Raw genomic sequence first — 54,140 nt, 5'->3', positions numbered from 1 at the left:
GACGTTGTCGGCCTGCTCGGGGAGGTGCTCGAAGACCTCGCCGCCGTGGTCGAGCGCCAGCGTGACCGCGAGGTGGACGAGCGGCCCTGAGGGGCCGCACCGGTCACAGCAGCTGGCGGCGGATGCGGCGGTTCCAGTTGCGCGAGAACACGCGCTGGCCGTTCTCGTAGGCGTCCAGCTCGGCGTGCACGTGGAAGTGCCCGCCGTCCGCGGTGAGCAGGGTGCGGGCGCGGGTCTCGATATCCCAGCCCTCGCGGCGCAGGCGCTGGCGGGTGACCACTTCGCCGCTGGGCGAGCTGAAGTCGTCGCCCGCGTAGCGGTAGTACTCCCGGGTCTCGTCGGTCAGCTCGATGTCGGCGTCCTCGATGCGCACGGTGCCTTCGTCCTTGATCACCTCCAGGGTCGCGTAGTCCCCTTCAAGGTCGCGGTGCACCAGCCAGCGGTACTCCGCCTCGTGCAGCCGTGTTACCGGCGACGGGGCCGGGTAGTCCGGTGCAGGCAGGCGTACCGCCGGCGCGTTCGTCTGGGCGCTGCGCACCGGCAGCCACAGGCGCGTGTCCCCAAGGTCCACGGTGAGCCGGACGGGTTCCGGGGACGGCCAGGCCAGCGGCCAGTAGGAGGTGGAGATCGCCAGCCGCACGCGGTGGCCGGTGGCGAAGGCGTGGCCCACGTTGTTGAGCGGGACGCGGACCCGGTAACGCCGCCCCGGTGTCAGCGGCTCCGGCTCGGCGTGGCTGTCGCGGTGGGTAAGGTTCAGCAGGCCGTAGGTGGTGCGTGTCGCCTTGTCGTCCGGTGCGACGTCGGAGAGACGCACGGCGACCATCGCCACCGGCCGGTCCACGGAGAAGGCGAGTTCCAGCTCCGGCGCACCGAGCAGCTCCAGGGGGGCCTCCAGCGGCGCCGTGTCGAACACCAGGGCCCCGCCGTCCTCCTCGCGCTGGTCGTAAGGCAGGTCCGGGCCGGCGGCATAGGAGCACCACTTGCCGGCGAACAGGCCCACGCTGAGAGGGGATTGCACGGTCTCGCTGCCCGGTGACGGCACTGCGGTCCGAGCGAGGTCGCGCCCGGGATTCAGGTAGTACGGTGTGGCCGTGATGTCCGGTGACGGCCATTGCCGCTCGCTCACCCAGCGACCGGGACGATGCTCGTACTGGGCCGCGGGTGCGGTGCTGTCCTGGACCCAGGCCCGCAGCATGGGCTCGGCGTCGATGCCGGTATCCCGGCCCTTCAGCCAGCGGTCCCAGAAGCGCAGGACCTCCTGCTGGAAGCCGATCGCCGGACCCGGTACGCCCTCGTGGGGATACTTGTGGCTCCACGGCCCCACCAGCCCGAGGCGCGGTCCGGGCAGGTTCTCCAGTAGACGGAATACCGTGTTGGTGTAGCCGTCCGCCCAGCCGCTGACCGCCATGACCGGGCAACGCACGTCGGTGTAGTCCTCGCAGACCGAGCCGTGGCGCCAGTAGTCGTCCCGGTGGGGATGGCGCAGCCAGGTGTCGAGCCACAGGCCGCTGCCCTCCAGCCGTTCCATCCACATGCGGCGCCAGTCGTCGCCCACCAGTGCCGGGTCCGGTGGCAGGGCGTTGAACGCGAACATCACCGAGGCCCAGGAGAGGTTGTCGCCAAGGAGGCAGCCGCCCATGTAGTGGACGTCGTCGGCGTAGCGGTCGTCGGTGGAACACACGGTCACCACCGCCTTGAGTGCCGGCGGCTGACGGGCGGCGATCTGCAGGCCGTTGAAGCCGCCCCAGGAGATGCCGATCATGCCGACGCTGCCGTCGCACCAGGGCTGGCTGGCAAGCCATTCGATCACCGCGATGCCGTCGTCCTGCTCGATGGGCAGGTATTCGTCGGTGAGCACCCCTTCGGAGTCGCCGCTGCCGCGCAGGTCCACCCGGACCGCCGCGTAACCGTTCGCGGCGAACCAGGGGTGCAGGGTCTCATCGCGGTCGCGGGTGATGTCGCGCTTGCGGTACGGGATGTACTCCAGGACCGCCGGTACCGGCACGTCGCCGGCGTCCGCCGGCAGCCAGATGCGGGCGGCGAGCCGGGTGCCGTCCGGCATGGGGATGTTCGTGTGCTCGATGCTGCGGACCCCGGCGGCGGTGGACGGACTGGTATCAGACACGGCGGCGGGTCTCCCTTGCGGTGCGTTCTGTGCGCGGAACGGTAGCGCAGGCCTGCCCGCGTCGTCACCGCCCGCCGCGCTGTGGGACCCGGATTCACGATGCGGGCGCTCCGGTGCGTCCCGGTTTACAGGATGACCCGGGAGGCCGTAATCGCCCGGCAGGGACCTCCGGCTGGCGGCCCTGCCCGGTTATGAACGCGGGCACCGTCTGGTCGACAGGCTTGACGCCGCGGGTGGGGCCATCCCGATCATGGGAAGGGCAAGGCAGCGTGTATCGTGCGTGGTCGGGACAGGTAGGGGTCCCAAATTGTCGCTCGCGGCGGGATCGGCGTGGTGGGTCCGCTGGACGTGGCGGTTCGTGACTTAGTCACAGTCACGGTTGCAGCCGGCGTAGTCTCATAGGGGGTGCGGTGCAGCAAGGGCACCGCCTGCGGGGTCGGAGGATGACCTCCACAATGAGTGAACGTGCGTTCACTCGCATTGTCATAGAACAATGATCGTTGTCGAGGGGAGGAGCGGTACGGCGGACCTCCAGGGGCGGGCGCGGCGTCCTGACAAGGCCCGTCGCCAGGGAATGTCTCTCTAGAAACCGGGGTATCGTCATGGAACTCGACCCATTGCTCCTGTCGCGAATACAGTTCGCGTTCGTAGTCTCCTTTCACGCCATATTTCCCGTCTTCACGATCGGGCTCGCGTCCTATATCGCGGTCCTCGAAGGGCTGTTCTACCGCACCGAGGACCCGGTCTGGGCGCGGCTGTCGGGCTTCTGGAGCCGCGTGTTCGCCGTCGTGTTCGGCATGGGCGTGGTCTCGGGCATCGTGATGTCGTTCCAGTTCGGCACGAACTGGAGCAACTTTGCCCAGGCCACGGCGAACTTCATGGGGCCGGTGCTCTCCTATGAAGTGGTCACCGCGTTCTTCCTGGAAGCCGCCTTCCTCGGCGTGCTGCTGTTCGGGCGCAACAAGGTCCCGCCGGGCACCCATCTGTTCGCGGCGGTCATGGTCGCGCTCGGCACCTTCATCTCCTCGTTCTGGATCCTGTCGGCGAACAGCTGGATGCAGACGCCGGCGGGCGTGGAGCTGCGTGACGGCGTCTTCCACGTCACCGCCTGGGGCGAGGCGATCTTCAACCCGTCGTTCTGGTATCGCTTCTTCCACATGGCGCTGGCCTCGTTCCTAACGGGCGGGTTCGTGGTCACCGGTGTGAGCGCGTACTACCTGCTGCGCGGGCACGACGTGCCGGCCAACCGCCGTGCCCTGTCGATGACGCTGTGGCTGCTGCTGTTCATCGCCCCCGGCCAGCTCCTGGTGGGGGATATGCACGGGCTGATGACGCTGGAGCACCAGCCCACCAAGGTGGCGGCCATGGAGGGCAACTGGGAGCGTGAGGCCGGGGCGCCGATGCTGCTGTTCGCGCTGCCGGACCAGGACGCCCAGGACAACGCCATCGAGGTGGGCATCCCCAATCTGGCGAGCCTGATTCTGACCCATGAATGGAACGGCGAGGTCCCCGGCGTCACCGAGGCACCGCGGGACGAGCAACCGCCGGTGGCGATCGTGTTCTGGTCTTTCCGCGTGATGGTTGGCCTCGGGCTGCTGATGATCGGCTTCGCCTTCTGGGGCGCATGGCTGCGCTGGAAGGGGCGGCTGTATGACGCCAGGGGCTATCTTCAGGGGCTGCGGCTGATGGCGCTCACCCCGTTTCTGGCGGTCCTGGCCGGGTGGTTTACCACCGAGGTCGGTCGTGCGCCCTGGCTGGTCTACGGCGTGATGACCCAGTCCGAGGGGGTGACGCCGTCGCTCACCGGCGGCATGGCGCTGTTCAGCCTGATCGGCTACGTCCTCGTCTATGCCGTGGTCTTCGTCTCGGGCGGCTACTACCTGACCCGGGTGGTGCACCAGGGCATCTCGGAGGAGTCGGAGAACGAGTCCGACCGGCCGATGCGCCCGCTGTCGGCGGCGCACACGCCATTCGACGAGGACACGGCCCGGGCCGGGAGGTAAGCAGTCATGGGAACGATCGATATCACGATGATCTGGGCCGTCATCATCGCCTTCGGCGTGGTGATGTACGTGCTCATGGACGGCTTCGACCTGGGCGTGGGGGTGCTCTTCCCCTTCGCCCCGGACGAACGCTCGCGGGATGCAATGATGAACTCGGTGGCCCCGGTGTGGGACGGCAACGAGACCTGGCTGGTGCTCGGCGGCGCCGGGCTGCTGGGGGCGTTCCCACGGGTCTACTCGGTGCTGTTGCCGGCGCTCTACATCGGCGTGTTCCTGTTGCTCGCCGGGCTGATATTCCGTGGCGTGGCCTTCGAGTTCCGCTTCAAGGCGCAGCGCTCGCGTTACCTGTGGAACTGGGCGTTCGCCGGCGGCTCGACAGTGGCCGCGTTCGCGCAGGGGGCCGTGGTCGGTGCCTACATCCAGGGATTCAATACCGTCGACGGCGTCTACGCCGGCGGCGCACTCGACTGGCTGACGCCGTTCACCGCGCTCACCGGTATCGGGCTGCTGCTGGGCTACGCGCTGCTCGGCACCAACTGGCTGATCCTCAAGACCGAAGGCGAGCTCCAGGAGTGGGCATACCGGCTCAGCCCCCGGCTGCTCGCCGCGGTGCTGGTGGTGTTCGCGATCATCGGCGTGTGGACGCCACTGGTGGATGACATGGTGCGGGAGCGCTGGTTCGGCAATCTCAGCACGATCTGGATCCTGCCTGCGCTCACCCTGGCCGCTGCCGGTGTCCTTTACCGGGCCGTCCGCCGGCGCCAGGAGGGCGTGCCCTTCGTGGCGACCATGGCGGTGTTCGTGTTCACGTACCTGAGCCTGCTGGTGAGCAAGTGGCCGTACGTGGTGCCGCCGGCGTTCACCTTCCGCGAGGCGGCGTCCGCGCCGGAGTCGCAGCTGTTCCTGCTCATCGGCGTGCTCTTCGTCATCCCCATCGTGCTGACCTACACCGCCTGGACCTACTGGGTCTTCCGCGGCAAGGTCAGCGCCGACGCCGGCTACCACTGACCGCCGGTGGCGGGGGAGGCGGCGCCGCGGCGGTGGCTCGACGCCCGCGCACGATCCGTGCGCGGGCCCCTCGGTGCGGCGGTGGCCGCGGGGCTGGTGCAGACCGCCGCGGTCGTCGTCCAGGCCGGGACCTTCGCGTGGCTCGTCGCGGCGATGCTCGATAGCGGCGTCGACGTCCCCCCCGTCGCGTTCGTGGTGCTCGTCGCCGCGGTACTGGTGCGCGCCGGCGCCGAGTACGCCCGTCAGCACGCCGGAATCGAGGCGGGCCTGCGGGTTCGCGGCGACGTACGCCGCGAGCTGCTCACCCGCCTGGACGCCCTCGGCCCGGTGGGGGTCGCGGCGGAGCCCTCCGCCGGGCTCGCCAGCCGGGTGGTGGAGCAGGCGGAGGCGCTGGAGGGCTACTATGCGCGTTTCCTCCCGCAGATGGTGCTGGCGGTGGTCTCGCCGCTGGCGATACTGGTCGTGGTCGCGTGGCTCGACTGGCTCGCCGCGCTTTTCCTGGTGGCCTCGGCGCCGTTGATCCCGCTGTTCATGGCGCTCGTGGGCATGGGTGCAGAGCGGCTGAACCGGGCTCAGTTCCGGGAACTGAGCCGGCTGTCCGGCCATTTTCTCGACCGCATCCGCGGCCTGTCGACCCTGGCGCTTTTCGATCACGGCGAGCGCAGCATCGAGGCCGTGGCCGCTGCCGCCGACGGCTATCGCCGGCGGAGCCTGCGGACCCTGCGCGTCGCCTTCCTCTCTTCCGCGGTGCTGGAGTTCTTCTCGTCGGTGGCGATCGCCGTGGTCGCCATCTATATCGGCTTCGGCCTGCTCGGCTACGTGGCCTTCGGGCCGGCGCCGGCGCTGACGCTGTTCAGCGGGCTGTTCATCCTGCTGCTCGCCCCGGAATTCTTCCAGCCGTTGCGCACCCTCTCGCAGCATTACCACGACCGCGCCGCCGCTATCGGTGCCGCGGCGGAGCTGCTCGACGTGCTCGAGCGGCCGGCGGCGGTGAGCGACACCGCCGACCCGGCGTTGCCGCCGGGGGCGCTGGAGCTGGAGGCCGTGACCGTGGGTACGGCGGATCACGCCCGGGTGTTCGGGCCGCTGTCGCTCAGCGTGCCGGCGGGCAGCTGCGTGGTGATCACCGGGGCCACCGGGGCGGGCAAGACCACGCTGCTGAGGTTGATCGCGGGTTTCCAGGCGCCCGACGAGGGCCGGGTACGCGCGGGGGGCGTCGGCGCCGTCGCCTGGCTCGGTCAGCGGCCGCTGGTGGTGCCGGAGACCCTGGCGGGTAACATCCGTCTCGGCTCGGCGCAGCCGGTCGAGGACGACGCGGTGCACGAGGCCGCCCGGCGGGCAGGCGTGCTGGCGTTCGCCGAGGCGATGCCGGACGGGTTGGATAGCCGGGTGGGCGAGCGGGGTTACGGCATTTCCGGCGGCCAGGCGCAGCGCCTGGCCCTCGCGCGGGTGTTCGTGTCGTCCGCGCCGCTGGTGCTGCTGGACGAGCCCACCAGCGCGCTGGATGCCGCGACCCGTCAGCAGGTCGTCGCGGGGCTTGCGGCGCTGCGCGAGGCCGGCCGCACGCTGGTCATCGCCAGTCACGACCCGGTGCTCACGGCGCTGGCGGACCGGGTGGTCCACCTGGCGGGAGCGCGGCGCGATGTGGCGTGACCTGAGGCCGTATCTCCGCGTCCTCCGCGGCTACCGGTTGAGGCTCGTCGCCGGAGCCGCGCTGCTGTTGCTCACCACCGTGGCGGCCACCGGCCTGCTTGCGTTATCCGGCTGGTTCATTACCGCCACGGCGGTGACCGCGGCGCTCTGGGCAGCGGGGGCGACGGCCGCGCTGAACATCTACGTCCCCGGCGGGGGGATCCGTGCGTTCGCGCTGACCCGGACCGCGGCCCGCTACGCGGAACGGCTGTACAACCACGACACGGTCCTGCGTCTGCTCGCCGAGCTGCGCACTGCCGTGTTCACCCGGCTGACACGGCTCGACCCGGCGACCCTCGCGCGCTTCCGTGCGGCGACGCTGCTCAACCGCCTGACCGCGGACATCGATGAGCTGGATACCCTCTATCTCCGGGTGCTCGCGCCGCCGCTGGTGGCGCTCGTGGCGGTCGTGCTGCTGGCCGCACTGCTCGCTGTGTTCGCGCCGTCGATCGCGCTCGTCGTCGCCGTGGCGTTGCTGATCCTCTGGGCCGCGGTGAACGCGGCCGCCGCGCGGGGCGGGCTGGCGCTGACCGAGCGCGTGGCAGCGGAGACCGAGGCGTTGCGGGTGACGGTGGTCGCCCACGTCGAGGGCCTGGCGGAGCTGCTCGCGTTCGGCAGTGGCCGGCATCATCGCGAGGCCATGCTTGCCCGGGAGGCGCGCCTCACCGCGGACCAGCGGCGCCTCGCGCGCCGCGCGGCGGCGGGGGAGGCCGTGATGCTCGCCGGCATCCAGCTTGCGGGTGTCACCGCGCTGGGGCTCGGCGCCATCGCTTACGGCGCGGGGACGGTCTCCGCCGCGGTGGTGGTGCTCATGGCCCTGGCGGTACTCGGGCTGGGCGAGCTGTTCGTCGCACTGCCCTCCGCCTTTGTTCAGCTCGGCCGGGTCCGGGCCTCGGCCCGCCGGCTCACCGCACAGGTCGCCTGCGAGTCCGCGCTGCCGACACCGGATAGGTCCACGGCGCCGCCGACGGATACGGGCCTCGAGCTCGCCGGCGTGAGCCTGCGTTACGCGTCCTGGATGCCGCCGGTGCTGGACGGTGCCGCGATGACGGTCGCGCCGGGAGAGCGGGTCGCCGTCACCGGCGCGTCCGGCAGTGGCAAGAGTTCGGTGGCGGACCTGTGCGCGCGGCTGATCGATCCCACCGCCGGGGAGGTGCGCCTGGGCGGGGTGGCGCTGCTGTCCCTCGATCGCCCGGCCCTGCGCCGGCGTCTCGCCTATCTCACCCAGCGCACCGAGCTGTTCGACGACACCGTCGCCGCCAACCTGCGCATCGCCGCCCCCGGGGCCGGCGAAGGGGCGCTCTGGCACGCGCTGGAGGTGGCTGACCTGTCCGCATTCGTCGAGGCGTTACCGGACGGTCTCGCGACCTGGGTGGGTGAGCACGGCCAGCGTCTCTCCGGTGGCCAGGCCCGGCGGCTCGCGCTGGCGCGGGTGGTGCTCCGGGACGCGCCGGTGGTGGTGCTGGACGAGCCCTTCACCGGCCTGGACCGGGAGACGGCGGCCACCGTAGCGACGCGGCTGGACCGCTGGCTCGTCGGCCGTACCGCCGTGCTGCTCGCCCACGACGTCGAGGCGCTGCCGCCGGTGGACCGGGTGTTCGCCGTGGAGGACGGGCACCTGCGCGGGATGGCGTAACGCCCGGCGTTTTCCGTTCGTCCGCGGAATTCGGATAGCATGGCGCCCGTCAACGTGACGGGAATGCGCGCATGCACACACCTGAGGGTTTCGCCGAGCTCCTGCTCATCCTGCTCATCGCCGTGGGTGCCGCGGCGGTGTTCCTGCGTCTGCGGCTGCCCGCGGTGCTCGGCTACCTCGCCGTCGGTCTGGTGGCGGGCCCCACCGCGCTGGGGGTGGTCCACGATCTCGAGACGATCCGCTCCCTCGCCGAGCTCGGCGTGGTCCTGCTGCTGTTCTCCATCGGCCTGGAGTTCTCGCTGCCGGACCTGGCGCGCATGCGCGGTGCGCTGCTCGGCCTCGGGGGTGGTGAGGTGCTGATCGCCGGCGCCGCCGCCTTCGGTGTCTCGCTGCTGCTGGACGTGCTCGTACCCGGGGCACCGCCCATCGGTATCGCCGGTGGGCTGGTGATCGCGGGGGTGGTGGCGATGTCCTCCACCGCGATGGTCACCAAGCAGCTCACCGACCAGGTCGAGCTGGGCCAGCCCCACGGGCGCGCGGCCCTCGGCATCCTGCTGTTTCAGGACCTGGCGGTGGTGCCGTTCCTGGTGGTGATCTCCGGGCTCGCCGTGCCCTCCGACGACTCCCTTGGCTGGGCGCTGGCGGTGGCGCTGGGCAAGGGCGTGCTCGCGGTGGCGGTGATCCTGCTGGTGGGCCGGTTCGTGCTCAACCGGGCGCTGAACCACGTGGCCGCGCTGTACTCCGGGGAGCTGTTCACCCTGGCGGCGCTGACCGTGGCGCTGGGGGCCGCGTGGTGGACGGCGTTCCTGGGCCTGTCGCCGGCGCTCGGCGCCTTCGTGGCGGGGATGATGCTCGGCGAGAGCGCCTTCCGCCACACCATGGAGGCGGAGATACGCCCGTTCCGGGACGTGTTGCTGGCGCTGTTCTTCGTGAGCATCGGCATGCTGCTCGACTTCAGCGTGCTGCCCCGGGGCTGGCCGTGGATCCTGCTGCTGTTCGCCGCCCTGGTGGTGTTCAAGTTCGCGCTGGTGTTCGGCCTTGGGCGGGCGGCACGGATGCCCACGGTGACCGCAGTGCGCACCGGCCTGACGCTGGCGCACGGCGGCGAGTTCGGCTTTGCGCTGCTCACCCTGGGGCTGACCCACGAGTTGCTGCCGCCGGCCTACGGCCAGGTGGTGCTGGCCGCGTTGCTGCTGTCCATGGCGGTGGCGCCGCTGGCGCTGCGGTTCAACGGCCCGCTCGCCGACCGCCTGCTGAGGCGTCGCGCCGCCGCCCGGGAGATCGAGGATGACGCCCACACCCTGCCGAGTGGCGAAGGGCGGGTCCTGCTGGTGGGCTTCGGCCGGGTGGGGCAGCACATCGCCCGCGTGCTCGACGAGGCGGGCTACCCCTGGAGCGCCCTGGACGCCGACCCGGTACGTGTGGAGAACGCCCGCGGCGCCGGTGCCCCGGTGGCCCATGGCGACGGCACGCGGGTCGACGTGCTGCGCGCGGCCGGTGCCGATCGGGTGCGCGCGGTGGTGTTCACCCTGGAGGCGCCCCAGGCACTGGTGCACACGGTGGAGGCGCTGCGCGCCGCGCATCCGCATCTGCCCATCCTGGTGCGCGCCCGCGATGACAGCTACCTCCGCGAGCTCCAGGAGGCCGGGGCGACGGAGGTGGTGCCGGAGACGCTGGAGGCCGGGCTGACGGTGAGCTCGCATGTGCTGCTCCTGCTCGGCGAGCCGCCGGCGTCCGTGACCCGGCGTATCCGCGACCTCCGCCAGGGGCGCTACGAGCTGCTGCGCGCGCTCTTCCCCGGCCGCGACGACAGCGACCCGGACGCCCTGCAGCTGCGTGCCTTCAATATCGCGGCGGACGCCCGTGCCACCGGCCAGCGCATCGACGCGCTGGGGCTGGAGGCGATGGGGGTGAGCGTCTCGGCGGTGACCCGCGACGACACACGGGAGGATGCCCCGGGCGGTGACTGGGTGCTCGGCGAGGGCGACATCGTGACACTCGCCGGTACGGCCGCGGCCCTGGACCGCGCCGAGGCGGCGCTGGTCCGGGCCTGAGCGCGGTTACATGTCCGGGCGGCGGTAGCCCCCGGGCAGCCCCTTGCGGGTGAACACGAACTGCCAGAGCTGGATGTCGCGGGCGCGGAAGGCCCCGGCACAGGAGAGCAGGTAATAGCGCCACATCCGGTAGAAGCGTTCGCCGTAGGTCTCGCGGAAACGCGGCCACGCCGCCTCGAAGTTCTGGTGCCAGGCCATCAGGGTGCGGTCGTAGTCGGCGCCGAAATTGTGCAGGTCCTCGGTGACGAACCGTCCCTCCGCGGCGTTGCCGATCTGCACCAGCGACGGCAGGTCCCCGTTGGGGAAGATGTACTTGTCGATCCACGGATCCGGCGTCGTGTGGGTCTCGTTCTTGCCGATGGTGTGCAGCACGAATATCCCGTCCACGGACAGGCACCGTTCGGCCACTTCCATGAAGGTCTCGTGGTTCTTGCGTCCGACGTGCTCGAACATGCCCACGCTGACGATGCGCTCGAACGTCTCGTCAAGCTCGCGGTAGTCCTGCTGGCGGAACTCCACCGGCAGGCCCTGGCAGGCCTCGCGGCCCCGGCTGACCTGTTCCTCGGAGATGGTCAGGCCGACGCACTCGACACCGTAGTGCTCGGCGGCATACTTCATGAAGCTGCCCCAGCCGCAGCCGATGTCGAGTACCCGCATGCCGGGTTCGAGCTGGAGCTTGCGGCAGAGCAGCTCGAGCTTGGCCTCCTGGGCGCTGTCGAGGTCCTCGGCATCGCGCCAGTAGCCGCAGGTGTAGGTCATGCGGCGATCGAGCATGGCCTCGTAGAAGTCGTTGCCGAGGTCGTAGTGGGATTCGCCCACCTCCCAGGCCTTGCGGCTGGTCTGCAGGTTGAGCAGCCGTGCCCGCAGCGCGTGGAAGGCGAGCCGCATGGGGCGGACCTGGTCCTCGATGCCGCTGGCGAGGATGCGGTGAAAGAACTCGTCGAGCCACTCCACGTCCCACCAGCCGTCCATGTAGGCCTCGCCGAGCCCCAGATTGCCGTAGGCGAGGGCGCGCTCGAACACGCGGGGGTCGTGGACCTGGATGTCCCACGGACGGTCGCCGTTGATGCGGACGTCCGCGTGCTCGAGTAACGACTCCACCATGCGCCGCGCACTGTCATTGTGACGTGCGCGGCGCGATTCCGACTGGTTGTTCTTTCGGGCCAGGGTGTCGCGCATGGCCGTACCTACCCCCTTTTTAGTTAGTCTGACATTCAATTCACCTTAACCGCCGTACCCCGCCGTGTGAATTCCACCGGTCCAATGACAATGATAGACCGGTTCAATGACGTCAGAAGGGCCGTGTCACGTCCGCGTCTGGGTGCGGGCGGCGAAGACGGTTAGAATCCGTGGCGTAACCCGCATGGGGGAGGCGGTGTGTACCAGTTTCTTCTCACAGTGACGGTGATCGTGGTGGTCGCGGTGGTGCTGCGCCTGCGTGCCGGCGGAACCGCCGGCACGCAGCGGCGCGAGGACCCCGCGCCCCGCCGCGATTCCTCGCCCCGCCGGGCGGGCCGTTCGTGGCGGCGGCCGTCGCCGCGGACGCTGGCCGGCTATGCGCTGGTGGCGGTGCTGCTCGCCGGCGTCTCGGGGATGGCCTGGATGGAGTGGCAGCAGGCCCACGAGGTGGTGCACGTGCGGGTGGTGGATACCCGCACCGGCGGGATCACGGAGTACCGGGTCTACCGCAAGGACATCGGCGGCCGTTCGTTCCACACCGTGGACGGGCGGTTCGTGTCACTGAGCGACGCCGATCGCATGGAACTCCGCGAGGACCCGCCAGGCTGAACCGGGCGGGCCGGGCACAACGCAGACGGGAGCGTGCCGCGCCATGAATCTGGAAAAGGTCGTCTTCGGCTTCTTCATCCTGCTCGCGCTGACGCTGAACTTCGGGTTCTTCATCGGCGAGTTCGACAACCCGGCTCACCACAACGTCTTCGAGCTGTATGCGGCGCTCGTGGTCTCGCTCATCGCCACCGTGCTCAAGTTCGGCGAGCGCACGCAGATCGGTGCCATCCTGCTGGCGGCGAGCCTGGTCGCGGACCTGCAGCTCATCACCGCGGCGGTGGTCTGGGGCATGTCCATGCACGTCACCGGTGTGGGCCTGACGCCGGCGGTGATGGGCAGCATAGTCTCGCTCTCCGGCGGGGCACTGATGGCGAACCTGGCCTCGGTGACCATCCTCGTGATCGAGACCGTCAACATGCAGCGTTGACGCGGCGGCGGCCATGTCGGAGCTGATCGATGTCCCGCGTCACCGCATCGTCCCGCTGGTACTGCGGCGCATGCGCGCGCCGCTGCTCACGCTGATCGTCGCCTACGCCGTCTCCGTGCTCGGGCTGGTGCTCATCGAGGGCACCACGGCCGCCGGCGAGCCCTATCGCGTGGACTTCCTCCATGCCTTCTACTTCGTGAGCTACACCGCCACGACCATCGGGTTCGGCGAGCTGCCCACCGGCTTCAATCAGGCCCAGCGCCTTTGGGTGGTGGTCAGTCTGCACCTGCTGGTGATCAGCTGGTTCTACGCGATTGGCACCATTGTGGGCATCATCCGCGATCCGGTGTTCCAGCGCGTGGTCACCTGGAACCGCTTCCGCCGCAGCGTCTCCCGGCTGGTGGAGCCGTTCACACTGGTCTGCGGCTACGGCGACACGGGCTCGCAGCTCGTGCGTGAAATCACCGGCGGGGGCGGGCGCGCGGTGGTGATCGACTGGGACGAGCGCCAGCTCGACGGGGTCAGCGTGGAGGGCCTGCGCTCGTTCGTGCCGCATCTCTGCGGCGATGCCAACTTCACGGACAACCTGCTGGCCGCGGGGCTCGGTGATCCGCGCTGCCGGGCGGTGCTGGCGGTGACCGACGACGATCACACCAACCTGCACATCGCCATCACCACCAAGCTGCTCAACCCCCGGCTGCCGGTGATCGCGCGTGCCGAGCACGACGAGACCCGTGCCAACATGGCCTCGTTCGGCACCGATTACATCATCGATCCGTACCTCACCTTCGCCGGCGGCTTCGTCATGGCCATGGAGGCACCGCAGGCGCACCGCCTCTACAGCTGGATGAGCGTCCACGCGGATACCGCCGACGAGGAGCGGCTGCCGCCCGCCGGGCGCTGGATCGTCTGCGGCTACACCGCCCTGGGCCGCGCCCTCTACCGGCGCCTGCGCGAGCACGGCATGGACCTGGTGCTGGTGACGCCGGATACCGTGCCCGCCTCCGTGATGAAGGAGACCACGGTTATCGCCGGCAAGGGCACCGAGGCTGTGACCCTGCGCGAGGCGGGTATCGAGGCGGCGGACGTGGCCGGGGTGATCGCGGCAACGGACGACGACACCGACAATCTCTCCATCGTCATGACCGCCCGCGAGCTTCGTGGCGAGCTCTACCTGGTCGCGCGGCAGAACGACCGCGCGAGCCATGCCGTGTTCGAGGCGGCAGCGGTGGACCGGATCATGGAGTCGAGCAGCATCATGGCGGTGCGCATGCTCCGGCTGCTCGCCACCCCGATGCTGCCCCGCTTCCTCCAGGCGGTCCGCGAGCGAGACGACGAGTGGATCGGGACGCTGCTCGAGCGCTGGCACGCCCGCGTTGGTGAGGCCTCGCCGGAGGTCTGGACGCTGACCGTCGGGCCAGCCGAGGCCCCGGCGTTGTTCACGGCGCTGGGTGAGGGTGCCGCGTTCACGGTGGCGGAGCTGCTGCGCGATCCACGCGAGCGCGATCTCGCCCTTGCCGCGGAAGTGCTGATGATCGAGCGCGGCGACACGTCGTGGCTGCTGCCGGGACCGGATCGCACCCTGGCCCGCGGGGACCGCGTGCTGCTCTGCGCGCGTCACGGGGAGCGGGCGCGGATGCAGCGTACCGTGACCAATCGGGACGTCTTCCGCTACGTGGCGAGCGGCGAGCAGCGCCCGGACGGCTGGCTGTGGCGCCGGCTTGCCGCGCGCCGCGAACGCTAGGCGACCGGATAGGGGCGCAGTGTTTTTACCCTGCTCCAGGGTAGCGAATGGAATTTCGGGTAGGTCGTGCGACACTCCGGGCCCGTTCCGGCAGCGTTGCACACGGCCTGCGGCCGTGCACGACCTACCCGCCCGGGATCCCGTCCGCGACGATGTTGGCTGTCAGGCGCAGCCGACATTGTATGCCTCGGGGGTGAGGGGTTACACGGCTAGGTTTGGTAGGGGCGTAGCGCCCGGAGCAGGTCGTAGAGCGAGAGCACCAGCAGCACGCCGCCGATGCCCATGGGGATCCACGGCCCGTAGGTGCGTTCGTTCACGAGAAAGGCGCGGTCCGGCTCACCGTCGGGGACGTGCGCCGTGACCGTCGCGTCCACCGGGTAGTCCTCGATGAACGACGTCGCCCAGTCCCGCTCGCCGCTGACCGTGGCCGCGGGCCAGATCCCCTCGGTGGTGTGGCCCTCGCCGCGGTAGTCGAAGCGGTAGCGGACCGTCGGCGTGAAGGAGACCGTCGTTTGGCCACCGGTGTCGTCCTCCTGACGCTCGACGCCGGTGGCGATCACCGTGGCGTCGACCGCCTGTGCGTCCGCCATCGTGTCCTTCACGCTTTGCTGCCAGCGATAGCCCATCACCACGAACGCCACCGCGACCGCCAGCGCCATTAGAGACTTGGCGAGTCGTCCCAGCATCAAGCCGCCCCCTCCTGCATCCTCCCTGCAGGAGGGTACCGGCGCGGTCGTCGTGCCGTCACCCCGACGATGCGTGTGCGGCCTGCGTTGACCGCCGGAGGTGGCGTCGGCGTGACCGCCTTAGTAGGATCGCGGCGTCATAGAGCGCCGGTGCGGCCGGCACGGAGTGAGGAGGGACGCGTGAACGGGACGGATCTCTTGGCGCTGAGGCGGCGTCTTGCCGCGGGTACGTTGCTGGCGGCGGTGCTGGTGGCACCGGTGATGGGATTCACTGCCGGTACGCTGCCCGGCGACTTCCTGGCCGGGGTCTGGGTGGGAACGCTGGCGGCATTCATCATGCTCGCCGGGCCACTGGCCCTGCCGGACAGCCCGGCGTTGAGCCGCGCGGTGGTTACGGTGCCGACCCTGGCGGTGGGTGGGGTGGCGCTGTGGCTGCTGCGCGGGGCCCGCCCGGAGCACGCCGAGGGCGCACTCGCGCCGCTGCTGGTGTTCGGGCTCGGGGCCGTGCTCGCCCATGCGAGCTGGTCCATACAGATCAACCGCGCCGCCCGCCGTCACGGCGGGTGAGGATCGCGATGGCGGCGACGCCTCCCCGACTCCTGTATGCTGGCGGACCATGAGCGAGCACGAACCGACCCACACCGCCCCCGGCCGCCGCCTCTGGCTGATCGATGCCAGCTACATCCACGCCGTCAACATGCAGGCCTTCGGCCCCAATCAGCGGGTCGACTACCTCAAGCTGCGGGATCTCGTCGAACGCGAGCTCGGCCCGGTCTGGCGCGGCTACTATCTCAACAGCGTGCAGAACGAGGCCCACGAGGCCCGTGACCGGTTCCACGGCTGGCTGCAGACCGCCGCCCCGGCCGGGCCGAACCTGATCGTCAAGCTCTACGGGCTGAAGAACGAACGGGTGCGTAACGCCTACTGCCAGGACTGCGGCACCAAGGTGGACCTTGCCTGTCCCCACGGCGGTGACGCCCACAACCTCGTCAACCAGCGCCAGATGGGCGTGGACGTCGGCCTCGCCACCCTCGCGCTGATCCACAGGGACCGCTACGACACACTGCTGCTGTCGTCCGGCGACGGCGATCTCATCGACGCCGTCGAGCATCTCTCGGAGAGCGGCAAGCGTGTCGAGCTGGCGGTCTTCTCGGCCGGTGTGTCCACGGACCTGCAGGCCCGTTCCGACCGGGTGCTGTGGATCGACGAGCACCGCGACGACGTCACCGGCTGACCGGGCGCGACGCGGGCGTACTCAGCGGTTGAGGTAGCGCTCGTCGTCGAAGCTGCTCACCCACTCCGGGCGGTAAGCGACGAGCATGGTCATGACTGCGCCGTTGATGAACCCCTCCGGGAACATCAGCAGCGGCAGCACCGGCAGGTAGTCCGGGGCGAGGGCGGCCGCCGAGGCGGCCGCCGCGGAGGCGAGGCCGATCAGACACAGGTAGGCCGTGCCCGCCGAGATCATCGCACCCAGGAAGGCGTTCACCCATACGTAGATGAAGAAGTGGGCCGGCAGGACCCGCTCGACCACCCTGGAGAGCGCGTGGGTGATGGCCACCGGCAGGGCGGCGCCGAGCAGCGCGCTGATACCCAGCGTCGGCCATGCACCGCCGGTGGCGACGATGGACAGCGCCGCCGCCAGCGTGCCGGCCACGATCGCGAGCCGCCAGCCGAACATCAGGGTGAGGCTGGTCATGCCCAGCAGGTGGAGCTGCAGCTCCGGGGCGATGCCGGCGCGCATCTGCCAGAGCAGCGCGACCAGCAGGGCACTGGCATAGAACACGTGCTGCAGCTCGGAGCGCTCCAGCAGACGCCACGGCGCACGCCGCACGGCGGCCACCAGCAAGGCGGCCAGCAGGGCGTTGGCGAGCCACAGCCAGGAGGCGGGAAAGAGGTCCGCGGGAATGGTCACTTCGTCACCCGCTCGTCTGCGACGGCCTCCATTGTACTAACCTTCCCAGAGGGATTGTCAGGTGTCAGGTCGACTGACCGACGCACGACAGGACCTCTGTGAGGAGCCGATCGGTCGGCCTTCGGAGGGGGGCGGCGGACCGCCCCTCCGAAAGGGTTTCAGTGGCTGCCGCGGATGCGGCAGGTGTTGAGACCGAGCAGCCGGTAGGCCGGGCAGAAGCTGAATGCCGCGGTGGCGAGGGGGATGAGGCCGATCCAGCCCCAGGGCGTCTGCGGCCCCACGAACACCAGCGCGATCAGAATGATCCCGACAATGGCCCGTACCGCACGGTCGATAGTGCCGACGTTTGCCTTCATATCCTTATAACCTCCCTTTTTCCCATCGTCATAATGCCGGAAAATAGCGGCATCGGTCAGTGACTTTGTCACCATTGGTCGCCACGACAGGGAGGGCGTGCCGTGTCATCGACCTGGGGTATGGACTGGCTGCCGGAACTCGACAAGCGCGCCCGGCAGCGCCTGATTACCGACGGCATGGAGGTCGCCTTCGCGGCCGGTCAGCGGGTGTTCGGGCTCGGGGAGCGTTGTAGCGGTCTGCCCATACTGCACAGCGGCAGCATCCGCGTTCAGATGCTGTCCGCGGCCGGCAGCGAGATCGTGCTCTACCGCATCCTGCCGGCGCAGATGTGTACGCTGTCCATCGGCTGTCTCCTCGACGAGGGGCTCTATCACGCCACCGCCGTCGCCGAGCGTCCGAGCGAGGCACTGCTGGTGCCCCCGGCGGTGTTCGACGACCTGATGTCGGGCTCGCCGGCCTTCCGTGACATGGTGCTGCGCAGCTATGGCGCGCGATTGCAGTCGCTGATGCTGCTGGTCGAGGAGCTTGCCTTCCGTAGGGTGGATGCGCGTCTCGCCGAGCTGCTTGTGGACCGTGCGGAGGCGGACACGGTACGGGCCACCCACCAGCAGCTCGCCACCGAGCTCGGCACCGCGAGGGAGGTGATCACCCGACTGCTCGGGGATTTCGAGCACGCCGGCTGGATCGAGCGCCACCGCGGCTGGCTGCGTATCGCTGACCCGCAGGCGCTGGCACGGCTCTATGCCGGGCCGGAGACCGCCTGAGCAGGACGCGCGACGACGATCCGGAACAGCCCGCCGAGGCCGGCGGGCTCGTCATGGACGCGCTCGAGTCCGGCGGCGTTCAGCAGCGGGCCGACGCGGCGGTTGAGGCCCGTGGCGAGGACGGTCGCCAGTGGGTCGAGGGCACGGCGCACGAGCCCCGGCCGGGCGTCGTCGGCGAGAAACTTGTCGAAGATCACCACCCGCCCGCCGGGGCGGAGCACCCGCGCCGCTTCCCGGATACAGCCCACCGGGTCCGGGATCACCGCCAGTATCAGGTGCAGAAACACCACGTCGAAGCTCGCGGGCGGGAACGTCAGCGCCGCGGCATCCATGACCCGGGCGTCCACCTCGCGCCCGGCGCGGCGGGCGCGCCGTCGCAGGCGGGCGATCATCGCCGGGGTGATGTCCACCGCGGTCACCGGAGTGTCTGTGGGGATTGCCGTCAGGTCTAGGCCGCTGCCCGCGCCGGAGAGGAGAACCCGTTCGCCGGGGACCAGGCCGGCGAGCGCTACGGCGCGACGGCGCTGGCGCGCGAAGCCGCCGGCAACGGTATCGTATATCGGGGTGTAGACGGTATACCGCCAGCGGTTCCAGCGGTTGGTGTTGATGGGCATCGGGCGTCTCCCTGCCGGTGTGATCCCGGCACGCGCGGGTTGACGGTGCGCGGGCTGCCGCCACAGTGTGCCGTACGGACCGGGTCATTGGCACGGTCGTCCCCGCGGGGCCGGCGCCGTCGCCGCCGCCGGCGGACGCCGGGTCCCGGTGACCGGGCCGATCGCACAGACAGGCACGGAGGATGGGTCATGGCCACAGGAGACGGTAAGGTCCAGATCGAGTGCGTCGTCGGCGACATCACCCGCCAGCCGGATATGGACGCTGTCGTCAACGCCGCCAATGCCCGCCTCATGCCGGGCGGTGGTGTCGCCGGGGCCATCCACCGCGCTGCTGGCTCCGGCCTCGCGCAGGAGTGTGCGCCGCTGGCGCCTATCGCCCCGGGCGAGGCGGTGATGACCGGCGGTCACGGACTCCCGAACCCGCACGTCATCCACTGTCTGGGTCCGGTGTACGGCCGCGACACGCCCTCGGACGAGCTGCTGACGCGCTGTTACCGCCGGGCGCTGGAGCTGGCCGACGACGCCGGACTGGCGTCGGTCGCCTTCCCGGCGCTGTCCACCGGTGCCTTCGGTTATCCCATGGCGGAGGCCGCGCCGGTGGCGATGCACGCGGTCCGTGAGGCCGCCCGTGGACTCGTCTCGGTACGGCGCGTGCGTTTCGTGCTCCCGGACGAACGGGCCCGGGAGATGCATCAGCGCGTGCTGGATGCGGTCTGAGCACCGCCGCTCAGGGCAGTGCCAGATCCAGGAAGGGCTGGGTCGAGAGGTAGAGGATGAGCGCCGCGGCAGCACAGTAGAAGAGGACTGCCAGCGGCCGGCGCCGCGCGCGCTGCCAGAGGGTGTCGGCCTCGCCGCGTGCGAGCCGCTCGCGGTAGTCGTTGCGCTCCCGGCGCTGGCGCTCGGCCTGGTAGTCGGCGAGCAGCGCCCGGGCCCGTTCCAGATCGTCGTCGTCCTCCAGCCAGATCGCCCCCATGGAGATGCCCCAGCGGTTGGGCTCGGTCTCGAAGTAGGGGATGCCGTTGGCCTCGAGCATGCCGCGCAGCTCCAGGATCTCGTCGTCGGGGACGTCGCGTAGGTTGATCAGTAGACGGGACATGTTCGGCGGCTATCCTGCAGGTGTCCGACCGCGGGCAGGATACGCGATGGGCACGGGCACGTCTGCGCCCTGGTACCCAGCCATGCGGATCGGGTCGACGGTTTTCGTTTGCTGCACTGCATCGTCCCGGTTAGATTGAGCGGGGATCGGGTGACATAGGCAGGAGGTTGCCATGTGGACGGAATGGCTCAAACGCTGGATGGAGATGGTGTTCTGGTGGCTGCCGCGGATCGACGAGGCCCCGGAGTCGAAGGGCCGCGAACGCTCGGCGCAGGCGACGCCCACGAGTTCCCGGGGCGGGAGCGAGACCACGGCGAAACGGCAGGGTGCCGAGGCACCGGCAACCCCGCAGGCGCCCCGCGCTTCCGCCACGCCGGCAGGCGGGCAGGGGGACGGCGAGGCCGCCAGCGCCGAGGGTTCGCCGAAGCCCGCGTCCGCACCGGCAAGTGCTCCCACCTCGGCGGGTGCCCCCGACACCGGTGGCGCGGATGCCAACGCGGCGACCGGGCAATCCCCGGCGAACCCTGGCGGTAGCGCGGACGACCTGACCGCCATCAAGGGCATCGGTGCGGCGGTGCAGAAGCGCCTTGCCGAGCTTGGCATTCACTCGTTCCGCGATCTGGCGGACACCGACGCCGCACGGCTGACCGAGCAGCTCAAGGCACGGCAGATGGTCGTTTCCCAGGAGCGGGTGAACGGTTGGGTCGCGGCGGCGCGCGAGCGGTTGTAGGCCGTCCCTCTGCGGCCGGGGCGCCCGTGTGACGGTGTGTCAATGAACCTGCCGTCCGGGGGCCGGGCGGCGGCGGGTGGCCGGTGCGCCCGGTGTTCAGGTGCACAGGCCGAGCAGGCGGTCCAGCGCCGCACGGTGAAGATGGTGCAGCGCCTCGCCGTGCAGCTCGGCGAGGGGCAGCCACAGCACTTCATGGCCGTGCTCTTCGGGCGGGTGGAGCGTTGGCTCACCGCTCAGCGGGATCAGCCGGAAGGTCTGGTCGTAGTGCCAGTATTCGTCGTGGTTGGCCGCGTAGTAGCGCGTCTGCATGGCGATCTCGGCGGTGGCGGCCAGTTCCACCCCCGCAACGCGCACGCCCGCCTCTTCCCGCAGCTCCCGCTGCAGGGCCCTGGTGGGGTCCTCGCCGGGGTCGATACCGCCGCCGGGCAGCTCCAGCCAGTTGCCGCCCGGCGGGCGCACGAGCAGTACCCGGGCGTTGCAGGTCAGCACCCCGTGGATCCCCGCCCGTGTCCGTGGCGATTGTCCGGGCGGACACCGCCGGATGCCGCCGCGGTGGTCGACGAACAGGCGTTCCGGGGCGCCCGGGTGCGCGCCGCCGCTCATCGGGGGGCACCCCCGGCTGCGCCGGTGCTCCGCGCGATGATGGCACGGCAGAAGGCACCGAGGTCCGGGGGGTGGCGGGAGGTGACCAGATTGCCGTCGGTGACCACCGGCTCATCGACATAACGGGCGCCGGCGTTGACGAGATCGTCCCGGATGGACCAGAAACCCGTCAGCTGCCGGTCCGCCACGACCCGTGCGGAAATCAGCACCCAGGGCGCGTGACAGATGGCGGCGACCACGTGGCCCTCCGTATCCGCCCGGCGCACGATCTCCAGCATCTCGCGGTGGCGGCGCATGCGGTCCGGTGCATAGCCCCCGGGCACGACGACGATGTCGAAATCCTGGCTCGCCGCTTCCGCCGACGCGATGTGGGCCTCCACGGTGCAGCCGTGCTTGCCGGTATAGGTCGCCTTGCGCGGCCCCACGACGATGACCTCAGCGCCTTCCTCGGCGAAGCGGTGCAGCGGATAGAGCAGCTCGATGTCCTCGAACTCGTCCTCGGCGAGCAGGCAAACGCGCTTGCCGGCCAGTAATTCGCTCATCGCTGGCTCCTTGATGGGGTGAATGGGACTACCGTCTCTCTGCCCGGATGGGATCGACGCCACCGCAAATCAAGGTCGTTATTCGAACTCCGCCGCCGCGGGCGGGTACACTGCCGCACTACGGGCCATGCGACGCATTGGAGGGGGAACGGATTATGACGGATTCCACCCAGGACGAAGGCGCGTGGGAGGAAGGCCCGACCACGCTGGATGCGGCCGCCGACTATGCTCACCATATCCGCGAGCGGCTGAATGCCCTGCCGGTGGCGGACGACGGCAGGGCGGACCTCGACGAGGCCCTGCGGCTGCTCGACGTCCTCGAGGGCTACCTGCAGCTGCTCCAGCGCCAGACCGGCTAGCGCGGGGGTTAACGGTCGTCTGGCCCGCGCATGTCCATGGGCGGGTCGATCGGCGGCGGCCCGACCTTGGACTGTGCGTAGATCTGCCGGACGATGTACCACACGCCGATGACGAAGGCGACGAGCGCGGCGATCCCCGGCCAGCCGTAGTCGGTCTCCATCGGCAGCGCGGGGCGCAGCGGGAAGACGTAGAACAGCCACAGGGCGGCGCCGATGCCGAACCAGCGGCCGGCGAAATCGCCGCAGTGGTCGCGGCACCAGCGCCGTCGTGCGGCGAGCGTAGCGGGGTCGTCGGGTACCGGCATGCGTGCGAGGTGCCAGCCGGCGAACAGCCAGCTTGCCAGGCGTTGACGGTGGGTCATGGCGGCCTCCCTGTCATCCCGGCGGCGCAGTCTGCCGCCCGTGCATGGTCGCGGCGCAGCGGCCCGGAGCGCCCACTATACTCCAGCAGGGACAGTCTGGCCGAGTCCCGCAGGACTGCAATCTCTGCCGGCACAGACGACGTGCCACGGGAGGCCGTATGACGACGATCCGCAGTGTCATCACCACCCTTGCGCTCGCCGCCGCGTGCCTGCCGGCCGTCGCGGTGGCCGACATCGTCGGCGAGGACGTTTCCTACCGTTCCGGCGATACGCGCTTCGAGGGCTACTATGCCCGCAATACGGCGTTGCCGGGGCCCCAGCCCGTCGTGCTGATCATTCACGACTGGGACGGGCTCGACGACTACGAGCGCACCCGGGCGCGGATGCTTGCCCGGGCAGGCTACGCGGCGTTCGCCGCGGATCTCTACGGTGCCGGTGTACGCCCGCAAACGGTGGAGGACGCGCGCGCCCGGAGCGGCGAGCTCTACGGTGACCGCGCCCTGATGCGCACGCGCGTGAATGCGGCCGTGAATGCCCTGCGCGGTCTGGAGGGCGTGGATCCGGAACGGGCCGTCGCCATCGGTTACTGCTTTGGCGGCTCGGCGGTGCTGGAACTCGCACGCAGCGGGGCAGACATGCAGGGATTCGTGACTTTCCACGGTGGTCTAGGCACGCCGGAGGGCCAGGATTACGCCGATGTTCGCGCCCCGGTGCTGATCCTGCACGGCTCCGCCGACCGGGCCTCGCCGATGAGCGACGTCGCTGCGCTGGCCGGCGCCCTGGACGCCGCGGGGGTCCCGCACCGGATGGAGATCTATGGCGGCGCCCCGCACGCCTTTACGGTCTGGTCCGGCGAGCGTTACCGGCCGGAGGCGGACATGGCGTCATGGGATGCCCTCCAGGGCTTCCTCGCCGAGCGGCTGGGGAGGCCGTGAACGCCGTGACCCTGACCCCGGTAGGCCATATCCGCGGCGACTTCGCGGAGAAATTCGGCACGCCTCGCCAGCCCGGCCTGGTGCCCTCGGCGAGGGCGTTCATCGAGCTCGAGCCGCCCTACGACGATCCCCAGGCCCTGCGCGGTCTGGAGGCCTGCAGCCACGTCTGGGTGATCTTCGGCTTCCATCTCAACCCGCTGCGGGAATGGTCGCCGACGGTGCGCCCGCCTCGGCTCGGCGGTAACCGCCGGCTCGGGGTCTTTGCCACCCGCTCGCCGTTTCGGCCCAACGGGCTGGGGCTGTCGGTGGTCACTCTGGATCGCGTGGTGGATATGCCCGGACGGCGCGGGCTTGCCATCGCGGGGCATGACCTCGTCGACGGCACGCCGGTCTACGATATCAAACCCTATATCCCTTACAGCGACGCCATCCCGGAGGCGTGTCCGCCGGTGCGCTTCGACGAGGCACCGGCGCCGATGCCGGTGCACTTCGCCGCCGAGGCGGAAGCGGCGCTTGCGGCGGCCCCGGCCGGCCTGCGGCGGCTTATCGCCGAGACCCTGGCGCTCGATCCCCGGCCGGCCTATCGGCGTGGCGAGCAGAACCGCGTCCATGGCGTGACCCTGGCCGGTCACAACGTGCTCTGGACGGTTCAGGGCGGGACCCTGGTGGTGCTGTCGCTGGAGATCTCAGCGCCGCCGTCCGACACCGGTGACGCGCAGCACGGAGGCGGTGAGTAGCACGGCGCCTGCCATGCCCCACGGGCCGAGGGCCTCGCCGAGCAGGGCCCAGGCAAGCACGGCCACGACAAGTGGCTCCAGGGTGACGATGATGGTCGAGGCGGTGGCCGGCGTGACGCGCATCCCCTGAAAGAAGGCGATGTAGCCGACGAACGTCGGGACCAGGGTGATGTAGACCACCGCAGCGAGACCGGTGACGGTCAGTGGTGCCGCGGCGGAGGCGCTCCATGCCGCCGCCGGAGCGAGGGCGATGCCGCCGACGGCGAAACCGAAGCATGCGCTCTGCAGGGGGTGGCAGTAGTGGCCGGCCCGGCGTGAGAGCAGTGTGAAAAGTGCGTAGACCAGTCCCGCCGCGAGCGACGCGGCCACGCCCCACCAGAGCATCGGACCGGCGGTGATGGTCTCGCCAAAGGCGACCACGAGGACGGTGCCGGTGATCGCCCCGACCATACCCTCCGCAGTGCGCCGGGTCAGCGGCTCGCCCAGCACGACGCCGGCGAGCACGGCGGTAATGACCGGCGCGGAGCACAGCGTCACCAGGGTCGCGAGGCCGGCGCCGACCCAGCTCACGGCGGTGAGATACAGGCCCTGGTAGGCGGCCTGTGCCAGACCCAGGCCGGTGATGAACGGCCACGCCGTGCGTGCCGGCACGATGCCGTGCCGGCCGCGCAGCACGGCGATGGCGACCAGGAACAGCGGCGTGACCAGCAGGAGACGCACGCTCCCGAGTACCAGCGGTGGCAGTGCCCCCGCGGTGAATGCCAGTCTCGCAACGATGCTGGTGGTGCTCCACAGCCCCGCGGCGGTGGCGACCAGCGCCGCGCCGCGGAGTGAGGCGCCATCCCGGCCGTCCCCGGTGCGTGCGCCCGGCATCCTCAGGCGCTCGCGGGTTCCGGCCCGCGCAGCCGGGCCATACCCGCGCGATAGAGGGTAACGGCGGTGGCGCCGGCGGCGAGATTGCCCGCCAGGGCTCCGGCGAATGCACCGGTCAGCCCGACGAGCTGGGCACCGACCCAGAGTGCCGGCAGGTAGCACGCGAAGAGTCGTAGCGCCGAGGTGATCATGGCGCGCAGCGGCAGTCCCAGTGCGTTGTTCACAGAGACCATGATCATGGTCACCCCGAGTGCCCCAAAGCTCCACGGCACCAGCCGGAGATAGGCGGCGAGGCGGTCAGCCACGGCCGGATCCGCGCTCAGCACCCCCGCCAGCGGCGTGCTCGCCAGGAACCAGATCAGCGCGAGCAGCAGCTGCCAGGCGAGCACGAAGCCCACGGCGAGGCGCACCAGCCGGCGGATCGTGACGATATCGCCCGCACCACGCAGCCGCCCGACCAGCGGCGGCAGGGACATGGTCAGCGCGAGCACGACCACGATGGAAAAGAACTCCATGCGAGTACCCAGGCCCCAGGCACCGACCGCGTCCACGCCGAAACCGGCGATTACCCGCGTGGCGAGCATTGCCGAGAGCGGTGGCATGAGCTGGCTGAGCATCGCCGGCCCGCTGATGGCGGCAATGCCGCCCAGTGCCCGCAGCACCCCCAGAACGCGCACGTCCAGGCGCAGGCACTGGCGACGGGCCAGGGCGGGGTAGACCGCCAGCGCGCCGACGCCGAAGGCGGTGAGCGTCGCCCAGGCGGCACCGGGCAGACCCCAGTCGAAGACGAAGATGAACAGCGGGTCCAGCACCAGGTTGATCAGGCTGGTGAGGACCATCCACAGTCCGGGCAGGCGGGTGTTGCCGTGGGCGCGCAGCACGCTGTAACCGAAGTACAGGAACGCCCCCATCCACGCACTGGCGAGCCACGGCGCCCAGTACCGGGCGATCAGCGGCAGCAGCGAGGGTTCGGCGCCGAGCAGGCTCACCGCCCACGAGCGCAGGAACCACAGGATCACCACCAGCGCCAGCACGATCGCGCTGCCGGTCATCACCACCAGTCCACACAGACGCTGGGCGCGCTCGGGCTCGCCGCCGCCGAGCGCGCGCGAAACCAGCGCGGTGGTGGCGATGCCGATGCCCACCTGGGTGCCGATCACCAGCTGCATGAAGGGTATGGTGAAGCCCAGGGCGGCCAGCGGGCGGCCGCCGAGCTGGCCGATGAAGGCGCTGTCCACGAGCTGGAAGCCCAGCAGGGAGAGCACGCCGAACAGCATCGGCCAGGTCATCTGGAACAGTCCCCGGCCCAGGCCGGTGCGGTGGAGTTCTTCGGGGGTCATGTCGCTCCCGGGTTGCGGTGTCGCGGCAGGATACCACCGCAGCGGGTCGGTCGGATCGCCCGGGTGTCCATGATCGGTATCAAAAATGGATACATAATTGTTGACAGGGTTGTACCCATGATCAAGGATTCCCCGAAGGCCTGTGGGGCCGCCGGGCCGGAGGGCGCCGTGCGGCAATCACAGTGACCGCCATTGCCGGAGGGGGAGAGGAGCTGTCATGAGCGAGCAGACAGAAGAAGTGCGCCCGGAGCAAAGGGGGGATGTCGATTACATGCCGCCGCTGCGGCGTGCCATTCCGCTGAGCATTCAGCACGTGCTGGCGATGTTCGTCGGCAACGTCACCGTACCGGTGGTGATCGCCGGGGCGGTGGATCTGCCGGCGGCGCAGACCACGGCGCTGATCCAGGCCGCGATGTTCATCGCCGGTGTCGCGACACTGGTTCAGTCACTCGGTGTCGGACGCATCGGCGCACGGTTGCCGGTGGTGATGGGCACCAGCTTCGGCTTCGTGCCGGTGATGATCCCTATCGCCAGTACCCAGGGACTGCCGTCTGTGTTCGGTGCGGCGTTGGCCGGGGGTGTCGCCATGGCCGTCGTCGGCCTGTGCATGCGCTGGGTGCGCTTCCTGTTCCCGCCGGTGGTGATGGGGACGTTCGTGATCATGATCGGCGTGCTGCTGCTGCCGGTCGGATTCGCATACACGGCGGGCGGTTTCGGGGCGCCGGACTTCGGCGCACCCTACCATATCGCGCTGGCGGCGCTGGTGTTCGTGATCACCGTGGGTCTGCATCAGTTTGCCCGTGGCTTCATCGCCGAGATCGGGCCGCTGGTGGGGCTGGTGGCGGGCTTCGTGATCGCCGCGCTGTTCGGACTAGTGGATTTCTCCGACGTCGCGGCTGCCTCATGGGTGTCCGTGCCGCTGCCCTGGGAGATCGGCATGGAGTTCCACCTGAGCGCGATTGTGCCCATGGTGCTGCTCTCGCTGGTCACCGTCTCCGAGTCCGTCGGCGACCTCGTGGGGATCACCGTCGGCGGGGCGGACCGGGAGCCCAGCGAGCGAGAGCTCAGCGGCGGGGTTACCGCGGACGGGCTGTCCACCGTGCTCGCCGCGTTCTGGAGTGCCTTCCCGCAGATCAGCTTTTCACAGAACGTGGGCATGGTGGCCCTCACTGGCGTGATCAGCCGTTATGTCGTGGCCATCGGCGGCGTGTTCCTGCTGGTCGCAGGGCTGTTCCCCAAATTCGGCGCGATCATCGGTGCCATCCCCAACGCGGTGCTCGGCGGTGCGGTGCTGATCATGTTCGGCATGATCGCCAGCGCGGGTATCAAGATGCTCAGCCACGTGCCGTTCAGCCGGCGCAACATGGTCATTATCGGCATGTCGCTGGCGATGGCCTTCGGCCTGCCCGAACACCCGGAAATCTATGCCGGCCTGCCGGAGAGCGCGCGCTCGATGATGGACTCGGGCCTGATCCCGGGGGCCGTGACCGCCATCCTCCTGAACCTGATCCTGCCCGGCGGATGGCGACCGGGGGACGGCGCCGGTTGAGGAGCAGGATGCCGTCGGTGACCACCCGTTGTGCACAGCGGGGGCCGCCGCCGGTGTCCTTTTCGGAACGCGAAAGGGCAGGGGCCGGCCGCACCGGGAGGGGCTGCGGAGTAGCGCTTCGTCGACAACGCAGTCCGGCGCATTCCCTGTCGAACCGCGGTGGCCCTAGGCGGCGAGCGTGGCGTACAGGGTGATCATCGCCACGATCGCTGCGCCGATGCTCATTACCAGCACCATTCCGGCGAGCATATCCTTTACCCTGCCCACGACCGGGTGCAGATCCGGGTGGAGGTGATCGGTCAGCGCCTCGATGGCCGAATTCACCAACTCTGCAACGAGTACCAACGCGACACACAGCACGATAAGTGCCCACCAGAATGCGGCCGGCCGAACGATGGAGAACACCACGAAGGTGACGGCGCCGAGAACGACCTGCGTGCGAAAGTTCTGTTCCCTATTCCATGCGAAACCGATGCCGGAGATGGCATGGCGTAGTTTTTTCGGGAATGACTGGTTTTTCATTGCCTCGACCTGTGAGCGCCACAAAGGGCTGCCGTATTGGTGCGGCCGCCCGGATCGAGCAGCCATAGCTGCCCCTGCGTAAAGAAGCGATCGCCCATCACATCGGAGCCTGTCATCAGGGCCATCAACGAGCGCTGGCATAACGTGAGCGGCTGCGCGGTGTGTTTGAGCGATTCGACGAATCGTTCGGTTGCGGCATCCACATCAGGCGAGACCGTGTGCAGAACGCCCCAGCGGACCCCGGTATATGTCCGCGCCACCCCCACGAAGATCGGTTCCGCACCGACACGGAAGGCGGTTTGCCATAGCCTGACGGTTACGACCGCCTTGCCCTGCGAGTTCTGGATCGGTCGTTCGAAAGCCAGATCGTTGACACGGTCGTTCCAGAGGGCCGGCGCGAGGGGAGCCGTGGTGTAGTCGAGCCCCTGTCGGGCGAGGCGCAGCAGGTTCGTTGGATCCGGACTGTCGGCGGAGAGCCAGCCTGCTCGGCCCAGAAGCGCGGACAGTTTGTCCGCGCCAGGCGTGACGATGGCAAAGGATAGCGGTTGTCCCGGTGTGCCGAGCACGGATGAGGTGTTGGTAAGTTTCCGCGCACGTAACATTTCGTCCAGAGGACGATTGACCTGGATGACTGTTTCCGCTGCGGGAACCGGGGCTGGCGGCGTGCGGGTGGCTGCATAGGTCACGAACCCAGCGGACGCGATGGCGATCACGCCGAAGGCCGAGGCCTTTCGGAATCGTTCGGTGGGTGCCCGCCAGTCGATCCTGCCGCCCGCAGTGAGCCATTCGGTCAGGGTGACGCCAGCGATCAGCCACAGTGCACCGACCAGGTAACCGGCCCAGACGTCACTCAAATAGTGCACGCCGAGCACGATGCGGCTGAGACCGATCAGGAGGATAACTCCGGCAGTCGCGAAGAACAGATTGACACGGGCCTTCCAGCGGGCCGCCGAGCGGATCAGCAGGTAGCCCAGGAAACCGTAGCAGGCGACGGCGATGGTGGCGTGCCCACTAGGGAAGGAATAGGAGGTCTCGAGCAGTACGGCCCCGGCCGGCCGTGGCCGCTCAAAGGCCAATTTGCCCAGGGTGGTGAAAGCCGTTGCTCCCAGGCTCGACATCAGCAACCCCGCAACCGCGTATTTCCGATTGACGAGCCAGAGCACCAGGCCGGTCGAGGCCAGCAGCGCGAAGACCACGGGCGGCTGACCGAGATCCGTTATCCACACGAACGGAGGAATAGCCGACGGTGTGCGAAAGGCGGCGACCAGTTGGGCTGTCGCATGATCGATTGCGACGATTGGATCGGAGGTGACGACGTCCTCGACGATGCCCGCGAACAGGGCCAGCACATAGGTAAACGCCAGGGCTGGAACCGTCAGCGGCAGGCCCGAAAAATGCCGGCGATCGAAACGATTCATCACGAGGCGGACGCTTCGTGGGTGGCGGCGTACCCAGCGCCGCACGTAGGCATTGCGAGCCAGGGCCGTCATTACCGAACGCGTGAGCGAAACCGCCACCCACCAGAGGTCGCGGCCCTTGCGCTTGATGAAGCGCTGCAGAAGCCAAAGCAGCGCCCACAAGAGCAGGACGGCCAGTAACGCCATACCGGCCCGCGACATCCAGGTCTGCGCAACCCTGAACGACTGCCCGAACAGATAGCCGCCGCCGACCCACTGCAGTCCCCATCCGACGGCGCCCAGCAGGTTCCAGAACAGGAACGTGCGATAGCGCATTCTCACGGTGCCTGCCACGAACGGCGCGATTTCCTTCACGCTAGGTATAAAGCGGCCGAGGAAAACGCTCCTGGCACCATGCCGGTCAAAAAAGCGGTGGGCCCGTTCAAAATGGCCGGGTGTCAGGAACCAGACGCCGTCACGTGCCCATTGGCTGCCGTAGCGCTCGCCCAGCCAGTAGTTGACGTTATCCCCCAGCACTGCGCCGGCGATGGCGAACAGCAGCAGGTCCCCGAAATCCAGGTAGCTGCCAGCCGCCATGCCTCCCAGCAACAGCAGGAGGGTAGAGCCGGGCAAAAACCATCCGGCCACGAGCGCCGTCTCCAGCAGCGCTGCGAAGAAGGCCACCCAGTAACCGAGCATGTGGAAGTGCTCGATGGATGGCAGGATGGCGTGGAACAATCGCTCCATCAAAGGATCCGTGCCCCCAATCACCAAGTGCTCGTGAGCAGGCGGTCAAGCCGCGAGCCTTCGCGGTAAAGGATGCGCACCATTATGGCAGCGATGATGCCGGTGGCCGCGCCACCCAGCACATCGCTCACGTATTGAGTCCCGGTGTACGCCTGCGGGAATGCGGTCAGCACCGTCGCCGCGAGCACAGCAAGACTGCGACGGTGAAAGCCGTGCCGCAGGAACGTGGCAGTGATGGCAAAGGCGGGCCTGCCGGTGTTCGTGTCCCTGAGCCGGGGGCTGATCCCGGGGCCGTGAGCGCTGTCCTCGTGAACATGATGCTGCCGGACGGGTGGGGCCCTGGGGCGTCGCTGACTGAGGGGCGGGATGCCGTTGGTGGCTACCTGTTGTGCACAGCGGGGAGCCGTCGTCGGCGCACGACTGCCCGGCGACCAGGGGTCCGGGGAAAACAACGTGAGAAACTAGCAACCCATTGTTTTTTAGGAAATTTAATAAGCTGGTGAAAAACCCGTCAATCTGACGCGAGGCCGCCCGCGTCAGGGGTTTGGGGACGGTCTCTACGGGTTTTGCACAGCGTTATCCACAGCTTTTGTGAACAACCGGTGACAGCCGCGTGACAGCGGCTGGAGGCGGGTATGGGGCCGCCGGCGGGAGGGCCGCCGGCGGCCGGTGCGATGGGTTTTTCCCGGACCTAACGATGTGGTCCCTCAGCCCGGGCGAAGCGGTGCTCCAGTGCCTTCTCCAGCTTCCTGGCGGCGTCGTGAGTCGCGGAGTAGGCGTCCGTCGCCTGCGACTCGACGACTACCGGATTCAGCCCGGAGGGATGAGCCTCCAGCGTGCATGTCGTATCGACGCCGCCCTTGCCGGCATTCACGTCCTTGAGGTAGGTCTCCACGCGGGTGACACGCTCACCGAAGCGGCGTTCCACGCCGGCGAGCTTGGCCCGGATATGATCCTCCAGCGCCGTGGATGTCTGCATGCCTTCGGCGGCGTTGACCTGAAGCTCCATTGTCGCCTCCTTTCCGGTTGTACCGCCGCCGGACGTGACGGCGCCGGCGCGGTTTTGCAAGGCCCCCGGTCAGCCCTTCAGCCAGGCCGCCATGCGGTCCGCGGCGGTTACCACCCTCGGGCAATAGCGCTGCAGGAAGTGCTCGTCGATCTCGGTGTGCTCCGCCGCGGCCGCCAGTGCCGGCCCCCCGTCGAAGTCCACGTAGGCGAGACGCATGGACAGCTCCCGGGCGGGCCGGCCGAAATTCGAGCCGGGCAGCACGGCGACGCCGGTATCCTCCAGCAGCGACTCGCACAGGGTGGCGCTGTCGGTGATACCCCGTGCCTCGAGCTGCGGGCGCAGTGCCTCGAAGCTCGGGAACAGGTAGAACCCGCCCTGGGCCGGCCGGCAGGCCGCGCCCGCCCCGGTGAGCGTGGCGTGGAAGCGCCGGGCCAGCGCACTCAGTATCCGGCGACTGTCGGCCAGGTAGCGCTCGAGCGCCGGGCCGCCGTCGAACGCGGTGGTGGCGGCGTACTGGATCGGTGCGCTGGTGGAGGTGAAGGTCTCGCTCGCCACCGCCGCCATGCCGTCGAGCAGCCAGCGCAGCTCCGAGGGAAAGGCGAAGGTGCCGAGCCGCCAGCCGCCGGCGCCGCACCACTTGGACAGGCCGTTGCTGATCACCGTGCCTTCCGGGTAGTAGCGGGCGATGGAGACGTGCCCGCCGTCGAAGTGGGTGCCGCTGTAGATCTCGTCGGCGAGCACCAGCACGCGATAACGGCGTGCGACCTCGGCGATCCCCTGGAGCTGCTCCGGCGAATAGGCCACACCGGTGGGGTTGCCCGGGTAGTTGAGGATGAGCAGGCGGGGCCGCTCCGGGTCGGCGGCACACAGCGATTCCAGTGCCTCCGCGCTCACGCCCATGCCGGCGCCGGGGTCGGTGGGCAGCCAGCGGATCTGGCGGCCGAGGATGTGCGCCTGCGGCGCGTAGGACACCCAGCTCGGCGTGGGGATGACCAGATCGCCGTAGTAGACGAGCTGGACGATGAACATCAGCTCTTTGGTACCCGGCCCCACGAGGATATTCTCCGGGGCGTAATCCAGTCCCTCCGTGCGCCGGAGATAGCCGGCGATGGCCTGGCGCAGCGCCGCCAGACCCTTGACCGGCAGATAGTCTTTCTCGTGGGCGTGCTCGCGCAGGGCGTCCACCACGAACTGCGGCACCGGGAACGGCGACTGTCCGAGGCCGAGGCGGTAAACCTCGCGGCCCTGGCGCTGCAGTTCGGCGGAACGTTCGTTGATCGCGAGGGTCGCCGAGGGGGAGAGGCCGCGGACATTGAGGTTCAGATGGACGTGGGGGGAGCGGGTCTCCCCGGGGCGGTGCGCGTCGGCGTCGGACACGGCTGGACTCCTGGAATGGTGGCCATTCACTACGTGTGTGCTAATTATTTTTGCGTAGTGTTTTTTAATGTGCAAATAGAGGATGCATTTTATGGCGGATAACGCGATGAGCGGTCGACTGCCCCTGGCCGCCGGCGCCGTGGCGGGGCTGCTCGGCGTGGCGCTCGGTGCCTTCGGCTCGCATGCGCTGCGCGACGTACTCAGTGCCGAGCGCATGGCCGTGTGGGAAACCGCGGTGCACTATCAGTTCGTTCACGCCCTCGCACTGGTGGCGGTCGCGGCGCTGCCCGGGGCCGTCGGTCGCTGCCGCCGGGGGGCGGTGGGATGCTTCGTGACCGGGTTGGTGCTCTTCCCCGGCAGCCTCTACCTGCTCTGCCTCACCGGGGTCGGGGCCTTCGGGGTGGTGACGCCGTTCGGCGGTATGGTCTGGCTGGTGGGTTGGGCGCTGCTGATCGCCGACGCCGTGTCCCGGCGGGGGTAAAGCATGGTTTCCCGACGCCGATAACCCGGGCGGAAGGTGACTGCTCGGTCATGAATCAAGGAAATGGGGGCGATGATGCAGGGACACTTCGGGCATGCGATCCAGCGGGTATTGCGGGGTGTCGGGTTGCGAACGCTGGGGCGCCAGTTCCTGGCCTCGTATGCCCTGATCGCGGTATTCGCCCTGGCCACCGTCGCCTCGCTCTATTTCAGCCTCGGATCGAGCGCCACCGCAGTGGATATCGCCGGGCGACAGCGCATGCTCAGCCAGCGGGTCGCGAAGGAGGCCGTGATGGCCGTGCAGGGCGTGGGCAGCCGTGAGGATGTCGAGAAGACCATCGCGCTGTTCGAGTCCTCTCACCGCAAGCTCCTGCAGGGGGATCCGGGGATGGGGATCGAGCCGGTGCAGGATCCGGCGATCCGCGATCAGCTCCGCGAGGTCCAGTCGCTGTGGCAGCGCTACCGCGGTGACATCCAGGCCTATCTGGACGAGCCCACGAACGACGGGCTCCAGGCCATCCACGAGCGTGCGCCGGTGGTGCTCCGCGAGATGAATGCCGGAGTGGGCATGATGGCGGAGGCATCCAACCAGGCGGTGCGCGAGCAGCAGTTCATCGCCGTGGGCACGGCTCTGGCGATCCTGCTTGTGGCTTTGCTGAGCTGGTTCGGCGGGGTCAATCCGCTGATGCAGCGTATCGAGCGCCTGCGCGGCCGGTTGTGGTCGGTGGGTGACGGCGATTTCTCGCGGCCGCTGGAGGTCGAGTACGAGGACAACGAGCTCGGTCACATGTACACCGCCTACAACCGCATGCTCGAACAGGTCGGCGAGATCGTGCAGGGGGTCCACGGCACTGTGCGCCGGGTGAGCGAGAACGCCGAGACCATCGCCGCGGCGCTGCAGCGCACCGAGGGCGACGTCGGCCGGCAGCACAGCGATATCGACCAGGTGGCGACGGCGGTCAACGAGATGGCCTCGACGGTTCAGGAGGTCGCGCGGAGCACCAATCAGGCCGCCGAGGCTGCCGGTGAGGCGGACGGTGAGGCGCGCAATGGCCAGCAGATCGGCCGGCGCACGGTGGAGAGTATCGAGGCACTCGCGGGCCAGGTCGAGCAGGCCGGAACGGCCATGGACAAGCTCGCCACGGACAGCCAGGAGGTGGGACAGGTCCTGGAGGTGATCCGCGGCATCTCCGAGCAGACCAACCTGCTTGCGCTCAACGCCGCCATCGAGGCGGCCCGTGCCGGCGAGCAGGGCCGCGGCTTCGCGGTGGTGGCGGAGGAGGTGCGCACGCTCGCACGGCGCACGCAGGATTCCACCGAGGAGGTCCGGCAGATCATCGAGCGTCTCCAGAGCCAGGCGCAGGAGGCCTCCGAGGTGATCGCCCGCAGCCGGGAGAACGCACGCACCGGACTCGCCCAGACCAACGAGGCCGGCACCGCGCTGGATGGCATCGTCCACGCGGTGGGTACGATCACCGACATGAACAGCCAGATCGCCACCGGCGCCGAGGAGCAGAGCCACGTCGCCGAGGAGATCGACCAGAACATCTCCCGCATAGCGGAGGTCTCCGACCAGACCGCGCGTGCGGCGCGGGAGAACGTGCAGGCAATGGAGGAGATCCGCCGCGAAGTCGGCGAGCTCCAGACGCTGGTCATGGACCTGCGTACGGGGACCTGACCGTCGGGCCGTAAGCGCGGCGGTCCCCGTGCCATCGCCGGGGCCGCTGTCCCGCCTTGCCGGCGGATCGTGCCGATGCCGGGACCGGCGCCGGCCGGCGGTCAGCGCTCCTGCGCGGGACGGTCCTCCCTGTCCGTGTCTTCCGCCCGGTCCGCCGACCTGGCGAACTCCTCCGGGAGTTCACCGTGATCGTGATAGTCGATGTACTCCGGGGAGACGGTGCCGCCGGAGATCACGAAGCTCATGGCCTGGTCCATGGTCCAGTCCGTGGAGGTAATGAACTCCAGCGGCACCAGCTCCAGGTAGCCGGAGGTGGGGTTGGGCGTGGTGGGGACGTAGACCGCCGCGATCCGGTCGCCGGTGCGGCGGTCGGTGAGCACCCGGGTGACGAAGCCGACGGTCTTCATGTCCCGGTGGGGGAAGGCGATGAGCACCACCCGCTGGACCTCGTCGGGCTGCTGCTGGAGCGCGCCGAGCAGCGCCTTGGTGGCGCCGTAGAGCTTCTTCACCAGCGGGATGTGATTGATCAGGCCGTCGAATCCCTCGATGATCCGCCGGCCCACGACACGACTGGTGGCCCAGCCGAGCAGCAGCAGCCCGAGCAGGGTGAGCAGCAGACCGACGGCGTTCTCGAATGCCGGCGTGACCATGATCGCCGCCACGTCCGGCGAGTACGGGCTCACCAGGCTCGCCAGCGTCACCACCCACGGCTGACCGAAATCGGACAGCCGCTGGGCGACGAAACGGAAGGTCACCCAGGTGATCCAGATGGGGATCACCGTGAGAACGCCGGCGAGGAAGTAGTTCCGGATGCGCCCGGCTAGGTTTGCGCTCATGCCTGCCCGGGGGTTGCCGTGGTGCTCTCCCCGAGATTACCCCGCATCGCTCAACGAGGACAGAGCGGGCTCGACGCCGGTGAGCCGCCCGGTCTCGAAGGTGAGCATCAGTGCGTCCGCCAGACTGGACTCGATAAGCCCGTCGTAGTCGGGGAACAATCGCGTCTCGAGCGCCTCCAGCCGGGTGTGGCGGGATTTCGTCTGCGGGTTGCGGCTGAGCAGCGCGCAGCAGTCCTTGTACTGCTCCGTGCCCATGTCGAAGGTACCGATGTCGCGGGCACGCTCGATGATCTCGTGCTTGTCCAGCCCCACCAGCGGGCGGAGGATCGGGACCGTGCCCGCCTGGGAGGTGGAGACCATGTTCGCGAGCGTCTGCGAGGCGACCTGGCCGAGGCTGTCGCCGCTGACCAGCGCGCTGGCGTGCAGGTTCGCGGCGACGTGCTCGGCGAGCCGGGTCATGAAGCGCCGGAAGAGGATCATGTCGTAGCCCTGGCTGTCCTGCCCGGTGAGAGCCAGGTCGAAGTGGGTATAGGGCACGAGCAGCAGCCGCGAGCGCAGGGTGAAGCGGCTCAGGTGCGCGGCGATGCGGGCGACGAGGTTGTTCCCGGCGTCTTCCGGGCGCAGGTGCGTGGCCGTCATGTGCAGGAAGTCCACACGGCAGCCGCGCTTGGCCATCATCCAGGCGGCCACCGGGGAGTCCATGCCGCCGGAGAGCAGCGAGAGCACGTGTCCGCCGGAGAATACCGGCAGGCCGCCCGGCCCACGCCGGCGGTCATGGTAGACGTAGACGCCCTCGGGGTAGATATCCACGTGGATGGCGCGGTCCGGCCGGCGCAGGTCCACGTGCTGCCAGCTCGTGGTCTCGATGATGCGTGCGCCGAGGCGTCGGGCGAACGCCTCGGAAGTCAGTGGGAAGCCCTTGTCCGCGCGGTTGACGCGCACGGCGAAGCTCCTGCCCTTCGCCGGCTCCGCCGCCTGGGCGAGGGCTGCGGATTCGATGGCGTCCACGTCCGGGCCGTCGCCGCCGGCATAGAGGGCGTCGCGGGGGAAGAACACCGCCGGCGCGAAGGTTGCGACGCCGGCGGTCTCGCCGACCGCCTCCAGCGCGCGTTCCAGCGCGGCGGCGTTCGGGTCGCGGGGATGGACGGTGATGCGGTCGCGGCCGCGGTGCACCTCCCAGTCCAGGCCCTCGCTCTGGAGGCGGATCTTGATGTTGCGCTTGAGCCGGCTCTCGAAGTCGCGGCGGTTCCGCCCCTTCAGGGCCACCTCGGCGTAGTGCACGAGTATGCGGTTGCAGTTCATTGCGGTCCGGGTCGGGGTTCGACAGGGGCACGTATTCTATGCGTTAACCCGGCCCTCTGTCGTCCACCGTCGCCCGCCACGCACAGGAGGCAGTGCCGGCGCTGCATCCGGAGGCCAGGGATACCGCGCTGTCCGGCATCGTTCCAGGCCCGGGACCCGCGGTCCGGGGGCTCACGCCGGCCGACAGTGGCGCGTCGTCGCCCGGAACGGCGGCCACATCCCCTGGCGGCCGGGGTCAGCCGTCCTCACCGCCGGGCAGGATGAGGGTCACGCGGGTGCCTCCCAGTTCCGGGGCCCCGTCCAGTGCCAGCGTGCCGCCGGCCTGTCCAGCGAGCTCGCGGACCACCGCAAGACCAATGCCCTGGCCGTCGCCGCCGGTGTCCAGACGCCGGCCGCGGGTGAGCGCGGCCTCGCGCACGTCAGCGGCGATGCCCGGGCCGTTGTCATCCACGTCGATACGGATGCGCCGCCCGCCGCCGTCGTCCGCGGCGGTGACGGCAACGTGGCCGGCGCCGTAGCGCCAGGCGTTGTCCAGGATGTTGCCGAGCATCTCCATGAGGTCGTCTTCGGTGCCGGCATACCAGAGGCCGTCGGGGCAGTGCACCTGCAGCTCGACGTCGCGCTCCAGCCGGGCATGGTGCAGCGCCCGGGCGAGGCGGTGGATCACGGGCGCCACCGCCGTGCGGCCGCCACCTTCCAGCCGCCCTGCGCCGCTGCGGCGCACGTGGTACTCGATCTGTCGGTCGATGCGGGTGATCTGCTCGGCAGCGGCGTCCAGGTCCGCCGGTGTGCGGCTGGCCAGGGCGCCGCGTATCACCGCGAGCGGGGTCTTCAGGCTGTGGGCGAGATTGTCCAGGGTCTCGCGGTAGCGCCGCGTGCGCTCGCGCTCGCCGTCGGCGAGGCGGTTGATGTTGTCCGTGAGCACGGCGATCTCCCGCGGGTGATGGCCGCCGAGGCGGTCACGCCAGCCGCGGTGCATGGCGTCGACTTCGGCGGTGACCCGCCGCAGCGGCGCGAGGCCCCAGCGCAGGGTCAGCCACAGGGCGAGCAGCAGCCCGGCACAGCCCACACTCATCCAGGCCCAGAGGGTGCGGCGGAAACCGGCGATGCTGGCGCGATAGGCCTCGTCCCCGGCGATCAGGGTGATGCTGAAGCGCCGGGTGGGGCCGGATAGCGGCTCCCAGGACACGCCGTAGTCCATGCGGAAGCGCCCGTCACTGTGCCGGAACCGGACCGTGCCGGGGGTGACCCACTCCGGGGCCGGCAGGGACTGGCCGATCGCGGAGCGCGAGTGCCAGACCTGGCCTCCCTCCGGCGTGAGCACCCACGCATACAGCCCGGAGCCCGGGCGGGCGAACCGGGGCTCCGGCAGGCTGGCTCCGGGGCGTATGCCTTTCTCGCCCACGCGCATGGCCGCGAGCAGGGTATGGACCTGGCCACGCAGGCGGTCGCGCTCGGCGGCGATCGCGCTGCGGCGGAACGCCTGCTCCAGGCCGGTCGCTGCGAGCAGGGTGAATGCCACGGTAACGATGCCGGCGGTGACCAGCAGCCGTCTGTGGAGTGAGGCCGTTACCGCCACGGCGCGAGCCGGTAGCCCTGGCCGCGCAGGGTCTCTATGGGCTGCCAGCGCCGGTGCGGATCGAGCTTGCGGCGCAGGCGGCGGACGAAGACCTCGAGGACGTTGGAGTCGCGCTGGTCGTCGTCGGCGTAGAGGTGCTCCATGAGCTGTGTCTTCGACAGCACCTCGCCGGGGTGGTGCATGAGGTAGGCGAGAAGGCGGTACTCGAACGCCGTGAGGGTGATCGGTTCGCCGTCCAAGTGAACCTCCGAGGTGCGCGTGTCCAGCGTGATCGGGCCGTGGTTGAGCACCGGACTGGCCCACCCCCCGGCACGGCGCAGCAGTGCCTGCACCCGGGCGAGGAGTTCGGGCATCTCGAAGGGCTTGACGAGGTAGTCGTCGGCGCCGGCCTCGAGGCCGGTGACCTTTTCCTGCCAGCGGCTCCGGGCGGTGAGGATGAGCACCGGGTAGCGCCGGCCGGCGGCACGGACACGGCGGATGAGCTCCAGGCCGTCGGGGCCGGGTAGTCCCAGGTCCACGATGGCGACGTCCACGGGGTAGTCCAGGGCCATGTACACGCCCTCGTCGCCGTCGCCGGCCTCATCGACGACGAAGCCCGCCCCGCTCAGGGCGTCCGCGACCTCGCGGCGCAGCCGGATCTCGTCCTCGATGACCAGCGCGCGCACCGTTCAGCGCCTCCGTCCGGCCGGAACCTCGATCACCCGGACCCGCCCCTCGCCGAGAAGCACGCGCATGCGATAGACCTGCTGGCCGTCGGCGCGGGTGCGTGTCTCCACGGAGATCACCTGCCCGCCGGTGCGCCGCTCCACCTGGCGGACCGCCTGGTCGCGGCCGTCAGCGGCGCGGGCGGCGTGAACCGGCGCGGCGGTCGTGCAGACCGCCGCGGCGAGCAGGGCGAACAGGGCGAGACGGGATGCCATGGCTACTCCAAGGGCGTCACATCCAGCCGCACGCGAACGCGTCGGCCCGGATCGTGGTCCATGCGGGTGACATACTCCTCGCCATGATAGCGGTAATGCACACGGTAGCCGATGGTGCGGGTCTCGTAGTGGGTCTCCTCGACGGTCTCGCAGCGGCGTTCGCGCCGGCTGCCGCCATAGCGGTGCTCGTCCCGGCCGGCGATCCCGCGGCCGATCCCGGCGCCGAGGATGGTGCCGGCCACGGTGGCCACGCGCCGGCCGTCGCCGCCGCCGACCTGGTTGCCGAGGACGCCACCGACGATACCGCCGATGACCAGCCCGGCGGTGTCGTTGCCCCGACGAGGCTCGCGGTAGCGCACGGTCTCGTACCAGCACTCCTCCCGGGGTGTGCTCACTTCCACCGTCCGGGTCAGCGGCTCGACGTGGGTGACCCGGGCGTAATCGTCGTGCCCGCCCCGGGCGAGCGCCGGGGCGCTGGCCACGGAGAGGGCGAGGGCGATGGCGGGGATGCGGTAGTGCATGACGGACGCCTCCTGAATGGTGATCGTGGCCGCGAGTCTGAACGGGGTGAGCTGAACGGTGCCTGAATGGAGACGGGTATGGTGGGCGTGGAATCGATATGTAATGATATAACGGTATCGGAACGCGGGGAGTCCGCAATGAGTGAGTCCGTACTGATGGCGTTTCCCGCCGAAGGACACGATCACCGCGACTGCGTGGCGACGGCCCTCGCCGCGGCGGAGCGGCTGTGCCGGGAGCAGGGGGCGCGGCTGACGCCACAGCGCCGGCGGGTGCTGGAGCTGGTCTGGCGCGGTCACCGCCCCGCCAAGGCCTACGAGCTCATGCAGGCGCTCGCGGAGGGCGAGCGGCCGGTGGCGCCGCCCACGGTCTACCGGGCGCTGGATTTCCTCATGGAGGCGGGGCTGGTGCACCGGCTCGCCTCGCTCAACGCGTTTGTCGGCTGTGCCGCGCCGGAGCATCCCCACGCGGGGCATTTCCTGATCTGCACGCGCTGCGAGCGCGTCGCGGAGCTGGATGCCCCGGATGTGGACGAGCTGCTGGGCGAGCGTGCCGCCGAGCAGGGCTTCGCCCTGGAGCACGAGACCATCGAGCTGGCGGGCGTGTGTGCCGCCTGCCGGCAGTCCCAACCAGCGTAATCCTTGGAGTCGACCATGTTGCGACGACAGCTCGCCCGTTGCGTCCTCGTCCTGGCCGCCGTGCTCGCCTGGCCGGCGGCGGCCCCCGCGGCGGAGGCGCCAATGCAGGTGTACACCAGCGTGATCCCGGTGAAGACGCTGGTCGAGGCCGTCGGCGGGGACCGCGTGGCCGTTACCGCCCTGGTGCAGCCGGGGCAGAGCCCGGCGACCTTCGATCCCGGTCCGCGGACGCTGGCGTCCCTGGAGGGCACCGAGGTCTATTTCCGCGTCGGCGTGCCCTTCGAGCGCTCCTGGATGGCGCGTCTGCGTGCCGCCGCCCCGCGCATGTCGGTCGCGGACCTGCGCGATGACGTCAAGCTCCGGGCGATCGGCGCCCATGCCCACGAGCATAGTGACGAGGCGAATGCTGCGGACGATCTCGCCGGCCTGTCGCCGGACGTGGCGAAGGTCGTGGACGCCATGGGGGAGGGCCGTGTGCCGCGCGAGGTGGCGGATCCCCACCTCTGGACCAGCCCGGCCAACGCGGTACCGATGGTCAAGCGGATACGCGATGCGCTGACCCGCGAGGACCCCGCCCACCGGGCGGAATACGAGCAGCGTGCCGCCGACTATATCGAGCGTCTCAATGCCCTGGACAAGCGCATCGCCGAGCGCCTCGCGCCGCTGAAGGGGCGCCGCTTTGTGGTCTTCCATCCGGCGTGGGGATATTTTGCGGACCGCTACGGGCTGGTGCAGCTCGCCATAGAGGCGGACGGCAAGAGCCCGGGGGGATCGGAGCTGGACAAGCTCATCGAGGAGATCCGCGGGCTGGACGTCTCCGCGGTGTTCGTCCAGGACCAGTTCAGCCAGCGCAGTGCCCGGACCATTGCCGACGCGCTGGGGATCAAGGTGGTGAGTATCGATCCGCTGGCCGCGGACTACATCGACAACCTCGACCGCGTCAGCCAGCGTATCGCCGAGGCGCTGCAGTGACGCCAGCCGTCGAGCTCGAAGGCGTCACCGCCGGCTACGACGGCTACGTCGCCATCCGGGACGTCACCCTGAGCGTCTCCGACGGCGAGTTTCTCGGCCTGGTCGGACCCAACGGCAGCGGCAAGAGCACGCTGCTCAAGGTGGTGCTGGGGCTGATCCGCCCCTCGGCCGGCAGGGTTCGGGTGCTCGGCACGTCGCCGGCGCGGGCGCGCCGGCACGTGGGCTACGTCCCGCAGTACGCCGCGTTCACCCGCAGTTTCCCGATCACCGTGGCGGACGTGGTCCGCTCCGCCACCCTGCGGCCCTGGCAGCCGTGGCCGCGTTACCGCGCGGAGCAGCGGGCCGCCGCCGATGCCGCCATGGCGGAGGTGGAGGTGGACGCCCTTGCCGGGCGCACGGTGGACCAGCTCTCCGGCGGCCAGCTCCAGCGGGTGCTCATTGCCCGCGCGCTGGCGGTGCGCCCGGCCCTGCTGCTCCTCGACGAACCCACGGCGAGCGTCGACCCCCGGGCCGAGCGGGCGTTCTTCGAGCTGCTGCGGCGGCTCAACGAGCGCATGACCATCGTGGTGGTCAGCCACGACATCGCCTTCGTCAGCGAGTACGTCTCCCATGTGGCCTGCATCAACCGCGAGCTCGTCTGCCATACCGCCGAGCCCCTGGGGCCCGGGGTGCTGGAGCGCCTCTACGGGCACCCGGTGCGGTTCGTCGACCATGCCCATGTCGATCACGTCCATGGGGGTGGTCATGGCGTTCATTGAGGCGCTGCTGCGCCAGGGCTTCCTTCAGCATGCGGCGATCGGTATCGCCCTGGCGTCGGTCGCCTCCGGGCTGATCGGGCCGTTCGTGGTGGTGCGCCGCATCGGCTATCTCGCCGGCGGCATCGCCCACTCCGTGCTCGGCGGCATGGGCGTGGCGTGGTATTTCGGCGCCAGCCCGCTGGCCGGCGCACTGGTGGCCGCGTTGCTTGCGGCGTTGATTGTCGGCTGGGTGAACCTGCGTTTCCGCGCCCACGAGGACATGCTCATCAGCGCCCTGTGGTCCGGCGGCATGGCGGTGGGGATCGTGTTCATCTCCCAGACCGAGGGCTACCGCGCCGACCTCTTCGGCTACCTGTTCGGCAATATCCTGCTCGTGGACGCGCCCACGCTGTGGCTCATGGCGGGGCTGGACGTGCTCATGCTCACGGTGCTGATGCTTTTCTACCGCCAGTTCACCGCGGTGTGCTTCGACGCCGAGTTCGCTCGCCTGCGCGGTGTCCCCGTGCCCTTCTTCCATATCCTGCTCCTGTGCCTCGTGGCGGTGACCGTGGTGATCCTGGTACAGGTCTCCGGGCTGATCCTGCTGATCGCGCTGCTCAGCCTGCCGGCGGCCACGGCGGGCGACTGGGTGCGTTCGCTGGGCTCGATGATGCTGCTCGCGGCGGGGATCGCGGCAGGCACCGGCTATCTCGGTCTCGCCCTGGCGTGGCAGCCCGACTGGCCCGCCGGCGCGACCATCGTGCTCACCCTGTGCGGGGTCTACGTCCTGTCCCTGGCGGCGCGTCTGTGGCGCGAGCGTCGCCACAGGGGGTCAGAGCGAGCGGCCTGACACCGGGGATTCCGCTATCCCCCCCTTGAGGGGAGGGGGTGGCATCCCAACCCTCCGGGACAGGTCACTTGCAATGCAGGAGGAATCATGGCGACGCACGCAGGCCATGCCGGGCACGCGCATCACCACGGCGCCCACGGGGACCACGGCGGGCGGCTGCGCACCTCGGTGCACGCGACGGTGCACTGCCTCGTCGGCTGCTCCATCGGTGAGTTCGCCGGGCTCTCCATCGGCGTCGCGCTGGGGCTGGGCACGACCCTGACCCTCACTCTGGCGGTCGTCCTGTCCTTCATCGCCGGGCTCAACCTGGCGGTGCAGCCGCTGATGCGCGAGCAGGGGATGAGCTACCTGGACGGCATCCGCACGATCTGGCTCGGCGAGACGGTCTCCATCGCGGCCATGGAGGTAGCGATGAACGTCACCGACTATCTGGTCGGCGGTGTCCAGGTCGGTAGCCTCGCCAGCCCGATGTTCTGGGCCGGCTTCGTGGCGGCGCTGCCGGTGGGCTTCCTCGCCGCGCTGCCGGTCAACTACTGGCTCATCGGACGCAACCTCAAGCACTGCCACTGAACACGCCGCTGCCGGGGGCGCGGCAGTGCCCGGCGGGGTGGTAGGCTGGGGCCGTCCACCGCCGGCTGCCACCGGCCGGTGGGGCAACCGGAGGGAGACGATGCGCGGACGCTGGTGGGCGCTGGCCCTGATGCTGATCGGATGGATGGCGGCCCTGCCCGCTGTGGCGGGGCAGCTGCGGCTCGACGGCGAGCCGGTTCAGGGGGCGTTGCTCACCGGGCACGTCGCCCCGGCGTCCGCCACGGTACGCTTCGCGGGGCGGGAGGTACGCGTGGCCGATGACGGTACGTTCGTGATCGGCTTCGGCCGCGACGCCGAGCGTCGCGAGACGCTCGTGGCCGAGTGGGCCGACGGCAGCCGGGTACGACGCGAGATGAGCGTGGCGCGGCGGCACTACCGCATCCAGCACATCGACGGCCTGCCGACCCGTACCGTCAGCCCGGATGAGGACGCCCTGAAGCGCATCCGCCGGGAGGTGGCGATGGTGCGCGAGGCGCGCCGGCGCAACGATCCCCGCGCCGACTACACCAGCGGCTGGCGGTGGCCGGTGACCGGGCGCATCACCGGTGTGTACGGCAGCCAGCGCGTGCTCAACGGCGAGCCGCGGCGGCCCCACTACGGCGTGGACATCGCCGCTCCGAGGGGGGCCACCGTGGTCGCGCCGGCGGACGGCGTGGTCAGCCTCGTCCACGACGACATGTACTACTCCGGCGGTACCCTGCTCATCGACCACGGCCAGGGCGTCTCCTCCGCCTTCCTCCATCTCTCCCGGATCACCGTGAAGGAGGGCGAGCGCGTCCGCCGCGGCGATCCCATCGCCGAGGTCGGCGCCAGCGGCCGGGCTACCGGTCCGCACCTGGACTGGCGCATGAACTGGTTCGACCGCCGGGTCGACCCGACCCTGCTGGTTCCGCCCATGCCCGGCGGCTGAGGTACGTCCCGTGCGCGATCTGGTGATCGTCCTCGGCGACCAGCTGGATCCGGCATCGGCGGCGTTCGACGATTTCGACCCCACACGCGACAGCGTATGGATGGCCGAGGCGCAGGCCGAGACCCGTACCGGCACCTTCCCGGCCCACCAGCGCCGGCTGGTGCTGTTCTTCTCCGCCATGCGCCACTTCCGCGACGGCCTTCGCGCCCGCGGCGTGCATGTGTGCTACCACGCGCTGGCACTGGCACCGGGGGCGGAGCGGGGACACGGGCTCGCCGACATCCTCGCGGAGGACGTGCCGCGCCTCGCACCCGAACGGCTGGTGGTCCTCGAGCCCGGTGACTACCACGTGCGGCGCTCGCTCGAGGCCGTCGCCGAGACACTGGGCCTGGCGCTGGACATCCGCACGGACCGGCACTTCTACACCACCGTCGCGGACTTCGAACACTGGGCGCGGGGCCGCCGATCCCTGTTGCTCGAGGACTTCTACCGCCGCCTGCGCCGGCGCCACGGCGTGCTCATGGACGGCGGCAGTCCCGCCGGCGGGGTCTGGAACCTCGATCACGACAACCGCCGTGCCTTTGGCCGCCAGGGGCCGGGGTGGATCGAGCCGCCGCCGTCCTTCCGCCCGGATGCCACCACCCGTGCGGTGATGGAGACCGTCACGGCGCGTTTCGGCGACCATCCCGGCGACATGGCGGGCTTCGACCTTGCGGTGACGCCGGCACAGGCCCAGCAGGTGCTGGCGCACTTCATCGACGTGCGCCTCCCGGCCTTCGGCACCTGGCAGGACGCGATGTGGACCGGTGGTCACCAGCTCTACCACTCGCGCCTGTCGGCGGCGCTGAACATGCACCTGATCACACCACAGGCCTGTGTGGAGGCGGCCGTGGCCGCCTGGCGGGAGGGGCGGGCGGCGCTCAACCACGTCGAGGGGTTCGTACGCCAGATCCTCGGCTGGCGCGAGTACGTCCGCGGCATCTACTGGAGCCGCATGCCGGGCTATGCCGGGCTCAATCACCTCGGCCACGAGGGGGCGCTGCCGGCGGCCTACTGGAGCGGGGAGACGTCCATGCGCTGCATGGCGGACGCCATGGACAACGTCCTCACCAACGGTTACGCCCACCACATCCAGCGGCTGATGGTGCTTGGGCTCTACGCCCAGCTCTACGGCGTGCACCCCTACCGTTTCCACGAATGGCACATGGCCATGTACCTCGACGCCGTCGACTGGGTGAGCCTGCCCAATACGCTGGGCATGAGCCAGTTCGGCGATGGCGGGGTGATGGCCACCAAGCCGTACTGCGCGAGTGGCGCCTACGTGCGGCGCATGAGCAATTACTGCCGGGGCTGCCGGTTCGACCCGGCAAAGGCCAGCGGGCCGGATGCCTGTCCGCTGACCACCCTCTACTGGGATTTTCTCGACCGCCACCGTGAACGCCTGACGGGCAACCACCGCATGCGGCTGCAGCTGAAGAACCTGCAGCGGCGCTCGGAGGAGCTGCCGGCCATCCGGGCGCAGGCGGCGGCGCTGCGCGACAAAGGAGGAGAGTGAAATGAGCTACGATGCGCCCGTGCGGCACATGCGCTTCCTCATGGAGGAGGTTTTCAATCTGGCGGACATCGCCTCACTGCCCGGTTTCGAGGAGGCGACGCCGGAGACGGTGGCCGCGATCCTGGAGGAGGCGGCGCGCTTCGCCGGCGGCGAGCTCGCGCCGCTCAATGCGCCGGGCGACCGGGCCGGCGCCAGGCTGGAGGGGCGTGACGTGGTCGTGCCGGAGGGCTTCGCCGCGGCTTACCGTGCCTACGCGGAGGCGGGCTGGAACGCCGTTGCCTGCGATCCGGCGCATGGCGGCATGGGGCTGCCGGCGCTGGTGGCTACCGCCACCCAGGAGATGTGGCAGGCGGCGAACCTGTCGTTCTCGCTGTGCCCGATGCTCACCGCCGGTGCCATCGAGGCCCTGGAGCGTCACGGCAGCGAGGCCCAGCAGGCGCGCTATCTCCCGCGGCTGGTGAGCGGCGAGTGGACGGGGACCATGGACCTGACCGAGCCCCAGGCCGGCTCGGACCTGGGGGCCATCCGCACCCGCGCCGAGCGTCGTGACGATCACTACCGGATCTTCGGCCAGAAGATCTACATCACCTGGGGCGAACACGGCATGACGGACAACATCGTCCACCTCGTGCTCGCCCGCACCCCGGACGCCCCCGCGGGCGTGCGCGGTATCTCCATGTTCATCGTGCCCAAGTACCTGCCGGACGCCGCCGGGCAGCCTGGCGAGCGCAACGACATGTACTGCGGCGGCATCGAGCACAAGCTCGGCATCCATGCCAGCCCCACGTGCACCATGATCTACGGCGAGACCGACGGCGCCGTGGGCTACCTCGTCGGCGAGGAGGGGCGCGGGCTGGAGTACATGTTCACGATGATGAACGAGGCCCGCCACAAGGTCGGCATGCAGGGGCTGTCCATTGCCGAACGGGCCTACCAGCAGGCCGCGGCGTATGCTGCCGAGCGCACCCAGGGGCGTACCGTCAGCGGCGAGGCGAGCATCGTCGGTCACCCGGACGTGCGCCGCATGCTGCTGACCATGAAGTCGTGCACCGAGGCCATGCGCGCGCTCTGCTACGCCGGGGCCGCCGCCATGGACCGCGCACGGCGTGCCACGGACGGCCACGAGCGCGGTCGCCAGCAGGCGAGGGCAGACCTGCTCATCCCGGTGATCAAGGCCTGGTGCACGGAGCTCGGTATCGAGGTCGCCTCGCTCGGCATCCAGGTGCATGGGGGCATGGGCTACATCGAGGAGACCGGGGCCGCCCAGTACCTGCGCGACGCCCGTATCGCCGCGATCTACGAGGGCACCAACGGCATCCAGGCCAACGACTTCATGGGTCGCAAGCTGTTGCGGGATAGCGGTGCGGCGATGACCGCTCTACTCGACGACATGGCGGCGGACGTCGACGGCCTGGGCGACTGCGCCTCGCCGGGGCTCTCGGAGATCGGCAGCGGCATGGTCTCGGCGATCGCCGCGTTGCGCCGAAGCACCGCCCGGGTACTGGAGAACGCTGCGGATGACCCGGCCGCCGCCGGGGCGGCCGCGTTCCCGCTGCTGATGCAGACCGGTTTCGTCGCCGGCGGCTGGCTGCTAGCGCGCGCCGCCAGGGTCGCGGCCGGCTCGGAGGACGACGCCTTCAACCGGGCCCGTGTCGACGTGGCGCGGTTCTACGCCGCGCACGTGCTGCCCCGGGCGGAGGCTCACGGCGCGGCGGCACGAAGTCGGGGCGGGGTGGTGGCCGGCGTGCCGACGGCCGCGGTCCTGGGCGAGCTGTGACGGCCTCGCCGGCCCGTTTCATGAGGAGGCGGGCGAAGGGCACGCCGGCGCCCGTGCCGTCGTCGGTGTCCGTGTGATGCCGCGCCCGTGGCCCGTGACCGGCGTTGCCCCGCCTGGCGGTGACCGTAGACGGCCACCGCCAGGGGCCGGGTCAGGCGTCGTCGCGCCGGCCTATGAAGGTCTTGGCCAGGGCGTGATAGACCGGATAGGGGCAGATGGCCCGGGAGACGCCGAAGGCGATCACGCTGGTGGCCATCAGCGGTACCAGCATGGCGTTGTTGTCCGTCATCTCCAGCACGATCACGAAAGTGGTAATGGGCGTCTGTACCACGCCGGAGAAGTAGGCGGTCATGCCCAGAAGGATCACCACGCCCGCCGGGGCGTAGGGTAGAACGCCGGTCAGCGCGGCACCGAGCTCGGCGCCGGCGGAGAGGCTCGGCGAGAACAGGCCACCGGGGATGCCGCTGAGGTACGACACGACGGTGGCGAGCCACTTGCCGATGGCCAGCAGCGGCGTGCTCAGCATCGCCCCCGGTTCGGCCATGGAGCCGGCATCCAGCAGGTGCTTGGCCTGCTCGTAGCCCGTGCCGAAGGTACGCCCGCCTGCGGCAATGCCGATCAGCGCGATCACCAGTCCGCAGCCGAGACCGAAGAGCAGCGGCCAGCCGCGGCGGATCGGGCCGAGGCCGCGCACGCCGACCTGCAGCGTCCAGGAGAAAAGCCCGCCGGCCAGGCCGCCGACCAGCCCGCAGACCGGCACCGCCACCCAGCTCCAGTCCTGGGGCATGGTCGTGGAGATGTGGCCGAAGTAGGCGTAGTCGCCGATCACGACCAGCGAGGTCAGACCCGCGAGGATGACCGAGAGCAGCACGAGGCCGCTGGTGCCCTCCTCGTAGTCCCGGTGCAGCTCCTCGATGGCGAAGACCACACCGGCGAGTGGTGTGTTGAACGCCGCCGACAGGCCCGCCGCACCGCCGGCGAGGATAAGGCCCTTCTCGAGGTAATGTGACGGGAAACGGCCGATACGCCCCGCGAGGTGCATCACCGCCGCACCGACGTGGATGGTCGGTCCCTCGCGGCCGATGGAGGCGCCGAGCATGAGGCCGAACATCGTCACCACGATCTTGGCGACGCCGACGACCGGCGAGAGCACCCGCTGGCGCACCGGGTCGCCGGTGCGGCCCTGCAGGGCCACGATGACCTGGGGGATGCCGCTGCCCGAGGCGGCGGGGATGAAGCGCTCGGTGAACCAGACGAGGGCGCCGATGCCCAGCGGGGTGATGATCAGGGTCGCCCAGGGCGAGAGGTCCATGAGACGGTTGTGAATGCCCTGGGCGTAATCGGCGCCCATCGCGAAAGCGACGCCCGCGAGGCCAACGACAATGGAGGCCAGCCAGAAGACGATTCGGACACGCCAGAGGAGCGGTGAGAGCAGGTTGCGTTTCGAGCGTCGCAGTCCGAGCAGTAGTTCGTTCATTCGTGCACAGTCCTCCCGTCCACGCCCGTGGACGCGAGGCCGGCGCCGCCCGACAGAAGATCAGCGTGCGAGCGAGCCAGTTTTAGACGAGACATTGAGGGCGGCCCCATTGCAATGAAGATGCAAAAAGGGGCACGTCGTCGCCGAGCCATCGCGGATCGACGTGTTCGTCACGGGCGCGGAGCGGGTGAGATAAGGGACCTCTCTGGAAAAGGAATCCACGAGCCTGTCGATAAAGACTCACCCTATATATAGTATGCGGGAGAATAACCTATCCGCACAAGGCGTGTTCCGTGTGGACAGGGGAATAGAGGGAGGAGAACCATGGCCGCGACAATGGAACGTGGATTCACGGAGCGGATGAGCGATACCGGCGTGCTCACCCTGACGCTCACCAACGCCGGGCGTTACAACCCGCTGACCCGTGAGCTGCTGGACGATCTGCGCGAGCGGCTGGCGGAGGCGGCGGACGACGACGCCGTGCGCGTCGTGGTCATCGCCGCCGAGGGCAAGGCCTTCTCGGCCGGCCATGACCTCGCCGAGGTGCGCAGCGGCACCACCGAGGCCGAGCACCAGTCCCTGTTCGACGCCTGCGGCGACCTCATGCTGCAGATCAATCGTATGCCCCAGCCGGTAATCGCCCAGGTCCAGGGCATTGCCACCGGCGCCGGTTGCCAGCTCGTCGCCGCCTGCGACCTCGCCGTCGCCAGCGATGACGCCCGTCTCGCCACCTCCGGCATCAACCTGGGCCTGTTCTGCGGCACGCCCTCGGTGGCGGTCAGCCGGGCCATCGCGCCGAAACACGCCATGGAGATGCTGCTCACCGGCGAGTTCATCGACGCCGCCACCGCGGCGCGCATCGGCCTGATCAACCGCGCCGTGCCCGCCGATGAGCTGGAGGGCGAGGTGGACCGGCTGGCGGAGACCATCGCCGCCAAGGCGCCCACCGCGCGGCGGCTCGGCAAGCAGCTGTTCTACCGCCAGCTCGGCATGAGTCTGCCGGACGCCTATGCCGATGCGAGCCGCACCATGGCACGCAACATGATGGCCGAGGACGCCCAGGCGGGCATCGACGCCTTCCTCAACCGCAAGCGGCGCTGATCTATCGCCGCGCCAACCCGCCGGCACGCGGCGGGTTGGCAGGGCTGGAACCGGCTCCTATAATAACTGACCAGTCAGTCATTATAGGAGGGCGGGCATGGCACCCCGCGTCGTGGACGTCGAGGCCCGCCAGCGGGCCATCGCCGGGGCGGCGGTCGAGGTCTTTGCGCGTGACGGCTTCCAGGGCGCGCTGGTTGATGACATCGCCGCCGCCGCCGGGCTCAGCAAAGGCTCCGTGTACCGCTACTTCGACGACAAGGAGGCGCTGTTTCGTGCCGCCTTCGAGGCCTGCCAGGGTGCGCTGATGGCCGAGTGCCAGGCGGCGATGGCCGCCCGGGACGGTCACTGGGACGCGTTGGCCGCGGGGCTCTTGGCGGCGGTGGCCGGGCTGCGCCGGCAGGTGGCGATCTTCCCGCTGACGCTGGAGTTCTGGGCGGCGGCGAGCGCCGGTCCGGCGCGGGAGCGTCTCGGCACCATCATGCGCGGCATGTACGCCGAGTTCCGCGCGCTCGTCGCGGAGACCGTGCGGGCCGGGCAGTCGGCGGGGGAGCTGGATGCGGGCGTCGATCCCGAGGCCGTCGCCGCGTGGCTGGTGGGGGGTGTGGACGGCGTGGTGCTGCAGCACTGGTTCGATCCGTCTGTGAATCCCGACCACGTGGTCGCCGGTATGCTGGAGACCGTCCGCCGGGGGCTGCAACCCGCCGGGACGCGGGGCGACGACGGTGCCGCCTGACCCGGTATCCGCGTTTCGTGGTTCCGTCCGTCACTGGCCGTGCAGGTTAGTGGCCGACCACGCGAGATCTGAAAATGTGCCCCGTCGACGCGCCGGCCGCCAATGCCCGGCGGGGGCTGGGCGACTGGGAAACGGAGGGAGCCATGCGCTGGCGCGGTGTGCATCATGTGGAGTTCTCGGTGCTCGATTACGAGCGTTCCATCGCCTTCTACGACCGGATGTTCGGCTGGCTCGGTTATCACAGCTTCTGGACGCTGGACGTCGGATATCGCTCCACCTACTACATGGCGCGTTACCCCTTCGCGCACAGCTACATCGGTATTCAGCCGGCGCGGACCGGTGAGCGGCTGCACCACGACGAGCACGCCACCGGTATCCATCACATCGCGCTGTGGGCGCGCCGCCGGCGGGAGGTTGACGACTTCCGCCGCGAGTTCCTCGCCAACGCGCCGGTCACCGTCACCGACGAGCCGGCGGAGTACCCGGTCTACGCGCCGGGCTATTACGCGGTGTTCTTCTCCGACCCGACCGGGATACGCTGGGAGCTCGCGCACACGCCGTTCCTGCCCGGCATCGGGGCAATCCGCCGCTCACTGCGGGTCGCGCGGCAGCTCCGGCGGGAACACCCGGAATGGCGCCAGCACCCCGTGCGCGAGATGCAGCGCACGCTGCCCTCCCGCGAGGAGGCGGCGGGGGAGGAATGACCATGGCAGGGAATTACTGGCAGCCGTATCCCGTCGAACGCGCGCGGCGTTACCTGGAGCCGGGGCCCGTGGTGCTGGTGTCCTCGGCATGGGCGGGCGGACGCAACGTGATGACGCTCGGCTGGCACACGGTCATGGAGTTCTCGCCTGCGCTCGTCGGCTGCATGATCTCCGCGGGCAACCACAGCTTCGGGCTGATCCGCGAGGCCGGCGAGTGCGTCATCAACCTGCCGACCCTGGAGCTGCTCGACGCGGTGGTGGGCGTGGGCAATACCACCGGCGCCTCGGTGGACAAGTTCGAGCGCTTCGGCCTCACGCCGGCGTCGGGTGAGGTCGTGGCGGCGCCGCTGATCCGCGAGTGCCACGCGGCGTTCGAGTGCCGGCTGGCCGGGGACCGCCTGGTCCCGGACTACAACTTCTTCGTCTGGGAGATCGTGCGCGCCTGGGTGAAACCGGCGCCGGCGTGGCCGCGGACGGTGCACTACACCGGCGACGGGGTGTTCATGGTCTCCGGCGGGACCGTCGACCGGAGCGCCGACTTCCGGGCGGAGATGCTGCTGTCGCCTTCGGGCTAGCCCCGGCCCTGGTTGCCGATGACGCGCTCACCCGATTCGGCATCCCCGGCATGCCCCGACAGCGCCGAGGCCAGGCGGCGGAGGCTGTGCTCCACGGTCTCCAGCTCCTCGGGGGAGAGGGCGTCGAGCCGGTCGCCGAGGTGCGCCATGTGGGCCGGGAAGACCTCGTCGAACAGTGCCTCGCCCTCGCCGGTGAGCCGGACGTAGACGCAGCGGCGGTCCTGCTCGCAGGGCACGCGCTCCACCAGCCCCTTCTGCTCCAGCCGGTCGACCACGCCGGTGAGGGTGGTCTTGTAGATCAGCGTCCGGTGGCCGAGCTCGGAGAAGGTCATGCCCTCGGTGTTGCCGAGCGTGCAGACGACGTCGAACTGCGGGGCGCTGAGGCCGGTGGTGCGGATATGGGCCCCGGAGTACTGCTCGAAGGACTGCCACGCCTCGGCGAGGGCACGGATGACGCGTGCGAACGGTGCGCTGCTGGTGTGATAGCGGCTCATGGGGACGGAATCATATCGGGCATTGGCACCTCGGCAAAGCCCCACCGGCTTGAAAGTGGCGGTGAGACACGCCAGCTAACGGATTGTCCTTATACGAACAATGGAGATATCTCATGAGTGATGCAAGTCGCCGTATCCTTTTCGTGCTCACGGGCAACGACCGTCTCGGCGATACCGGCGAGTCGACCGGGGTATTCCTCGCCGAGGCCGCACACCCGTATGACGTCGTCACGAAAGCCGGCTTCGAGGTCGATTTCGCCAGCCCCACCGGTGGTCCGGTGCACTTCGACCCGCGCAGCACCGGCGACCGTGATCCGGTTTCCGACGCGTTCTACAGCGACGAGACCATCCAGGGACGCCTGCAGAATACCCTCGATGCCCGTGAACTCCGGGCGGAGGACTACGCGGCGGTGTTCTTCGTCGGCGGGCACGGCACGATGTGGGATTTCCCGGACAGCGAGGCCCTGCAGCGCCTCACCGCCGGTATCTACGAGGGCGGTGGCGCGGTCGGCGCGGTCTGCCACGGGCCGTCCGCGCTGGTGAACGTACGCCTCTCCGACGGCTCGCACCTGGTCGCCGGGCGCGAGGTGGCCGGCTTTACCACCGAGGAGGAGCAGGCGGTCCGGCTCGACGGGGTCGTGCCGTTCCTGCTCGACCAGCGGCTCACCGAACGCGGCGCCCGCCACACCAAGGCGGAAAAGCCCTTCACTGCCCACGTCGT

The 54,140-nt window shown here is 69.7% G+C and carries 57 protein-coding genes (2 of these 57 cut by a window edge); 33 read left to right on the top strand and 24 right to left on the bottom strand.

Annotated elements, in window-relative coordinates; translation table 11 throughout:
• Positions 1-90: the final stretch of a CBS domain-containing protein gene (locus tag ACEZHJ_RS06715; protein WP_163139224.1), read on the top strand. The gene continues 351 nt to the left of window position 1, outside the view; 90 of the gene's 441 nt are visible here — the last part of the coding sequence; the start codon falls outside the window, past its left edge; its stop codon occupies positions 88-90.
• Between the two features lie 13 nt (positions 91-103).
• Here ACEZHJ_RS06715 and ACEZHJ_RS06710 read toward each other — a convergent pair whose 3' ends face one another.
• On the bottom strand, positions 104-2,062 hold the full coding sequence (locus ACEZHJ_RS06710; protein WP_375036364.1) for a CocE/NonD family hydrolase: 1,959 nt from the start codon (positions 2,060-2,062) through the stop codon (positions 104-106).
• A 665-nt stretch (positions 2,063-2,727) separates the two neighbouring features.
• On the opposite strand from ACEZHJ_RS06710, the gene ACEZHJ_RS06705 reads away from it, so the two are divergent.
• The 5 genes from ACEZHJ_RS06705 to ACEZHJ_RS06685 all read left to right on the top strand — a co-directional run bounded on the left by ACEZHJ_RS06705 (position 2,728) and on the right by ACEZHJ_RS06685 (position 10,518).
• The gene (locus ACEZHJ_RS06705) at positions 2,728-4,128 is read left to right on the top strand and encodes a cytochrome ubiquinol oxidase subunit I (RefSeq protein WP_163139223.1); all 1,401 of its coding nucleotides are present in this window, start codon (positions 2,728-2,730) and stop codon (positions 4,126-4,128) included.
• A 6-nt stretch (positions 4,129-4,134) separates the two neighbouring features.
• Positions 4,135-5,136 (top strand): cytochrome d ubiquinol oxidase subunit II, encoded by a 1,002-nt coding sequence (gene cydB / locus ACEZHJ_RS06700; protein ID WP_163139222.1) that lies wholly within the window; start codon positions 4,135-4,137, stop codon positions 5,134-5,136.
• Positions 5,137-5,193: 57 nt separating this feature from the next.
• Positions 5,194-6,789 carry a thiol reductant ABC exporter subunit CydD gene (gene cydD / locus ACEZHJ_RS06695; RefSeq protein ID WP_240466125.1) on the top strand — a complete coding sequence of 532 codons (1,596 nt, stop codon included), beginning with the start codon at positions 5,194-5,196 and terminating at the stop codon, positions 6,787-6,789.
• The gene (cydC, locus tag ACEZHJ_RS06690) at positions 6,779-8,464 is read left to right on the top strand and encodes a thiol reductant ABC exporter subunit CydC (protein ID WP_163139220.1); all 1,686 of its coding nucleotides are present in this window, start codon (positions 6,779-6,781) and stop codon (positions 8,462-8,464) included. The genes cydD and cydC overlap by 11 nt, the downstream gene beginning before the upstream one ends.
• Positions 8,465-8,535: 71 nt before the next feature.
• Positions 8,536-10,518, top strand: a complete 1,983-nt coding sequence (locus ACEZHJ_RS06685; RefSeq protein WP_163139219.1) for a cation:proton antiporter — start codon at positions 8,536-8,538, stop codon at positions 10,516-10,518.
• 6 nt (positions 10,519-10,524) lie between these two features.
• Here ACEZHJ_RS06685 and cfa read toward each other — a convergent pair whose 3' ends face one another.
• Complete coding sequence (cfa, locus tag ACEZHJ_RS06680) at positions 10,525-11,697, bottom strand: cyclopropane fatty acyl phospholipid synthase (protein ID WP_163139218.1); 1,173 nt, start codon at positions 11,695-11,697, stop codon at positions 10,525-10,527.
• A 198-nt stretch (positions 11,698-11,895) separates the two neighbouring features.
• Between cfa and ACEZHJ_RS06675 the strand changes: the two genes are divergently transcribed.
• The 3 genes from ACEZHJ_RS06675 to ACEZHJ_RS06665 are packed head-to-tail and all read left to right on the top strand — an operon-like array spanning position 11,896 to position 14,477.
• Entirely contained in the window at positions 11,896-12,306 is a 411-nt protein-coding gene (locus ACEZHJ_RS06675) for a hypothetical protein (protein ID WP_163139217.1), read from the top strand.
• A gap of 43 nt (positions 12,307-12,349) precedes the next feature.
• On the top strand, positions 12,350-12,733 hold the full coding sequence (locus ACEZHJ_RS06670; protein WP_018717143.1) for a DUF6394 family protein: 384 nt from the start codon (positions 12,350-12,352) through the stop codon (positions 12,731-12,733).
• Between the two features lie 13 nt (positions 12,734-12,746).
• On the top strand, positions 12,747-14,477 hold the full coding sequence (locus tag ACEZHJ_RS06665; RefSeq protein WP_375036357.1) for a TrkA family potassium uptake protein: 1,731 nt from the start codon (positions 12,747-12,749) through the stop codon (positions 14,475-14,477).
• Between the two features lie 209 nt (positions 14,478-14,686).
• Here ACEZHJ_RS06665 and ACEZHJ_RS06660 read toward each other — a convergent pair whose 3' ends face one another.
• A complete protein-coding gene (locus ACEZHJ_RS06660; RefSeq protein WP_240466128.1) occupies positions 14,687-15,163 on the bottom strand; it encodes a DUF3592 domain-containing protein in 477 nt (158 codons plus the stop codon).
• A gap of 180 nt (positions 15,164-15,343) precedes the next feature.
• On the opposite strand from ACEZHJ_RS06660, the gene ACEZHJ_RS06655 reads away from it, so the two are divergent.
• A complete protein-coding gene (locus tag ACEZHJ_RS06655; RefSeq protein ID WP_163139213.1) occupies positions 15,344-15,730 on the top strand; it encodes a hypothetical protein in 387 nt (128 codons plus the stop codon).
• A gap of 49 nt (positions 15,731-15,779) precedes the next feature.
• Positions 15,780-16,397 (top strand): NYN domain-containing protein, encoded by a 618-nt coding sequence (locus ACEZHJ_RS06650; protein WP_018717139.1) that lies wholly within the window; start codon positions 15,780-15,782, stop codon positions 16,395-16,397.
• A gap of 21 nt (positions 16,398-16,418) precedes the next feature.
• Here the strand turns inward: ACEZHJ_RS06650 and ACEZHJ_RS06645 are convergent, their stop codons facing one another.
• Together ACEZHJ_RS06645 and ACEZHJ_RS06640 are read right to left on the bottom strand one after the other, a co-directional pair.
• Positions 16,419-17,078 carry an energy-coupling factor ABC transporter permease gene (locus tag ACEZHJ_RS06645; protein WP_163139212.1) on the bottom strand — a complete coding sequence of 220 codons (660 nt, stop codon included), beginning with the start codon at positions 17,076-17,078 and terminating at the stop codon, positions 16,419-16,421.
• Positions 17,079-17,236: 158 nt separating this feature from the next.
• A complete protein-coding gene (locus tag ACEZHJ_RS06640; protein WP_018717137.1) occupies positions 17,237-17,434 on the bottom strand; it encodes a DUF2892 domain-containing protein in 198 nt (65 codons plus the stop codon).
• Between the two features lie 102 nt (positions 17,435-17,536).
• On the opposite strand from ACEZHJ_RS06640, the gene ACEZHJ_RS06635 reads away from it, so the two are divergent.
• Entirely contained in the window at positions 17,537-18,199 is a 663-nt protein-coding gene (locus ACEZHJ_RS06635; protein WP_163139211.1) for a Crp/Fnr family transcriptional regulator, read from the top strand.
• On the opposite strand, the gene ACEZHJ_RS06630 is transcribed toward ACEZHJ_RS06635, so the two are convergent.
• Positions 18,175-18,813: a class I SAM-dependent methyltransferase gene (locus ACEZHJ_RS06630; RefSeq protein ID WP_163139210.1), complete on the bottom strand. Its 639-nt coding sequence runs from the start codon at positions 18,811-18,813 to the stop codon at positions 18,175-18,177. The two genes, ACEZHJ_RS06635 and ACEZHJ_RS06630, sit on opposite strands and share 25 nt — an antisense overlap.
• A gap of 189 nt (positions 18,814-19,002) precedes the next feature.
• On the opposite strand from ACEZHJ_RS06630, the gene ACEZHJ_RS06625 reads away from it, so the two are divergent.
• On the top strand, positions 19,003-19,530 hold the full coding sequence (locus tag ACEZHJ_RS06625; protein WP_163139209.1) for a macro domain-containing protein: 528 nt from the start codon (positions 19,003-19,005) through the stop codon (positions 19,528-19,530).
• 10 nt (positions 19,531-19,540) lie between these two features.
• On the opposite strand, the gene ACEZHJ_RS06620 is transcribed toward ACEZHJ_RS06625, so the two are convergent.
• Positions 19,541-19,909 carry a DUF6164 family protein gene (locus ACEZHJ_RS06620; RefSeq protein ID WP_018717133.1) on the bottom strand — a complete coding sequence of 123 codons (369 nt, stop codon included), beginning with the start codon at positions 19,907-19,909 and terminating at the stop codon, positions 19,541-19,543.
• A gap of 172 nt (positions 19,910-20,081) precedes the next feature.
• On the opposite strand from ACEZHJ_RS06620, the gene ACEZHJ_RS06615 reads away from it, so the two are divergent.
• Positions 20,082-20,639: a DUF4332 domain-containing protein gene (locus ACEZHJ_RS06615; protein WP_163139208.1), complete on the top strand. Its 558-nt coding sequence runs from the start codon at positions 20,082-20,084 to the stop codon at positions 20,637-20,639.
• Between the two features lie 96 nt (positions 20,640-20,735).
• On the opposite strand, the gene ACEZHJ_RS06610 is transcribed toward ACEZHJ_RS06615, so the two are convergent.
• Both ACEZHJ_RS06610 and ACEZHJ_RS06605 read right to left on the bottom strand, forming a co-directional pair.
• Positions 20,736-21,242, bottom strand: coding sequence for an NUDIX domain-containing protein (locus tag ACEZHJ_RS06610; RefSeq protein ID WP_163139207.1), 507 nt, complete (start codon positions 21,240-21,242; stop codon positions 20,736-20,738).
• Positions 21,239-21,784 carry a type 1 glutamine amidotransferase domain-containing protein gene (locus tag ACEZHJ_RS06605; RefSeq protein WP_018717130.1) on the bottom strand — a complete coding sequence of 182 codons (546 nt, stop codon included), beginning with the start codon at positions 21,782-21,784 and terminating at the stop codon, positions 21,239-21,241. Before ACEZHJ_RS06605 ends, ACEZHJ_RS06610 begins: the two co-directional genes overlap by 4 nt.
• 155 nt (positions 21,785-21,939) lie before the next feature.
• Between ACEZHJ_RS06605 and ACEZHJ_RS06600 the strand changes: the two genes are divergently transcribed.
• Positions 21,940-22,143 carry a hypothetical protein gene (locus ACEZHJ_RS06600; RefSeq protein WP_018717129.1) on the top strand — a complete coding sequence of 68 codons (204 nt, stop codon included), beginning with the start codon at positions 21,940-21,942 and terminating at the stop codon, positions 22,141-22,143.
• Positions 22,144-22,151: 8 nt separating this feature from the next.
• Here ACEZHJ_RS06600 and ACEZHJ_RS06595 read toward each other — a convergent pair whose 3' ends face one another.
• On the bottom strand, positions 22,152-22,505 hold the full coding sequence (locus ACEZHJ_RS06595; protein WP_018717128.1) for a hypothetical protein: 354 nt from the start codon (positions 22,503-22,505) through the stop codon (positions 22,152-22,154).
• A gap of 158 nt (positions 22,506-22,663) precedes the next feature.
• Between ACEZHJ_RS06595 and ACEZHJ_RS06590 the strand changes: the two genes are divergently transcribed.
• Complete coding sequence (locus ACEZHJ_RS06590; protein ID WP_018717127.1) at positions 22,664-23,440, top strand: dienelactone hydrolase family protein; 777 nt, start codon at positions 22,664-22,666, stop codon at positions 23,438-23,440.
• Entirely contained in the window at positions 23,437-24,177 is a 741-nt protein-coding gene (gene tsaA / locus ACEZHJ_RS06585; protein WP_018717126.1) for a tRNA (N6-threonylcarbamoyladenosine(37)-N6)-methyltransferase TrmO, read from the top strand. Before ACEZHJ_RS06590 ends, tsaA begins: the two co-directional genes overlap by 4 nt.
• Here tsaA and ACEZHJ_RS06580 read toward each other — a convergent pair.
• Positions 24,127-25,050, bottom strand: a complete 924-nt coding sequence (locus tag ACEZHJ_RS06580; RefSeq protein WP_375036356.1) for a DMT family transporter — start codon at positions 25,048-25,050, stop codon at positions 24,127-24,129. The genes tsaA and ACEZHJ_RS06580 overlap by 51 nt on opposite strands.
• Positions 25,051-25,052: 2 nt before the next feature.
• Positions 25,053-26,390 (bottom strand): MATE family efflux transporter, encoded by a 1,338-nt coding sequence (locus ACEZHJ_RS06575; RefSeq protein WP_259201952.1) that lies wholly within the window; start codon positions 26,388-26,390, stop codon positions 25,053-25,055.
• Positions 26,391-26,607: 217 nt separating this feature from the next.
• Between ACEZHJ_RS06575 and ACEZHJ_RS06570 the strand changes: the two genes are divergently transcribed.
• Positions 26,608-27,939: a uracil-xanthine permease family protein gene (locus ACEZHJ_RS06570; RefSeq protein ID WP_018717123.1), complete on the top strand. Its 1,332-nt coding sequence runs from the start codon at positions 26,608-26,610 to the stop codon at positions 27,937-27,939.
• Between the two features lie 165 nt (positions 27,940-28,104).
• Here the strand turns inward: ACEZHJ_RS06570 and ACEZHJ_RS06565 are convergent, their stop codons facing one another.
• The 4 genes from ACEZHJ_RS06565 to ACEZHJ_RS06550 form a co-directional block, all read right to left on the bottom strand.
• A complete protein-coding gene (locus ACEZHJ_RS06565) occupies positions 28,105-28,461 on the bottom strand; it encodes a diacylglycerol kinase (protein WP_163142493.1) in 357 nt (118 codons plus the stop codon).
• Entirely contained in the window at positions 28,458-30,605 is a 2,148-nt protein-coding gene (locus ACEZHJ_RS06560) for a bifunctional DedA family/phosphatase PAP2 family protein (protein ID WP_163142490.1), read from the bottom strand. Before ACEZHJ_RS06560 ends, ACEZHJ_RS06565 begins: the two co-directional genes overlap by 4 nt.
• 691 nt (positions 30,606-31,296) lie before the next feature.
• Positions 31,297-31,614 carry an HPF/RaiA family ribosome-associated protein gene (locus tag ACEZHJ_RS06555; RefSeq protein ID WP_018717119.1) on the bottom strand — a complete coding sequence of 106 codons (318 nt, stop codon included), beginning with the start codon at positions 31,612-31,614 and terminating at the stop codon, positions 31,297-31,299.
• Positions 31,615-31,683: 69 nt separating this feature from the next.
• Complete coding sequence (locus ACEZHJ_RS06550; RefSeq protein WP_375036355.1) at positions 31,684-32,991, bottom strand: pyridoxal phosphate-dependent aminotransferase; 1,308 nt, start codon at positions 32,989-32,991, stop codon at positions 31,684-31,686.
• 106 nt (positions 32,992-33,097) lie between these two features.
• Between ACEZHJ_RS06550 and ACEZHJ_RS06545 the strand changes: the two genes are divergently transcribed.
• Both ACEZHJ_RS06545 and ACEZHJ_RS06540 read left to right on the top strand, forming a co-directional pair.
• The gene (locus ACEZHJ_RS06545) at positions 33,098-33,472 is read left to right on the top strand and encodes a DUF423 domain-containing protein (RefSeq protein ID WP_040409225.1); all 375 of its coding nucleotides are present in this window, start codon (positions 33,098-33,100) and stop codon (positions 33,470-33,472) included.
• Between the two features lie 72 nt (positions 33,473-33,544).
• The gene (locus ACEZHJ_RS06540; protein ID WP_018717116.1) at positions 33,545-35,149 is read left to right on the top strand and encodes a methyl-accepting chemotaxis protein; all 1,605 of its coding nucleotides are present in this window, start codon (positions 33,545-33,547) and stop codon (positions 35,147-35,149) included.
• A 101-nt stretch (positions 35,150-35,250) separates the two neighbouring features.
• Here ACEZHJ_RS06540 and ACEZHJ_RS06535 read toward each other — a convergent pair whose 3' ends face one another.
• From ACEZHJ_RS06535 to ACEZHJ_RS06510, 6 genes are all read right to left on the bottom strand, one after another.
• On the bottom strand, positions 35,251-35,985 hold the full coding sequence (locus tag ACEZHJ_RS06535; RefSeq protein WP_018717115.1) for a DUF502 domain-containing protein: 735 nt from the start codon (positions 35,983-35,985) through the stop codon (positions 35,251-35,253).
• A gap of 36 nt (positions 35,986-36,021) precedes the next feature.
• Entirely contained in the window at positions 36,022-37,287 is a 1,266-nt protein-coding gene (gene thiI, locus ACEZHJ_RS06530) for a tRNA uracil 4-sulfurtransferase ThiI (protein ID WP_018717114.1), read from the bottom strand.
• A gap of 235 nt (positions 37,288-37,522) precedes the next feature.
• Positions 37,523-38,866, bottom strand: coding sequence for an ATP-binding protein (locus ACEZHJ_RS06525; protein WP_018717113.1), 1,344 nt, complete (start codon positions 38,864-38,866; stop codon positions 37,523-37,525).
• Positions 38,857-39,531: a response regulator transcription factor gene (locus tag ACEZHJ_RS06520; protein ID WP_018717112.1), complete on the bottom strand. Its 675-nt coding sequence runs from the start codon at positions 39,529-39,531 to the stop codon at positions 38,857-38,859. Before ACEZHJ_RS06520 ends, ACEZHJ_RS06525 begins: the two co-directional genes overlap by 10 nt.
• A gap of 3 nt (positions 39,532-39,534) precedes the next feature.
• Positions 39,535-39,786, bottom strand: coding sequence for a PepSY domain-containing protein (locus tag ACEZHJ_RS06515; protein ID WP_018717111.1), 252 nt, complete (start codon positions 39,784-39,786; stop codon positions 39,535-39,537).
• Between the two features lie 2 nt (positions 39,787-39,788).
• Positions 39,789-40,307 (bottom strand): glycine zipper 2TM domain-containing protein, encoded by a 519-nt coding sequence (locus ACEZHJ_RS06510; protein WP_018717110.1) that lies wholly within the window; start codon positions 40,305-40,307, stop codon positions 39,789-39,791.
• A gap of 138 nt (positions 40,308-40,445) precedes the next feature.
• Between ACEZHJ_RS06510 and ACEZHJ_RS06505 the strand changes: the two genes are divergently transcribed.
• The 8 genes from ACEZHJ_RS06505 to ACEZHJ_RS06470 all read left to right on the top strand — a co-directional run bounded on the left by ACEZHJ_RS06505 (position 40,446) and on the right by ACEZHJ_RS06470 (position 48,335).
• Entirely contained in the window at positions 40,446-40,943 is a 498-nt protein-coding gene (locus ACEZHJ_RS06505; RefSeq protein WP_018717109.1) for a Fur family transcriptional regulator, read from the top strand.
• Positions 40,944-40,958: 15 nt separating this feature from the next.
• Complete coding sequence (locus tag ACEZHJ_RS06500) at positions 40,959-41,915, top strand: metal ABC transporter solute-binding protein, Zn/Mn family (RefSeq protein WP_375036354.1); 957 nt, start codon at positions 40,959-40,961, stop codon at positions 41,913-41,915.
• Complete coding sequence (locus ACEZHJ_RS06495; protein WP_018717107.1) at positions 41,912-42,673, top strand: metal ABC transporter ATP-binding protein; 762 nt, start codon at positions 41,912-41,914, stop codon at positions 42,671-42,673. The genes ACEZHJ_RS06500 and ACEZHJ_RS06495 overlap by 4 nt, the downstream gene beginning before the upstream one ends.
• A complete protein-coding gene (locus tag ACEZHJ_RS06490; protein ID WP_040409223.1) occupies positions 42,660-43,502 on the top strand; it encodes a metal ABC transporter permease in 843 nt (280 codons plus the stop codon). The genes ACEZHJ_RS06495 and ACEZHJ_RS06490 overlap by 14 nt, the downstream gene beginning before the upstream one ends.
• 87 nt (positions 43,503-43,589) lie before the next feature.
• Complete coding sequence (locus ACEZHJ_RS06485; protein ID WP_018717105.1) at positions 43,590-44,072, top strand: DUF4396 domain-containing protein; 483 nt, start codon at positions 43,590-43,592, stop codon at positions 44,070-44,072.
• Between the two features lie 100 nt (positions 44,073-44,172).
• Positions 44,173-45,003, top strand: coding sequence for a M23 family metallopeptidase (locus tag ACEZHJ_RS06480; RefSeq protein WP_375036353.1), 831 nt, complete (start codon positions 44,173-44,175; stop codon positions 45,001-45,003).
• Between the two features lie 10 nt (positions 45,004-45,013).
• On the top strand, positions 45,014-46,558 hold the full coding sequence (locus ACEZHJ_RS06475) for a cryptochrome/photolyase family protein (RefSeq protein WP_163141246.1): 1,545 nt from the start codon (positions 45,014-45,016) through the stop codon (positions 46,556-46,558).
• A gap of 1 nt (position 46,559) precedes the next feature.
• Entirely contained in the window at positions 46,560-48,335 is a 1,776-nt protein-coding gene (locus tag ACEZHJ_RS06470) for an acyl-CoA dehydrogenase (RefSeq protein WP_018717102.1), read from the top strand.
• Between the two features lie 151 nt (positions 48,336-48,486).
• On the opposite strand, the gene ACEZHJ_RS06465 is transcribed toward ACEZHJ_RS06470, so the two are convergent.
• On the bottom strand, positions 48,487-49,812 hold the full coding sequence (locus tag ACEZHJ_RS06465) for a chloride channel protein (RefSeq protein ID WP_018717101.1): 1,326 nt from the start codon (positions 49,810-49,812) through the stop codon (positions 48,487-48,489).
• Between the two features lie 324 nt (positions 49,813-50,136).
• Between ACEZHJ_RS06465 and ACEZHJ_RS06460 the strand changes: the two genes are divergently transcribed.
• The 4 genes from ACEZHJ_RS06460 to ACEZHJ_RS06445 all read left to right on the top strand — a co-directional run bounded on the left by ACEZHJ_RS06460 (position 50,137) and on the right by ACEZHJ_RS06445 (position 52,925).
• A complete protein-coding gene (locus ACEZHJ_RS06460) occupies positions 50,137-50,913 on the top strand; it encodes an enoyl-CoA hydratase (RefSeq protein ID WP_018717100.1) in 777 nt (258 codons plus the stop codon).
• 97 nt (positions 50,914-51,010) lie between these two features.
• On the top strand, positions 51,011-51,646 hold the full coding sequence (locus tag ACEZHJ_RS06455) for a TetR/AcrR family transcriptional regulator (RefSeq protein WP_163142804.1): 636 nt from the start codon (positions 51,011-51,013) through the stop codon (positions 51,644-51,646).
• A gap of 74 nt (positions 51,647-51,720) precedes the next feature.
• Positions 51,721-52,350: a VOC family protein gene (locus ACEZHJ_RS06450; RefSeq protein ID WP_240466338.1), complete on the top strand. Its 630-nt coding sequence runs from the start codon at positions 51,721-51,723 to the stop codon at positions 52,348-52,350.
• A gap of 2 nt (positions 52,351-52,352) precedes the next feature.
• Positions 52,353-52,925 carry a flavin reductase family protein gene (locus ACEZHJ_RS06445; protein ID WP_163142801.1) on the top strand — a complete coding sequence of 191 codons (573 nt, stop codon included), beginning with the start codon at positions 52,353-52,355 and terminating at the stop codon, positions 52,923-52,925.
• On the opposite strand, the gene ACEZHJ_RS06440 is transcribed toward ACEZHJ_RS06445, so the two are convergent.
• Positions 52,922-53,419, bottom strand: coding sequence for a MarR family winged helix-turn-helix transcriptional regulator (locus ACEZHJ_RS06440; protein ID WP_375036352.1), 498 nt, complete (start codon positions 53,417-53,419; stop codon positions 52,922-52,924). The genes ACEZHJ_RS06445 and ACEZHJ_RS06440 overlap by 4 nt on opposite strands.
• A gap of 113 nt (positions 53,420-53,532) precedes the next feature.
• On the opposite strand from ACEZHJ_RS06440, the gene ACEZHJ_RS06435 reads away from it, so the two are divergent.
• Positions 53,533-54,140, top strand: partial view of a type 1 glutamine amidotransferase domain-containing protein gene (locus ACEZHJ_RS06435; RefSeq protein WP_163143046.1) — the 5' portion only. The gene runs 82 nt beyond the window's last position; the window shows 608 of its 690 coding nt (coding positions 1-608); it begins with the start codon at positions 53,533-53,535; the stop codon falls past the right edge of the window.

This window comes from Arhodomonas sp. KWT2 (assembly GCF_041949875.1).
In the GTDB taxonomy this organism is placed as follows: domain Bacteria; phylum Pseudomonadota; class Gammaproteobacteria; order Nitrococcales; family Nitrococcaceae; genus Arhodomonas; species Arhodomonas aquaeolei.
This window is presented reverse-complemented; position numbering and strand designations above follow the sequence as displayed.

Excerpts from the sequence above, each read along its gene's own strand:
- ACEZHJ_RS06610 (WP_163139207.1), bottom strand. The coding sequence starts at position 21,242 with ATGAGCGGCGGCGCGCACCCGGGCGCCCCGGAACGCCTGTTCGTCGAC.
- ACEZHJ_RS06440 (WP_375036352.1), bottom strand. The coding sequence starts at position 53,419 with ATGAGCCGCTATCACACCAGCAGCGCACCGTTCGCACGCGTCATCCGT.
- ACEZHJ_RS06640 (WP_018717137.1), bottom strand. The coding sequence starts at position 17,434 with ATGAAGGCAAACGTCGGCACTATCGACCGTGCGGTACGGGCCATTGTC.
- ACEZHJ_RS06510 (WP_018717110.1), bottom strand. The coding sequence starts at position 40,307 with ATGCACTACCGCATCCCCGCCATCGCCCTCGCCCTCTCCGTGGCCAGC.
- ACEZHJ_RS06605 (WP_018717130.1), bottom strand. The coding sequence starts at position 21,784 with ATGAGCGAATTACTGGCCGGCAAGCGCGTTTGCCTGCTCGCCGAGGAC.
- ACEZHJ_RS06490 (WP_040409223.1), top strand. The coding sequence starts at position 42,660 with ATGGCGTTCATTGAGGCGCTGCTGCGCCAGGGCTTCCTTCAGCATGCG.
- ACEZHJ_RS06615 (WP_163139208.1), top strand. The coding sequence starts at position 20,082 with ATGTGGACGGAATGGCTCAAACGCTGGATGGAGATGGTGTTCTGGTGG.
- ACEZHJ_RS06500 (WP_375036354.1), top strand. The coding sequence starts at position 40,959 with ATGTTGCGACGACAGCTCGCCCGTTGCGTCCTCGTCCTGGCCGCCGTG.
- ACEZHJ_RS06620 (WP_018717133.1), bottom strand. The coding sequence starts at position 19,909 with ATGTCCCGTCTACTGATCAACCTACGCGACGTCCCCGACGACGAGATC.
- ACEZHJ_RS06460 (WP_018717100.1), top strand. The coding sequence starts at position 50,137 with ATGGCCGCGACAATGGAACGTGGATTCACGGAGCGGATGAGCGATACC.
- ACEZHJ_RS06575 (WP_259201952.1), bottom strand. The coding sequence starts at position 26,390 with ATGACCCCCGAAGAACTCCACCGCACCGGCCTGGGCCGGGGACTGTTC.
- ACEZHJ_RS06445 (WP_163142801.1), top strand. The coding sequence starts at position 52,353 with ATGGCAGGGAATTACTGGCAGCCGTATCCCGTCGAACGCGCGCGGCGT.
- ACEZHJ_RS06505 (WP_018717109.1), top strand. The coding sequence starts at position 40,446 with ATGAGTGAGTCCGTACTGATGGCGTTTCCCGCCGAAGGACACGATCAC.
- ACEZHJ_RS06650 (WP_018717139.1), top strand. The coding sequence starts at position 15,780 with ATGAGCGAGCACGAACCGACCCACACCGCCCCCGGCCGCCGCCTCTGG.
- ACEZHJ_RS06450 (WP_240466338.1), top strand. The coding sequence starts at position 51,721 with ATGTGCCCCGTCGACGCGCCGGCCGCCAATGCCCGGCGGGGGCTGGGC.
- cfa (WP_163139218.1), bottom strand. The coding sequence starts at position 11,697 with ATGCGCGACACCCTGGCCCGAAAGAACAACCAGTCGGAATCGCGCCGC.
- ACEZHJ_RS06540 (WP_018717116.1), top strand. The coding sequence starts at position 33,545 with ATGATGCAGGGACACTTCGGGCATGCGATCCAGCGGGTATTGCGGGGT.
- ACEZHJ_RS06545 (WP_040409225.1), top strand. The coding sequence starts at position 33,098 with ATGAGCGGTCGACTGCCCCTGGCCGCCGGCGCCGTGGCGGGGCTGCTC.
- ACEZHJ_RS06465 (WP_018717101.1), bottom strand. The coding sequence starts at position 49,812 with ATGAACGAACTACTGCTCGGACTGCGACGCTCGAAACGCAACCTGCTC.
- ACEZHJ_RS06565 (WP_163142493.1), bottom strand. The coding sequence starts at position 28,461 with ATGAAAAACCAGTCATTCCCGAAAAAACTACGCCATGCCATCTCCGGC.
- ACEZHJ_RS06470 (WP_018717102.1), top strand. The coding sequence starts at position 46,560 with ATGAGCTACGATGCGCCCGTGCGGCACATGCGCTTCCTCATGGAGGAG.
- ACEZHJ_RS06485 (WP_018717105.1), top strand. The coding sequence starts at position 43,590 with ATGGCGACGCACGCAGGCCATGCCGGGCACGCGCATCACCACGGCGCC.
- ACEZHJ_RS06630 (WP_163139210.1), bottom strand. The coding sequence starts at position 18,813 with ATGCCCATCAACACCAACCGCTGGAACCGCTGGCGGTATACCGTCTAC.
- ACEZHJ_RS06600 (WP_018717129.1), top strand. The coding sequence starts at position 21,940 with ATGACGGATTCCACCCAGGACGAAGGCGCGTGGGAGGAAGGCCCGACC.
- cydC (WP_163139220.1), top strand. The coding sequence starts at position 6,779 with ATGTGGCGTGACCTGAGGCCGTATCTCCGCGTCCTCCGCGGCTACCGG.
- ACEZHJ_RS06670 (WP_018717143.1), top strand. The coding sequence starts at position 12,350 with ATGAATCTGGAAAAGGTCGTCTTCGGCTTCTTCATCCTGCTCGCGCTG.
- cydB (WP_163139222.1), top strand. The coding sequence starts at position 4,135 with ATGGGAACGATCGATATCACGATGATCTGGGCCGTCATCATCGCCTTC.
- ACEZHJ_RS06535 (WP_018717115.1), bottom strand. The coding sequence starts at position 35,985 with ATGAGCGCAAACCTAGCCGGGCGCATCCGGAACTACTTCCTCGCCGGC.
- ACEZHJ_RS06570 (WP_018717123.1), top strand. The coding sequence starts at position 26,608 with ATGAGCGAGCAGACAGAAGAAGTGCGCCCGGAGCAAAGGGGGGATGTC.
- ACEZHJ_RS06625 (WP_163139209.1), top strand. The coding sequence starts at position 19,003 with ATGGCCACAGGAGACGGTAAGGTCCAGATCGAGTGCGTCGTCGGCGAC.
- ACEZHJ_RS06515 (WP_018717111.1), bottom strand. The coding sequence starts at position 39,786 with ATGGCATCCCGTCTCGCCCTGTTCGCCCTGCTCGCCGCGGCGGTCTGC.
- ACEZHJ_RS06710 (WP_375036364.1), bottom strand. The coding sequence starts at position 2,062 with ATGCCGGACGGCACCCGGCTCGCCGCCCGCATCTGGCTGCCGGCGGAC.
- ACEZHJ_RS06555 (WP_018717119.1), bottom strand. The coding sequence starts at position 31,614 with ATGGAGCTTCAGGTCAACGCCGCCGAAGGCATGCAGACATCCACGGCG.
- ACEZHJ_RS06455 (WP_163142804.1), top strand. The coding sequence starts at position 51,011 with ATGGCACCCCGCGTCGTGGACGTCGAGGCCCGCCAGCGGGCCATCGCC.
- ACEZHJ_RS06705 (WP_163139223.1), top strand. The coding sequence starts at position 2,728 with ATGGAACTCGACCCATTGCTCCTGTCGCGAATACAGTTCGCGTTCGTA.
- ACEZHJ_RS06595 (WP_018717128.1), bottom strand. The coding sequence starts at position 22,505 with ATGACCCACCGTCAACGCCTGGCAAGCTGGCTGTTCGCCGGCTGGCAC.
- ACEZHJ_RS06590 (WP_018717127.1), top strand. The coding sequence starts at position 22,664 with ATGACGACGATCCGCAGTGTCATCACCACCCTTGCGCTCGCCGCCGCG.
- ACEZHJ_RS06560 (WP_163142490.1), bottom strand. The coding sequence starts at position 30,605 with ATGGAGCGATTGTTCCACGCCATCCTGCCATCCATCGAGCACTTCCAC.
- ACEZHJ_RS06685 (WP_163139219.1), top strand. The coding sequence starts at position 8,536 with ATGCACACACCTGAGGGTTTCGCCGAGCTCCTGCTCATCCTGCTCATC.
- ACEZHJ_RS06665 (WP_375036357.1), top strand. The coding sequence starts at position 12,747 with ATGTCGGAGCTGATCGATGTCCCGCGTCACCGCATCGTCCCGCTGGTA.
- ACEZHJ_RS06660 (WP_240466128.1), bottom strand. The coding sequence starts at position 15,163 with ATGCTGGGACGACTCGCCAAGTCTCTAATGGCGCTGGCGGTCGCGGTG.
- thiI (WP_018717114.1), bottom strand. The coding sequence starts at position 37,287 with ATGAACTGCAACCGCATACTCGTGCACTACGCCGAGGTGGCCCTGAAG.
- ACEZHJ_RS06480 (WP_375036353.1), top strand. The coding sequence starts at position 44,173 with ATGCGCGGACGCTGGTGGGCGCTGGCCCTGATGCTGATCGGATGGATG.
- ACEZHJ_RS06580 (WP_375036356.1), bottom strand. The coding sequence starts at position 25,050 with ATGCCGGGCGCACGCACCGGGGACGGCCGGGATGGCGCCTCACTCCGC.